57 protein-coding genes, 1 pseudogene and 2 riboswitches (1 of these 60 running past the window's edge) are annotated in these 57671 nt (G+C 45.5%); of the genes and pseudogenes, 16 read left to right on the top strand and 42 right to left on the bottom strand.

Annotated features, from left to right (window positions below):
* Positions 1-359: 359 nt before the first annotated feature.
* Positions 360-836 (top strand): RNA recognition motif domain-containing protein, encoded by a 477-nt coding sequence (locus tag IEY18_RS14540; protein WP_188922122.1) that lies wholly within the window; start codon positions 360-362, stop codon positions 834-836.
* A gap of 21 nt (positions 837-857) precedes the next feature.
* Here IEY18_RS14540 and murI read toward each other — a convergent pair whose 3' ends face one another.
* Positions 858-1658 carry a glutamate racemase gene (gene murI, locus IEY18_RS14545; RefSeq protein ID WP_188922124.1) on the bottom strand — a complete coding sequence of 267 codons (801 nt, stop codon included), beginning with the start codon at positions 1656-1658 and terminating at the stop codon, positions 858-860.
* A 181-nt stretch (positions 1659-1839) separates the two neighbouring features.
* Between murI and trmA the strand changes: the two genes are divergently transcribed.
* The gene (gene trmA, locus IEY18_RS14550) at positions 1840-2940 is read left to right on the top strand and encodes a tRNA (uridine(54)-C5)-methyltransferase TrmA (protein WP_188922126.1); all 1101 of its coding nucleotides are present in this window, start codon (positions 1840-1842) and stop codon (positions 2938-2940) included.
* A 63-nt stretch (positions 2941-3003) separates the two neighbouring features.
* Here trmA and fabR read toward each other — a convergent pair whose 3' ends face one another.
* Positions 3004-3618 carry an HTH-type transcriptional repressor FabR gene (gene fabR / locus IEY18_RS14555; RefSeq protein ID WP_188922128.1) on the bottom strand — a complete coding sequence of 205 codons (615 nt, stop codon included), beginning with the start codon at positions 3616-3618 and terminating at the stop codon, positions 3004-3006.
* A gap of 152 nt (positions 3619-3770) precedes the next feature.
* Between fabR and IEY18_RS14560 the strand changes: the two genes are divergently transcribed.
* The gene (locus IEY18_RS14560; protein ID WP_188922130.1) at positions 3771-4877 is read left to right on the top strand and encodes an acyl-CoA desaturase; all 1107 of its coding nucleotides are present in this window, start codon (positions 3771-3773) and stop codon (positions 4875-4877) included.
* 139 nt (positions 4878-5016) lie between these two features.
* On the opposite strand, the pseudogene IEY18_RS14565 reads toward IEY18_RS14560, so the two are convergent.
* The 3 genes and pseudogenes from IEY18_RS14565 to nudE form a co-directional block, all read right to left on the bottom strand.
* Positions 5017-6258 (bottom strand): annotated as a pseudogene (locus IEY18_RS14565) (MFS transporter); the annotation flags it as partial.
* A gap of 106 nt (positions 6259-6364) precedes the next feature.
* Positions 6365-7174: a 3'(2'),5'-bisphosphate nucleotidase CysQ gene (gene cysQ / locus IEY18_RS14570; RefSeq protein WP_188922134.1), complete on the bottom strand. Its 810-nt coding sequence runs from the start codon at positions 7172-7174 to the stop codon at positions 6365-6367.
* A 78-nt stretch (positions 7175-7252) separates the two neighbouring features.
* Positions 7253-7804, bottom strand: coding sequence for an ADP compounds hydrolase NudE (nudE, locus tag IEY18_RS14575; protein WP_188922136.1), 552 nt, complete (start codon positions 7802-7804; stop codon positions 7253-7255).
* A gap of 114 nt (positions 7805-7918) precedes the next feature.
* On the opposite strand from nudE, the gene yrfG reads away from it, so the two are divergent.
* Positions 7919-8590 (top strand): GMP/IMP nucleotidase, encoded by a 672-nt coding sequence (gene yrfG / locus IEY18_RS14580; protein ID WP_188922138.1) that lies wholly within the window; start codon positions 7919-7921, stop codon positions 8588-8590.
* 93 nt (positions 8591-8683) lie between these two features.
* Here yrfG and IEY18_RS14585 read toward each other — a convergent pair whose 3' ends face one another.
* From IEY18_RS14585 to gspC, 12 genes are all read right to left on the bottom strand, one after another.
* On the bottom strand, positions 8684-9445 hold the full coding sequence (locus IEY18_RS14585) for a type II secretion system protein N (RefSeq protein WP_188922140.1): 762 nt from the start codon (positions 9443-9445) through the stop codon (positions 8684-8686).
* Positions 9446-9457: 12 nt separating this feature from the next.
* A complete protein-coding gene (locus IEY18_RS14590) occupies positions 9458-9931 on the bottom strand; it encodes a type II secretion system protein M (RefSeq protein ID WP_188922142.1) in 474 nt (157 codons plus the stop codon).
* Positions 9924-11123 carry a type II secretion system protein GspL gene (gene gspL, locus IEY18_RS14595; protein WP_188922144.1) on the bottom strand — a complete coding sequence of 400 codons (1200 nt, stop codon included), beginning with the start codon at positions 11121-11123 and terminating at the stop codon, positions 9924-9926. Before gspL ends, IEY18_RS14590 begins: the two co-directional genes overlap by 8 nt.
* Positions 11124-11167: 44 nt before the next feature.
* Entirely contained in the window at positions 11168-12154 is a 987-nt protein-coding gene (gspK, locus tag IEY18_RS14600) for a type II secretion system minor pseudopilin GspK (RefSeq protein WP_373290760.1), read from the bottom strand.
* A 5-nt stretch (positions 12155-12159) separates the two neighbouring features.
* Complete coding sequence (gspJ, locus tag IEY18_RS14605; protein ID WP_188922149.1) at positions 12160-12957, bottom strand: type II secretion system minor pseudopilin GspJ; 798 nt, start codon at positions 12955-12957, stop codon at positions 12160-12162.
* Positions 12938-13306: a type II secretion system minor pseudopilin GspI gene (gspI, locus tag IEY18_RS14610; RefSeq protein WP_188922151.1), complete on the bottom strand. Its 369-nt coding sequence runs from the start codon at positions 13304-13306 to the stop codon at positions 12938-12940. Before gspI ends, gspJ begins: the two co-directional genes overlap by 20 nt.
* Entirely contained in the window at positions 13293-13907 is a 615-nt protein-coding gene (gene gspH, locus IEY18_RS14615) for a type II secretion system minor pseudopilin GspH (protein ID WP_188922153.1), read from the bottom strand. Before gspH ends, gspI begins: the two co-directional genes overlap by 14 nt.
* Positions 13870-14304, bottom strand: a complete 435-nt coding sequence (gene gspG / locus IEY18_RS14620) for a type II secretion system major pseudopilin GspG (RefSeq protein WP_188922155.1) — start codon at positions 14302-14304, stop codon at positions 13870-13872. Before gspG ends, gspH begins: the two co-directional genes overlap by 38 nt.
* A gap of 65 nt (positions 14305-14369) precedes the next feature.
* Complete coding sequence (gspF, locus tag IEY18_RS14625; protein ID WP_188922157.1) at positions 14370-15590, bottom strand: type II secretion system inner membrane protein GspF; 1221 nt, start codon at positions 15588-15590, stop codon at positions 14370-14372.
* A 2-nt stretch (positions 15591-15592) separates the two neighbouring features.
* A complete protein-coding gene (gene gspE / locus IEY18_RS14630; protein WP_229779932.1) occupies positions 15593-17161 on the bottom strand; it encodes a type II secretion system ATPase GspE in 1569 nt (522 codons plus the stop codon).
* Positions 17154-19274, bottom strand: a complete 2121-nt coding sequence (gene gspD / locus IEY18_RS14635) for a type II secretion system secretin GspD (protein ID WP_188922159.1) — start codon at positions 19272-19274, stop codon at positions 17154-17156. The genes gspE and gspD overlap by 8 nt, the downstream gene beginning before the upstream one ends.
* A 24-nt stretch (positions 19275-19298) precedes the next feature.
* Entirely contained in the window at positions 19299-20216 is a 918-nt protein-coding gene (gene gspC, locus IEY18_RS14640; protein ID WP_188922161.1) for a type II secretion system protein GspC, read from the bottom strand.
* A 255-nt stretch (positions 20217-20471) separates the two neighbouring features.
* On the opposite strand from gspC, the gene hslR reads away from it, so the two are divergent.
* From hslR to IEY18_RS14660, 4 genes are all read left to right on the top strand, one after another.
* Positions 20472-20870 (top strand): ribosome-associated heat shock protein Hsp15, encoded by a 399-nt coding sequence (hslR, locus tag IEY18_RS14645; protein ID WP_188922163.1) that lies wholly within the window; start codon positions 20472-20474, stop codon positions 20868-20870.
* Between the two features lie 16 nt (positions 20871-20886).
* The gene (gene hslO, locus IEY18_RS14650) at positions 20887-21750 is read left to right on the top strand and encodes an Hsp33 family molecular chaperone HslO (protein WP_188922165.1); all 864 of its coding nucleotides are present in this window, start codon (positions 20887-20889) and stop codon (positions 21748-21750) included.
* Between the two features lie 278 nt (positions 21751-22028).
* The gene (locus IEY18_RS14655) at positions 22029-23585 is read left to right on the top strand and encodes a phosphoenolpyruvate carboxykinase (protein WP_188922362.1); all 1557 of its coding nucleotides are present in this window, start codon (positions 22029-22031) and stop codon (positions 23583-23585) included.
* 244 nt (positions 23586-23829) lie between these two features.
* On the top strand, positions 23830-25686 hold the full coding sequence (locus tag IEY18_RS14660; protein ID WP_373290761.1) for a M14 family metallopeptidase: 1857 nt from the start codon (positions 23830-23832) through the stop codon (positions 25684-25686).
* Between the two features lie 93 nt (positions 25687-25779).
* Here IEY18_RS14660 and IEY18_RS14665 read toward each other — a convergent pair whose 3' ends face one another.
* On the bottom strand, positions 25780-26550 hold the full coding sequence (locus IEY18_RS14665; protein ID WP_188922169.1) for a class I SAM-dependent methyltransferase: 771 nt from the start codon (positions 26548-26550) through the stop codon (positions 25780-25782).
* Positions 26551-26787: 237 nt separating this feature from the next.
* On the opposite strand from IEY18_RS14665, the gene IEY18_RS14670 reads away from it, so the two are divergent.
* Entirely contained in the window at positions 26788-27486 is a 699-nt protein-coding gene (locus tag IEY18_RS14670; protein ID WP_188922170.1) for a DUF4097 family beta strand repeat-containing protein, read from the top strand.
* Here the strand turns inward: IEY18_RS14670 and IEY18_RS14675 are convergent.
* The 3 genes from IEY18_RS14675 to IEY18_RS14685 are packed head-to-tail and all read right to left on the bottom strand — an operon-like array spanning position 27483 to position 30109.
* Positions 27483-27701, bottom strand: coding sequence for a hypothetical protein (locus tag IEY18_RS14675; RefSeq protein WP_188922171.1), 219 nt, complete (start codon positions 27699-27701; stop codon positions 27483-27485). The two genes, IEY18_RS14670 and IEY18_RS14675, sit on opposite strands and share 4 nt — an antisense overlap.
* A 40-nt stretch (positions 27702-27741) precedes the next feature.
* Positions 27742-28026 (bottom strand): GIY-YIG nuclease family protein, encoded by a 285-nt coding sequence (locus IEY18_RS14680; RefSeq protein ID WP_188922172.1) that lies wholly within the window; start codon positions 28024-28026, stop codon positions 27742-27744.
* Between the two features lie 4 nt (positions 28027-28030).
* The gene (locus IEY18_RS14685) at positions 28031-30109 is read right to left on the bottom strand and encodes a S9 family peptidase (RefSeq protein ID WP_188922173.1); all 2079 of its coding nucleotides are present in this window, start codon (positions 30107-30109) and stop codon (positions 28031-28033) included.
* 361 nt (positions 30110-30470) lie between these two features.
* Positions 30471-30666, top strand: a riboswitch (FMN riboswitch).
* A 160-nt stretch (positions 30667-30826) separates the two neighbouring features.
* Here IEY18_RS14685 and ribB point away from each other — a divergent pair.
* Both ribB and IEY18_RS14695 read left to right on the top strand, forming a co-directional pair.
* On the top strand, positions 30827-31480 hold the full coding sequence (gene ribB, locus IEY18_RS14690; protein WP_188922175.1) for a 3,4-dihydroxy-2-butanone-4-phosphate synthase: 654 nt from the start codon (positions 30827-30829) through the stop codon (positions 31478-31480).
* A 318-nt stretch (positions 31481-31798) separates the two neighbouring features.
* A complete protein-coding gene (locus tag IEY18_RS14695) occupies positions 31799-35011 on the top strand; it encodes an EAL domain-containing protein (RefSeq protein WP_188922177.1) in 3213 nt (1070 codons plus the stop codon).
* Between the two features lie 75 nt (positions 35012-35086).
* On the opposite strand, the gene ftnA is transcribed toward IEY18_RS14695, so the two are convergent.
* Positions 35087-35617: a non-heme ferritin gene (gene ftnA / locus IEY18_RS14700; RefSeq protein WP_188922179.1), complete on the bottom strand. Its 531-nt coding sequence runs from the start codon at positions 35615-35617 to the stop codon at positions 35087-35089.
* 354 nt (positions 35618-35971) lie between these two features.
* Between ftnA and IEY18_RS14705 the strand changes: the two genes are divergently transcribed.
* From IEY18_RS14705 to moeB, 4 genes are all read left to right on the top strand, one after another.
* The gene (locus IEY18_RS14705) at positions 35972-39061 is read left to right on the top strand and encodes an efflux RND transporter permease subunit (RefSeq protein ID WP_188922181.1); all 3090 of its coding nucleotides are present in this window, start codon (positions 35972-35974) and stop codon (positions 39059-39061) included.
* Positions 39058-40182, top strand: coding sequence for an efflux RND transporter periplasmic adaptor subunit (locus IEY18_RS14710; RefSeq protein WP_229779957.1), 1125 nt, complete (start codon positions 39058-39060; stop codon positions 40180-40182). Before IEY18_RS14705 ends, IEY18_RS14710 begins: the two co-directional genes overlap by 4 nt.
* A 107-nt stretch (positions 40183-40289) precedes the next feature.
* Positions 40290-41534: a molybdopterin molybdotransferase MoeA gene (moeA, locus tag IEY18_RS14715; protein WP_188922184.1), complete on the top strand. Its 1245-nt coding sequence runs from the start codon at positions 40290-40292 to the stop codon at positions 41532-41534.
* 19 nt (positions 41535-41553) lie between these two features.
* A complete protein-coding gene (gene moeB, locus IEY18_RS14720) occupies positions 41554-42321 on the top strand; it encodes a molybdopterin-synthase adenylyltransferase MoeB (RefSeq protein ID WP_188922186.1) in 768 nt (255 codons plus the stop codon).
* Between the two features lie 136 nt (positions 42322-42457).
* On the opposite strand, the gene IEY18_RS14725 is transcribed toward moeB, so the two are convergent.
* The 19 genes from IEY18_RS14725 to moaA form a co-directional block, all read right to left on the bottom strand.
* Entirely contained in the window at positions 42458-43099 is a 642-nt protein-coding gene (locus IEY18_RS14725; protein ID WP_188922188.1) for a hypothetical protein, read from the bottom strand.
* Positions 43096-43575: an RNA polymerase sigma factor gene (locus tag IEY18_RS14730; protein WP_229779959.1), complete on the bottom strand. Its 480-nt coding sequence runs from the start codon at positions 43573-43575 to the stop codon at positions 43096-43098. Before IEY18_RS14730 ends, IEY18_RS14725 begins: the two co-directional genes overlap by 4 nt.
* Before the next feature lie 35 nt (positions 43576-43610).
* Positions 43611-44441, bottom strand: a complete 831-nt coding sequence (locus IEY18_RS14735) for an HvfC/BufC N-terminal domain-containing protein (protein ID WP_188922192.1) — start codon at positions 44439-44441, stop codon at positions 43611-43613.
* Positions 44432-45280 carry an MbnB/TglH/ChrH family RiPP precursor modification enzyme gene (locus IEY18_RS14740; RefSeq protein WP_188922194.1) on the bottom strand — a complete coding sequence of 283 codons (849 nt, stop codon included), beginning with the start codon at positions 45278-45280 and terminating at the stop codon, positions 44432-44434. The genes IEY18_RS14735 and IEY18_RS14740 overlap by 10 nt, the downstream gene beginning before the upstream one ends.
* A gap of 6 nt (positions 45281-45286) precedes the next feature.
* Complete coding sequence (locus tag IEY18_RS14745; RefSeq protein ID WP_188922196.1) at positions 45287-45568, bottom strand: BufA1 family periplasmic bufferin-type metallophore; 282 nt, start codon at positions 45566-45568, stop codon at positions 45287-45289.
* A gap of 447 nt (positions 45569-46015) precedes the next feature.
* Positions 46016-46183: a DUF2986 domain-containing protein gene (locus IEY18_RS14750; RefSeq protein WP_188922198.1), complete on the bottom strand. Its 168-nt coding sequence runs from the start codon at positions 46181-46183 to the stop codon at positions 46016-46018.
* A 163-nt stretch (positions 46184-46346) separates the two neighbouring features.
* Positions 46347-46517, bottom strand: coding sequence for a YqaE/Pmp3 family membrane protein (locus tag IEY18_RS14755; protein ID WP_188922200.1), 171 nt, complete (start codon positions 46515-46517; stop codon positions 46347-46349).
* Between the two features lie 23 nt (positions 46518-46540).
* Positions 46541-47227 (bottom strand): TIGR01621 family pseudouridine synthase, encoded by a 687-nt coding sequence (locus tag IEY18_RS14760; RefSeq protein WP_188922202.1) that lies wholly within the window; start codon positions 47225-47227, stop codon positions 46541-46543.
* 22 nt (positions 47228-47249) lie between these two features.
* On the bottom strand, positions 47250-48512 hold the full coding sequence (locus tag IEY18_RS14765) for a sensor histidine kinase (protein WP_188922366.1): 1263 nt from the start codon (positions 48510-48512) through the stop codon (positions 47250-47252).
* A 49-nt stretch (positions 48513-48561) separates the two neighbouring features.
* A complete protein-coding gene (locus tag IEY18_RS14770) occupies positions 48562-49239 on the bottom strand; it encodes a response regulator transcription factor (protein WP_188922204.1) in 678 nt (225 codons plus the stop codon).
* A 12-nt stretch (positions 49240-49251) separates the two neighbouring features.
* The gene (locus IEY18_RS14775; protein ID WP_188922206.1) at positions 49252-49785 is read right to left on the bottom strand and encodes a hypothetical protein; all 534 of its coding nucleotides are present in this window, start codon (positions 49783-49785) and stop codon (positions 49252-49254) included.
* Between the two features lie 160 nt (positions 49786-49945).
* Positions 49946-51052, bottom strand: a complete 1107-nt coding sequence (locus IEY18_RS14780; protein WP_188922208.1) for an ABC transporter ATP-binding protein — start codon at positions 51050-51052, stop codon at positions 49946-49948.
* Complete coding sequence (gene modB / locus IEY18_RS14785; RefSeq protein ID WP_188922209.1) at positions 51033-51713, bottom strand: molybdate ABC transporter permease subunit; 681 nt, start codon at positions 51711-51713, stop codon at positions 51033-51035. The genes IEY18_RS14780 and modB overlap by 20 nt, the downstream gene beginning before the upstream one ends.
* Before the next feature lie 12 nt (positions 51714-51725).
* Positions 51726-52520 (bottom strand): molybdate ABC transporter substrate-binding protein, encoded by a 795-nt coding sequence (gene modA, locus IEY18_RS14790; RefSeq protein WP_188922210.1) that lies wholly within the window; start codon positions 52518-52520, stop codon positions 51726-51728.
* A gap of 81 nt (positions 52521-52601) precedes the next feature.
* A complete protein-coding gene (gene moaE / locus IEY18_RS14795; RefSeq protein WP_188922211.1) occupies positions 52602-53084 on the bottom strand; it encodes a molybdopterin synthase catalytic subunit MoaE in 483 nt (160 codons plus the stop codon).
* 1 nt (position 53085) lies between these two features.
* Positions 53086-53337: a molybdopterin synthase sulfur carrier subunit gene (moaD, locus tag IEY18_RS14800; RefSeq protein WP_188922212.1), complete on the bottom strand. Its 252-nt coding sequence runs from the start codon at positions 53335-53337 to the stop codon at positions 53086-53088.
* Between the two features lie 4 nt (positions 53338-53341).
* Positions 53342-53818, bottom strand: a complete 477-nt coding sequence (gene moaC, locus IEY18_RS14805; RefSeq protein WP_188922213.1) for a cyclic pyranopterin monophosphate synthase MoaC — start codon at positions 53816-53818, stop codon at positions 53342-53344.
* Positions 53819-53851: 33 nt separating this feature from the next.
* Positions 53852-54379: a molybdenum cofactor biosynthesis protein B gene (moaB, locus tag IEY18_RS14810; RefSeq protein WP_188922214.1), complete on the bottom strand. Its 528-nt coding sequence runs from the start codon at positions 54377-54379 to the stop codon at positions 53852-53854.
* 67 nt (positions 54380-54446) lie between these two features.
* Positions 54447-55427, bottom strand: coding sequence for a GTP 3',8-cyclase MoaA (gene moaA, locus IEY18_RS14815; protein WP_188922215.1), 981 nt, complete (start codon positions 55425-55427; stop codon positions 54447-54449).
* Positions 55415-55551: riboswitch (molybdenum cofactor riboswitch) on the bottom strand. It overlaps the preceding gene by 13 nt.
* Before the next feature lie 230 nt (positions 55552-55781).
* On the opposite strand from moaA, the gene IEY18_RS14820 reads away from it, so the two are divergent.
* A complete protein-coding gene (locus tag IEY18_RS14820; RefSeq protein WP_188922217.1) occupies positions 55782-57431 on the top strand; it encodes an electron transfer flavoprotein-ubiquinone oxidoreductase in 1650 nt (549 codons plus the stop codon).
* A gap of 71 nt (positions 57432-57502) precedes the next feature.
* Here IEY18_RS14820 and IEY18_RS14825 read toward each other — a convergent pair whose 3' ends face one another.
* Positions 57503-57671: the 3' end of a DUF4870 domain-containing protein gene (locus tag IEY18_RS14825; protein ID WP_188922219.1), read on the bottom strand. It continues 197 nt past the right edge of the window; only the last 169 of its 366 coding nucleotides appear in the window; its start codon lies beyond the right edge, outside the window — the gene reads right to left on this strand; its stop codon occupies positions 57503-57505.

A 57671-nucleotide genomic window follows, 5' to 3' on the forward strand; every position in this document is an offset into this window, starting at 1 on the left:
CTTTCAAAACCTTCTGCACCGATGAATTAACCGAGGCTAATTCTGCGCCCTGACTGGCTTTATCACCTTCTTGCGAAGTTGCTCTGCCGTGTCAGTGGATGCGCATTATAGGGAGATTTTGAAACCACGCAAGGGCTTTTTCAAAGAAAATGTTTGTTGGCGTATTTATTGAGCGTTGCGTTTAAAAAGGGCACGATTTGACTTAGATAACGTATCAAAATCACGCTTTTGTGAGCCAAGACAATGACAAAGGTCATTTTTTCGGCAATAGACTAGTGTAATTATAAATAATTCATTACCATATAGCCTGCTGTTAACAGATATTTATCAATTTTCACATCATATTAGAGAGCATTCTTATGCAAAAGTCATTTGCTATTATTTTGATTGTCGCCGTTATTGGAGCATTTGCGATTTTTCAAATCCCAGCAGTTCCCGCTTACGCTGCATTTATCATCGGCATGGTATTAGCCACACTGGTAATGAGCATGTCATCAACTACTACCGCAACTGCTGCAACTCAAGAGTCAGACGGCCAATATTCAGGTCCAACGATGACCCTTTACGTAGGCAACTTGCCATACCGCGTTCACGAAGGTGAAGTTAAAGCACTATTTGGTGAATATGGCCCAGTAAACTCCGTTCGCTTAGTCAGAGATCGTAAAACAGGCCGCCGGAAAGGATTTGGTTTTGTCGAGATGTCAGAGTCGGGTGCCAAAAAGGCAATGAACAAACTCAATGATTTTAGCTTTCAAGAAAGGACCTTGAAAGTAAGAGAAGCAAAAACACAAGATAATGAGGCGAAAGAAAGGAACACTGCAGCAGCAGTAGACTAATCGCCTTATTATATAAAAGCGTTAGTCGTTGATGAAACTTTGCACACTTGTAAATTCATTCGCGACTAACGTTTTTCTCAAACCGTTTGATAGTTGTTCTGTTGTATACCAAGCACGACACACTCCCACCGCTTCACCAGCTTGCCCTTGAGTCTCATTCGTCTCTGATAACAACGCCTGTACCCTTTTAGCAATTGCCGATCCCGAGTCGAGCAAGGTTACTTGGCCCCCTAAGGTTTGTTGTAGCTCTTCTGCAAGTAGTGGGAAATGGGTACAACCCAGCACCAGTACATCAAGGTTTAATGCCGTTAGCGGTTTTAATATCTCCGCGAAATGGGACATATCCACGTTCTGTCCAGCCATCTTACGTTCTGCCATCAACACTAATTCTGAAGAGCCGATGAGCTCAACCTTACAATCTTGCGCAAACTGTGCGATCAACTCATGGGTATAGGTCCGTCGAATGGTGCCAGGAGTTGCCAACAAACCAATATGTTTAGACTGAGATAGCTGCGCGGCCGGCTTAATCGCTGGCACCACCCCCACCACAGGAATAGTAAGCTTTGCTCGAAGTGTTTCTAGCACCAACGTGCTTGCGGTATTACAGGCAATGACAACTAAAGCGGCATCGACTCGTTGCACTGCCTTAACGACCAACTCAACACACCCTTGAATCAACACGGGTTCATCAAGCTCGCCATAGGGCAGCCGCGCGTTATCAAATAGATAGCAGTAGTCCAAATCTGGTCGCTGTTGCCTGATTTCTTGCAACACAGAGAGCCCCCCCATGCCAGAATCAAATATCAAAATCGGTTTGGGCAACGCACCTCTCCTGTAACAACAGCAAACATCAATCGGGATGCAATTTTCACATAGGCCTCAGTAAAGCGCAAAGGTTCGCAACTGATCCGTTCTCAATTTTCTATAAATGAGCAGTGCTATACAACATAGCTACACTTGGTATAATCGCGCACCTAGTAATATCAGCGGACAATATAAGACGATGCATTTAGCAGCAATGGATCCCCAAAGCTATGATCAGCAGCTGGCTGAAAAACAAGAAAAGTTAAAAAACCTGTTTCAGGCTTTTACTGTACCAGAGCTGGAAGTGTTTAGTTCAGAGCCCGCCAACTACCGTATGCGAGCGGAGTTCAGAACCTGGCATGATGGGGATGATCTTTACTATTACATGTTTGATAAAGTGCTTAATGACAAAGTTCGCTGTGAACAGTTTTTACCTGCGAGTGCACTGATTAATCGGATGATGCCTATCCTGATGGAGGCGCTGCGCCCTAATCCAGTGCTTCGACACAAGCTATTTCAGGTCGATTTTCTATCAACGCTTAGTGGTGAAATTTTGATTTCGCTGCTTTATCACCGCCAACTCGATGAAGAGTGGCAGCAACATGCGCGACAACTCAAAGCAGAGCTTGGCAAGCAATTCAAAGTCAATATCATTGGGCGAGCACGCAAGCAGAAATTTGTCATCGATCAAGACTATGTGATCGAGACAATTCCAGTTGCTGGTAAAGAACTCATTTATCAACAAGTCGAAAATAGCTTCACCCAACCCAATGGCAAAGTTTCAATTAAAATGCTCGAGTGGGCCATTGACGCAACGAAGAATAGCAGTGGCGACTTATTGGAACTGTATTGCGGTAATGGCAATTTCTCTATTGCGCTAGCGCAAAACTTTAATCGCGTGTTAGCAACCGAACTTGCTAAACCATCAGTGGAATCTGCTCAATATAATATCCAAGCGAATCATGCCGATAATGTGCAAATCATTCGCATGTCTGCTGAAGATTTTACCGATGCCATGGCTAAAAAACGCAGTTATCGCCGGCTCGAAGGTATTGATTTAGATAGCTATCAATGCAACACCATTTTTGTCGATCCCCCGCGCGCAGGCCTTGACTCGAATACCGTCAAGCTCGTCCAAGGTTATGAACGAATTCTGTATATTTCATGTAACCCGCATACTCTTGTCGACAATTTAAATGAGCTAACAAAGACGCACGATATAACGCGACTCGCTTTATTTGATCAATTCCCATATACCGACCATATGGAAAGCGGCGTTTTACTAGAAAGACGTTCGTAATCTCAACATACATCGCTACAAAAAAAGGGCCGCAAGGCCCTTTTTTGATTCTGTTTTTTTCGACTAGCGATTATCTTGCTTTTCTTGGATAACTTCGGCACCTTTGGCAATCATACGCAGCTGAATGACTAACCGTTCCGCTAGCGCTTTACGATCGGCTCGTTTCATATCCAAGGCAGCTGCGCCCGCATTAAAGACCAAAGTAACGAGAGCCTCAGCTTGAGCTCGTGCTAAATCATGACTTCGGTTAGTTGTGGTTTCCGTATAATGAACTAGCTCGGAAATAAAATGTTCAATCTCTCTCGCGACTGCGCCTCGAAATGGTGCTGATGTCCCCGAACGCTCATGCAACAAAATTCTGAACACATTGGGATTGGAATCCAACACTTCCATAAAAGTTTCAACTGAAATGCGGATCAAACTACCACCGGCTTCCGCGCGTTGACGACCTTTACGCATCATCTGACGCAATGTGAGGCCACCTTCATCGACCATCGTCAGCCCCAATTCATTCATATCTTTGAAATGGCGATAAAAAGACGTTGGCGCTATATTTGCCTCACGGGCAACTTCTCTGAGGCTCAGGCTAGAAAAACTTCGTTCAGCACTTAACTGATTGAAAGCAGCGTCGACTAACGCCCGCCTTGTTTTTTCTTTTTGCTGTGCTCGAATGCCCATGTTTTACCCGCTAACTAAATGTAATCAGAGAATAATACATTTTTTTACGGCAAAACACAGCCCCCGCCAATGCCGACTCTGACTTGACCCAGATCAAAATTAACGCTAGATTAGCTTACAGATGTACGCTCAAATATTGTTGGAAAAACTCTATGAAAAAACCACCGATCATCTGGACCAACGCCCTCCTTTTCGCACTAACCCTTTCGGCAACGATAATTTTAATCCCTTACAGAGAAATATCCCATGGTTTTGAGCTCATAGAATGGATTACTTTTGTCGTCTTGGCATTCGCGAGCGGTCTCTCTATTACTGCGGGTTATCATAGGCTTTGGTCCCATAAAACATACAAAGCACACTGGAGTGCTCGCTTTGTTTTTGCGCTCGGTGGGGCACTGGCTTTACAAAATAGCGCTCTTCATTGGTCGTCGGATCATCGGGTACATCATAAACATGTCGATGACAACGAAAAGGACCCCTATTCAGCTAACATGGGTTTTTGGTACAGCCACATAGGTTGGATGCTCCGTGAGTACCATGCTCATCGGTATCATGATTATAAGAACGTACGCGATTTACAAAATGACAAGATTGTGATGTGGCAACACCATCATTATTTAACGCTCGCACTGCTTATGAACATTGGCTTGCCGATTTTCCTAGGTTGGCTCAATGGCGATATCGCTTCCATGCTATTAATGGCGGGTCTATTACGACTCGTTGTGGTCCACCATTGTACCTTTTTCATTAATTCTCTTGCGCATATATGGGGCAGCCAACCCTATACAGACAAAAATACCGCACGCGATAACGGTTTCCTCGCACTACTCACTTATGGCGAGGGTTACCACAACTTCCATCATATCTTCGAAAATGATTATCGAAATGGAATCAAATGGTGGCATTACGACCCAACCAAATGGCTCATTAACTTACTGGCTTGGTGCCGTCTTGCACATGGTTTACGCGTGAGCCCCCAAGAGCGTATCGATACCGCTGCGCTACAAATGCAACTCAAGCGCACGCAAAATAACGTGGCTCGATTGCAGAATGCTGATGAACTATTGGACAAATTACAGTCAGAATATGAAGAACTGAAAACACACTTGAACGCCTACTATCACGCTAAGAAGCAACTATTAGACGCAAAAAAGAAACAACTCATGGTGAAAGATTTATCGGGTAAGGTGAAAGAGCTCAAATTAAAACTACTTGAACAGCAAAAACAATGGAAGTTGCTCACCCAAGCTTACGCTTAACCGTGTGAAGGATTTGGTCGATTGAGGTGCGAGTAAGGAAAGCAAACACGAGCACTTCTTTTGACACCCATAGCAGCAATACAAGCATAAAAGCTTACGAAGCATTCAGCTGACTCGAAAGTATATCGAAATGCTTAGCAACATATAAAACGGTCACAACATTCAATACTGAAGTGGCCAAAAATAACTGTGGGATAGAGCTTTGAAGAAGGCTTAGTAGCACCATCGCAAAAATAGCTGAAACCACCATAAACAGCGCATTGATGATATTGTTCGCCGCAATTAATTGGGCACACCTCCCTTTGGGAGCAGTTGCCTGAATAAATGAATACAATGGCACAATAAATAGACCGCCACTGACCCCGATCATAAACAAATCAAACATCAGACGATACTGGGATGGCTGCATAATAAATTCGGCAGCATCCATGAAAGGAGCTTGAGAAGCGGCTATAACTGGGTCTCGCAGCGCAAAATCACAGCCAAACAAACTTAACCCCAAGCCACCCCAAAAAATTAAGGTTAATTTGACCTGCCCTCGAGAGAGCCGCTCACACAACATAGATCCAATGCCGATCCCCAATGAAAAAAGAGCCAATAGCAAAGACACCACGGTTGGCCCAGACTGCAAATGTAACTTGGTGTAATTAGCGAACTGGGTCAGATAGGTTGCCCCCAAAAACCAAAACCAACTAATTGCGAGAATAGCGACCCAAGTCGCGGGCAGGGTTCTCGCTTGTTGTACAGTCCGCAACAATCCATGAAAGGGTGCAAATTTTACTTTGGCAATTGAGCCATGAATCGGCGTTGCCGGAATCTGTCGGCTGGCCATGTAACCAGCCAGCGCCAGCAAAACAATCATCGCTGCTGGCAAGGTTGCCCCGGCTTGCTGCGAAACCAACAACCCCGCCCAAAGCGTGCCCATTAATATGGCAATGAATGTTCCCATTTCTACCCACGCATTACCTTTCACCAGTTCATTGGGAAGTAGAGCTTGCGGTAACAATGAATATTTAACTGGGCCAAAATAGGCAGATTGACATCCAGTAAAAAAAAGTAACAACAGCATAAATAGGTACTGTTGAGAAAGTATTGCTGCGGCAGCAAGACTCATAATAATGAGTTCAAGTAATTTCAGGTGACGAATAAGCCGTGACTTATCAACATTGTCTGCTAATAAACCGGCGTGTGCAGAAAAAAGAAAAAATGGAAGAATAAATAAGCCGGCCGCTAAGTTGACAAACAAATGGCTACTGATCGGTAAAGCGTCAACTTGGCTGAACGCGACCAATAATAAAATCACGTTCTTATACAGATTGTCGTTGAGCGCGCCCAAAAATTGCGTCACAAAATAAGGCAAAAAGCGTTTTTGATTTAGCAATGAGCCATCCATATTTCAATCTGCCGACCAGAACCCAAGATTTACAGGATAAACACTGTTCTTGTTGGCGCTCAAAGAAGATGAAGTGAGCACCACCTTCTTATCATTAAGGCGTTAAGATTCTATCCCACGCGAGGTTTGGTGCCCCAACAACAATAAAATTAGGATTTTCTAAACTTTCTCGCTCATTGTAGGTCAGTGGTTGTAATTGGAGATCCATCAACTGGCCACCCGCCTCTTCGATAATAATCTGAGCTGCGCCCGTATCCCACTCTCCGGTCGGACCGACACGGACATAGCAATCCGCTTTTCCTTCGGCAACTAAACAGCTTTTGAGGGCCGCGCCGCCGAGCACAACCATCTCGGTTTGTAGCGTTGAGTCCAGCATCGTCAAGATTGTTTGTGGGTCTTGGCGTCGACTAACCGCAAGACGGATTGGCTCAGGTTTATCATTGGTCATTGGGCGGCTACAAATACGGGTTTCACCCGATGCATCACGCTTATATGCACCTAAGCCGGCAATTGCGTAATAGCATGTCTCTGACATCGGCGCATAGACAATCCCCATAATCGGTCGATTATGCTCAACCAACGCAACAATAACCGAGAAATCACCACTGCCAGCGATAAATTCGCCGGTTCCATCTAAAGGGTCCACCAACCAATATTTGGACCAACCTTCTCTATCCTTTAAAGGGATGTCGGCGGCTTCTTCGGACAGCACGGGAATGTCAGGCGTTAGTGCCTGAAGTTGCGAAGTAATAATTTGATGAGCAGCTAAATCCGCTGAAGTGACTGGGGTATTATCAGATTTAATTTCGCGCTCAAAGCTACCCTGTTGGTAAATCGAGCGGATTTCCTGTCCCGCAGTGGTCGCAATGGCGATGGCGGCTTCAACTAACTCTTCAGGCTTCATAACTACTCCTACTGCCAATACTCTTCAAAAATCACACGAGGCTTACTTCTTTAACGCGGTTGCAGTAAAAGGTAGGCACTACTTAATGTTTAGATGTTTTTGCGCTAAAAACAAGGCGCTGACACTTCTTGACTCGGAAAAATCATCTTCATCAAGCAGCTCACTCCATGCGCTCAGCGGCCATTTCACCACTTGAATAGGTTCGGGTTCATCTCCCTCAAGCCAGCTATCTCTCAAATCTTCTGCCAAGAAAATTTGCATCTTGCTTGCAAAATACCCAGGAGCCAAACTGACCTCTTTCAATAACGTCAGACGACCCGCGGCGTAACCAATCTCTTCTTGAAGCTCTCGGTTTGCTGCTTGAGCAGGCGTTTCCCCCTCATCAATCAGCCCTTTAGGGAAGCCCACTTCATAATTGTGGGTACCCGCAGCATACTCTTTAGCAAGTAATAGTTGGTCACCTAATACCGGAACTATCATCACAGCACCTCGGTTATTACCAGCCATGCGCTCATACACTCGCTCTTGCTCATTTGAAAACTTCAGATGCACTTGCTCAATTTTAAATAACCGGCTTTGAGCAACTATTTCTGTATGTATGATTTGCGGCTTTTGTGGCCGAGACTTCATAGCTACCTCTAGCTGATTTGATGCTTCACTAAACTATATCTTAACTTGTGAGACAAATAACAGATTATTTCGCTAAACTATGCGGGCTTTTTTCGCTTTACAACGGATAAACTTATGTTTCCATGGCATCAAATTGACACATTACTGCTAGATATGGACGGGACCCTGCTCGATCTGCACTTTGATAACCACTTTTGGCTCCATATCGTGCCACAGCAATTGAGCCAACAAAAATCCATATCTCGCCAAGCTGCTCAACAACTGGTAGAGCAGGCTTATTCGCAGGTAGAGGGCACCTTAGACTGGTACTGCTTAGATTACTGGCAACAACAACTTGGGCTCGATGTTTTAGCTTTGCATCAAACCATTGTTGAACGAATTCAGCTGAGACAGGACAGCATGCCGTTTTTAAAGGCTCTCAAACAGGCGAACAAGCAACGAATTTTAGTCACCAATGCCCATCCTAAAAGTTTATCGCTGAAGCTTGAACACACGGGAATGGCCACAGAGCTTGATCAAGTGCTCTCCAGTCACGAAACTGGCTTTGCAAAAGAACATCCACAGTTTTGGACCCATCTATTCGAGCGTTATCAGCTGCAGCCAGAACGTTGTTTATTTGTTGATGACAATGAGACCATTCTCAAAGCCGCCCAATTAGCAGGTGTAGGATACCAGCTAGGGATATCTAATCCCGATAGTCTAAAACCCCATCAACAATTTGCTGACTTCCCGGCAACCAATGACTACCACTTACTTTTAGATGACCTATTGCAGGCAAGCACTTAACGACAGCGACAAATACATGCCACACAAAAAAGCCTAAGCATTGTGCCTAGGCTTCGTCGACATTGATGACAAGACACTCTCCATCAACCCAAGTTAAAACCTTGGAATAACCCCGTTATAACGTAATGGATAGTAACCTTCTGCATCCGGTTGCCCTAGGAACCCTAGTGCATTTCGTAGATCATCTGGCTGACTATCTGTGGGCTTAATCTTAGCCATCACTTGCAAGCGGTTGCGCTCACCAACAATAATGTCACCAGCAAGATCTATGCTATTTTTAGTCTCATCCGTGGTGAGCTTGATTTGCCCGTTATCGCAACTGAGCCCGAACTCCACGTTGCCAATTGGATATTCTCCAAATTGGTTCGTCACTTGCGTCTGATTCATAAACAATTTACCAGAAAGCGTCTCACACCAAGGTTTTCCCTGACTCCCTTCTGGGATAACCAAACTGATATCACCCTGGGTTTTCGTTCTAAATGGTAAGCGTGTGTTGGCCAATAAAAAGCCGTGGGGAGCATCAAATTGCAACTGCTCAACTTGCGCACCCGCAGGGCTGAGCATCAACTTCGCCTTCCCACTGACGGGCGTAGAACGATTGCCAATCATGACATCAAGCTCGAGAGTTCCCGTAAACAAAGCCATGGGTCGAATACTCCAGCTCACTTGCTCTAGGCGACGCGGACCAACCTTGACCAGTTCACTTTGCCCCTGCCATATTGTTCCCGTAACCTGTGAAACTTGTAGCTGTGACGGCAGAGGCGCCAACGCGAGAACAACTTTGGCTGGCATCAGAACCAGCATAAAGGCCGCATAAATAACGACCGCGACCATAATCTTTTTAATCAAACCCACAAATACGCCTTTTTACTGCGACAACTGAATACGTCTAACTTTCACTAAACCTGGTTGCTCAGTTTCAGATAAATCAATGCTATCTAACGACAGCCCCTTTAACTGTACTAAATCGTTAAGATAGTTCATTAGTGCTTGAAATGGCACTTCATCCATCCAAATCTGGATCTTGTTGTTCTGAGGCTGCATTCGCGTGATAACAAGACCGTATTTCGCCGCAGTTTGGTTTGCTGCAGCACTTAAACTACCGCGATAAGTTTTACTTCCCCCTTGCTTTAAGCTCACAATTTTATTCACGAGCCCTTTCACTTTACTAAGGGTTTGCTGTTGTGCCTCTACTTTTGCAATGCTTTGCTTTTCAGCGTCATTGATAGGTGCCCACACCCCCCAATAAATCACCGCAATCACCACAAAAACACCCGCGACAGAAACAAGTTGTTGCTCTCGAGGTAATAGGCCTTGCCACCAATCACGCAAACTATCCATGCGATTTAGTCCTCAAGGTTAACGTGCCCGTGACTTTCCCGTCACTACTATTCATCGCACCGGCATCGACTTTAAACTGGCCGGAAATCGCTTCTTTAAATTGCTCGATTTGCGCATAAGTTGTCGCGGTCACTTGCATACGCAGCTCTCCACGATTGCCATCAAATCGTAAGCTATTCGGTTTCAATGCCGGTACTTTTGCAAAAGCACCTTTCAACTGTTGTAACATCGCGAAGAACTCATTGCCGCCCCCTTGACCTTGCAACTTTTTAAGCTGGTTGCGTAATTGGCCGGGGATCAAATTGGCATGAACACCGCTGCCCGGCTTGAGCTGGCGGTATACCTCTTGAGTTTGCTGCTGCAGTGCAGAAATTTGCGCCTCAGCTCGATAGATATTGATCCCTTTATCAATCAGCAACAAAACAAATGCCACCACAAAAACCAGAACGGCGTTACGCCATAGGCTTAGAGACTGACCATATTCTTTTTGTGGCTTAAACATCCCGCTAAGCAAATTAATCGGCGCTTGAGCAACACCTTTGGCTAACACCAGCATCGGCATTTCAAGTTGTTGCGGTGTGCTCTTTAACCCTGGAAACTCTAACTCGGTATAGGTAGCCACAGATAAATGGTCACCACTAGCATTCAGTTGTGGCAAGGCTAAATGAAGCCATTGCGGGCTATAACTTTGGCCACTTGCTTGTCCTGTTCGGATCAGAGTCTCCTGACCAAAGCGCATGGCCGCCCAATCACAACCGTGTAGCGGAAGGGCAAGGCTGTCAGGAATAAAGCTACGCGCTGTAATGCCGGCCTCGTTCAACCACTCAAGCCACATCATCATTTGCTCATTTGCCACGGCAGCGACACTGACGCGCTCACCGTCCCGAGGACCAACCACAAAATGCATTTCATCGACATTGTCGATGATGGACTCTTCAAGCATGAATGGCAGCGCTTTGAGTGCTTTTTGCTGACCTTTCTCGGGCAAGTCTATTGTCGTGAGGGTGACGGCTGCTGATGGCACCAAAATATCAACAGGGCGATAAGCAGCACGATCTTGTAACCCCACTAATTCTGATGCGTTTGCAAGCTCACCCGAAGCAATCACTTCTTGCTCTTGCTCCGACCAAACTAACCATTGGCAACTTGCTTCAGGCACTTTGCCTAAGCGGATATATAGCCTTTCGCTCACTGTCATTCTCCAAGGCTTCGGTGCATAACAACACCGACACTATGCTATTGCTGGCCACCGTATTGGCGACTAATAACATCCATATAATTTTTTTGACCACGCTTTAAAACGCTGTCGAGTTTAAAAACTGCGGTGTCGACTTTAGCGCCACCTTGCAAATAAAAATACTCACTAGTAACTTCAAAGCTCGACTTTTGTGCTTCCGGCAAGTTGATCGAACCTAATGCACGATTTGCCCAGAAGTCTGCAATATCACTATAACCATCACCGGGTCTATCTGCGATCATACTCTCTGCTTCAGCCACTGAGATGTTATTGCTGAGCATTGCGCTTAAGAGTGCAGCATGTTCAGCCTCAACGGTATTGACATTCAATACCTGTCTATCTTCTCCTGGAATCGCGCATATATAAGGTGCTAACCTTTGGTAAACGGCTTGGTTATATCCAAGTACGGCCCGCAATTCGCTCTTATGATTCATCAAAGTATTCGCTGCTCGATAGGGGGCTTGGCGAGACTCATACTCCGCATCTTCGGCCCCTAAAGCACCCGCAATTGCGTCTTCATCTAAATAATCCTTCAACGTATGAGTTAGCCGTTCTGCGACAAACTCATCCATGCCTAAAGCAACAAGTAGCGCTTGATATTGCTGGCCTGCCGTTGATAACACCGGCTGACCACTTGTACCTTTTTCCATCGGAGCAGACACTGCATTGATGTTAAAACAGGCTCGCATATCGTAAATTTTTCCCGCAATTTGGCCACCTTCGACCGGAAAAACCACATCTGCCTGCGCCCAGTATTGTTGCCGATGTACTGAGTCACTTGAATCATCAAGATCTTGCTTCAAAACTTGCTTCGCCAACTCTTCAGCAGAAAGAGCATACCAGTAAGCTTGATCATATTGGGCCAAATTGAGTGTACGCCGGATAGACAATTGGTTACGACCCGTAATATTGGTGGCAATCACAGCTATGACCGCCACAAACAACAACACGACAATAAGCGCGACGCCCCGTTGGCGTGTAGGCATCTTCATTACCCACCACGCTCAGTATTCTTACTGCCCGAATTATTACCTGAATTATTACCTGAATTATTACCTGAATTATTACCTGAATTATTGCCCGAATTATTGCCCGAATTATTGCCCGAATTATTGCCCGAATTATTGCCTGAACCATTATTCCCTGAGCCACCATTCGAACCTTGGTTATCTTTTAACAATTGCCCTTTAGACAATAAAAAACGACGCTCTATTTTTCCTAGCCCTTCAACCTCGACTGCCATCGCAATGGCTTCTGGCAGAGTGGTATTCTCAGTTTTTCGTTGCCATTTGCCTTCTCGATAAAAGGAGTATTGCACCGAGATGACATTGTCAATTATGACTGTTTTCAATGGTTCTGCGCCCACTTCGGGCTCTGGATACGGAAAATACCATCGCTCTAAACGCCCTTCTTCGACGACATAGGCAACCGATTGCAGACTGCCTCTGGGCAATATACCATTCGGGTTTAACCAGCCAAGTCGATAAAAAACAATGGCTTCGGTTTCTGAGCCCAGTAAATTCTCACCGGTTTGAAACACACTCGAGCCTCTCCCGCCCTCGAGTAACCGCGGCGTGCGAGCAACCATTTGCCCAAAATCTCGCTCTAGAACGCCAAAACCTTGCTGTAATCCTTTCAGTCGCTTAGAAAACTTCTGCGTGGTTTCATCGCTATAGAACACCGTAGTTAAAACAGCATTCGAGGCCAAACCCAGCAAAGTAAAGATAGCCGTGGCAATCAGCATTTCTAGCAGGGTGAACCCGCGCTGTTTATTCTGTTTTGAGCACATAGCTATTTAACTTGGTGATGATTCGGTTATAGCGATCATCTTTGCTAACACTAATCCGAATCATACGAAAACTATCGTCAGTGGTTTTTACCACCTCTTTGCGCCAATACCAATCTTTACCGGCGAGCTCCACTCGGCCTTCTTTTTTACCAATGGCAGGAAAGCCTTTTTCCAACTTTGCATTGACCATTTCATTGCTCGCGACCCACTGCGCCAAAGTTCGTTCTTCTAAAATGGGCATATTCGCCATTTGCTCACCAAGACTTTTAGTGACGGCAACACCGGCAATTGAAAACACAACCAATGCAACCAACACTTCAAGCAGAGTCATCCCTTTAGCGATGGTCATCCGGTCTCCCTAGACTTAACTGTCCTAGTGCTGAGCCAACAACAAGCGCTTCTACTGATTCTCCTTGCTGATTCTGACTTGAAAAAGCAAGTTCAAATGCGCTCATTTCGCCACTGGGAAACAGGAAGATTTCAGGCTCCTTCACCTCGTTTTCAAGCTCAGTTTCAGCTTCAATAAATGGCTCATCAAACCAAGACTCATCCTCTTCATCTTCTTGTGTCAGAGGTAAACCTTCAATGACCAGTTGCAACGTGACATCTTCTGGCATTTGTCTTTCAGATAGTAGGCGGTCATCTGCAATGGTTTGCCATTTGTCATCATCAAAATAAACAAATTGGTATTGGTCTTCTTTAACCATGATGCCAAGAAACTGGCCACTTAAAATGGTTTCATCCAAAACAAGCTCTGTGGCGGCCATAAATTGCAGTGCCAGCTTATCTAGATCTTGTTGTTTGTTTGAATTCCCCATGGTTAAGGTTACCGCAGCCGCCGCGAGCCCCATCAGTAATGCCACTAACAGGACTTCGAGTAGCGTGAATCCGCAGCTATTTTTGCGTGTCATCTTACTGGTAATTCTGGAGGTTCCAGTTACCGATATCATCTTCATTACCCGGCTGACCGTCAGGGCCAGGGCTAAACACATCTAGCTTACCGTTTTCACCAGGGCTTAATAACAAGTAGTCATTGCGCCACGGATCTTGTGGTAAACGCTTTACATAGCCATCCTCACGATAGTTACGTGGTTCTGGTGAAATAGTCGGCTTCTCAACCAATGCCTGCAGTCCCTGCTCTGTTGTCGGATATACACCGTTTTCCAGTTTATACATGTCCAAAGAAGCTTCTAACGCCACAATATCCGATACCGCCTTTTGCTGATCGGCTTTATCTTTGTTTCCCATTAAGTTTGGCACCACCATGGAAGCAAGAATACCCAAAATCACAATCACCACCATGACTTCAAGTAAGGTGAAACCCTTTTGTCTTTGACTCAACTGCATGTACAACATCCTCCTAGGAATTCTTAAATCGGTTGCCCATTGCTGGCAATCAGCCAGCAACGACTTTATCCACTAATCAAATTATTCAGCGCTAAAATTGGCTGCAAAATTGCCATCACAATAAACAGCACTACCCCCGCCATACTCACCACGAGTACAGGCTCAAATACACCAAGAGCAAGGTTAATATTGGCTTCAAACTCACGGTCCTGATTGTCGGCGGCTCGCTCTAACATCTGTTCCAACTCACCGCTTTTTTCCCCCGATGCAATCATATAGAGCATCATGGGTGGGAAGAGCTTGGTATTGGTCAACGCTGCGCCTAAACTTGTCCCTTCTCGAACCCGAGTGGTTGCCTCTTCGACCGCAGCTTTCACTTTAACGTTCATTAAAACTTCACTGGCAATACGCATCCCATCAACCAGCGGCACTGCACTGGCCGATAAAATACTTAATGTTCGCGCAAATCGCGCTGTATTCAGTCCGCGACTCACCCGGCCGATAACGGGCAATTGCAACAGTAAAGTGTGGTACTTCATTTTGAAGCCATCATTACGCAACAACTGCTGAAAGCCGATAAATATCAACGCAATCACGCCGAGTAAAATAAGACCATAATTTTGGACGAAATCTGACGCAGCAATCAAAAATTGTGTTGTTGCCGGTAACTCTTGCCCCATATGTTCAAACTGCCCGACGACTTTAGGTACAACTGCGGCCAGTAGAACCCCGATCACACCAATCGCCACCGTGGTCAGCATGGTGGGATAAATCATCGCTTGGGTTAACTTTGTTTTTAGCTGTTGGCGACGTTCGGTATAGTCTGCAAGGCGGTTTAATACCACCTCCAAATGACCGGATTTCTCGCCTGAAGCGACCATGGCGCGATACAGCTCGTCAAAGACATGGGGAAACTCAGCCATCGAATCAGCAAGGGTATAACCTTCGACGACGCGGGAGCGCACTGCCATCACCATACTGGCAAGGCGATCTTTTTCGCACTGCTGGCCAACGGCCTTTAATGCTTCTTCAATTGGTAAGCCAGCGGCTACGAGCGTCGCAATTTGGCGAGTGATCAGCGCTAACTCGGCAACTGAGATACCACGCTTAAATGAAAAACCGGCTCTAGCAGCCTTGGACTCTTTCTCGGTCACCGGCTCAATTTCAAGCGGCATCATTTTTTGGTCACGCAGCAGGCCTCGAGCGTGGCGGGCAGTATCCGCCTCAATCACGCCTTTGAGCTGTTTGCCTTGACGATTCAGCGCTTTGTATTCAAATGCCGGCATGTTTATTCCTCACGCGTTACGCGCAAGACTTCTTCGAGCGTTGTGAGCCCAAGAAGGACTTTTTCCATACCATCGTGGCGTATTCCAGGACTGATTTGGCGAACATGTTTTTCAATCGCCAACTCGCCTCGGCCTCCATGAATAAGCTCTTTCACGTGGTCATCAACCACTAGCAGTTCATGGATACCTGTTCGACCGCGATACCCATTGTGACCACATGCTTTACAGCCTTTGGCGCGATAAATAACCCGCTGATCCGACGCTTGCATTCCTAACAGCTCACGCTCTCGCACATCAGGAACATGCTCGATTTTGCAGTCACTACACAAGGTTCGAATGAGTCGCTGGGCTAAAACTCCAAGTAAACTCGATGAAACCAAAAATGGCTCAACGCCCATATCTTGCAGACGCGTTATGGCACCAGATGCCGTATTGGTATGCAAAGTCGAAATAACTAAGTGACCGGTTAACGAAGCCTGCACTGCGATTTGTGCGGTTTCTAGATCTCGAATTTCACCAATCATCACCACATCGGGATCTTGACGCAAAATTGCTCGTAAGCCACGAGCAAAGGTCATGTCCACTTTCGTATTCACTTGGGTTTGACCAATCCCTTCAAGCTCATATTCAATCGGATCTTCAACAGTAAGAATATTGGTATCTTTTGCGTTAATTTCGGTCAGACCCGCATAGAGGGTGGTACTTTTACCAGAGCCTGTCGGACCGGTCACCAAAATAATCCCATGGGGCTTACGGATTAATTCATCAAATTGCTGCTGCACACTCGCTGTCATACCCAGCTGTGCTAAATCTAAGTTGCCGGCATTTTTATCTAACAGGCGTAACACCACACGCTCACCATGACTCGACGGCATCGTCGATACACGCACATCAACAGCACGACCACCAATTCGTAAAGAAATCCGGCCATCTTGCGGCACCCGTTTTTCAGCGATATCGAGCCTTGCCATGACCTTAATGCGCGACACGAGCAGTGAAGAGAGTTTCCGATTTGGTTTTAAAACTTCTTTTAGCACGCCATCAACCCGAAAACGAACAACCAGCTGTTTTTCATAGGTTTCGACATGAATATCCGAAGCTTCTTCCTTAATCGCTTCTGAGAGCAGCGCATTGATTAACTTGATGATCGGAGCATCATCATCCCCCTCAAGCAGATCTTCGGTTTGAGGAAGCTCTTCTGCTAGGGTGAATAAATCCATCTCGTTGCCAATATCTTCCATCAACTGCTGTGCTTCTGAAGAGTTTGCTTGATATACCTGAGTCAATTTGGCCTCAAATACATCCGCTGGGATTTTCTCTAACACAAGCTCTTTGACGGCATAGCGTCGCACTTCCAGCATTGCCTCAAGTGGGGTGCTGTCGGTGTAATAAAGGGTCAATTGATCATGTTCAGTTGCCAAGGCCAAACTATGTCGGTGAGCAAATGCAAACGGCAAACGCTCTTTACTATCTGAGTGAAAGACTTCATCAGCCTCACCTTCTGCAACCATACCAAGGTCACTAGAAACCTTAGCGAGTTCGCTCTCTTCAGCGTGTTGCATCTCACTCATGGGCATTGCTCTGCTTATTGTCTGATAACACCTTGAGCGCAGCTTCTTGCTCCCTCAATGGAGTATCCATCGATTGGCCATCTTGATAGCGTTCTAAAATTTCATTGACTTCCGGAGAGATGAAGCCTTGTTTATCCCACTCTTCAAGAATTGGTACGTCGGTATTTGGCATTAAGTTAATACCGCGATCTTGCTGCTCGAGTTGCAACGCTCGGAAATAATTATATTTGCGCCCAGCAATTCCGTTCATCGTCATGCCATCACGTACAATGGTCGGCTTAATGAATATCATCAAGTTACGTTTGGTCTTTTTGCTTGAAGAGGATTTAAACAGATGCCCAAGGTAAGGGATATCACCCAATAGCGGCACTTTTTGCACACTTTCTTGTACTTCTTCGTTAATTAAACCACCCAAAACAACAATCTGACCGGAATCCGCCATAACGGTTGTCGTTAAGCGACGCGTTGAAAAGCTAATATCAACACCGGTGTTACCATTCACACCAGACACTTCTTGCTCAATCGTAAGCTTAACGGAAGAGCCTTCGTTAATTTGTGGCACCACCTTTAGCTTCACCCCAACCTCTTTACGCTCAACCGTTTGAAATGGGTTGTCATTTCCTGAGCTCGATGTGGAACCGGTAATAATCGGTACTTCATCACCCACAATAAACGACGCTTCTTGGTTATCGAGCGTTGTAATTGAAGGCGTCGCCAACACATTTGAGTTGGTATCGTTCGACACAGCCTGCACTAATGCGTAGAAATCACCGGTTGTGACCCCCCATGCCATGCCGCTCACTTTACCCAATGCTTGCGCGATCAGAGTGTAATCCCCATCAGATGTTGGGTTGGTTACTTCAACGATACTACCGTTGCTATCGGTCGTTTTGACCGTCGTGCCTTCTTCCTCACGTGCCGCCCACACACCGGCACCGACTTCACCAATTGTTGGCCCTAAATTATTAAACTGCGACAATCCACCTGCACCGGTTGCCCATTGCACACCAAAGCCAACATTATCACCCTCTGCAACCTCGACGATTATCGCCTCGACTAACACTTGCGCGCGACGAATATCCAGCTGATTAATGACACTCTCAAGGGTACGCATTTGATCTGGTTCAGCAGATATCACCAAAGCATTGGTGTCGGTATGCGCCATAATATTGATTTCATTGCGTCGTTGCTTGCTAGCGCCTTTGGCTGCAGCAGCACCATCTCCGCCTTCAAGTTTTTGGGCGAAACCTGTGAGCACTTCAACTAAGTCTTCTGCTTTGGCATAACGTAAATAACGAACTTTGGTATTGCCAGTGTTAGCTTGCTCGGCGTCTAACCGTTTAATGAGATTAACTACACGTTGACGACTTTTTTCATCACCACTAACAACAACGGCGTTCATGCGCTCATCAGCCACCACTTTTGGCGCTTTGCCTGCGAACTGCGCTTGATTCGCCGATGCGCGATAAAGTGCGTCCACAATACGAACCATTTCAGAAGCAGATGCAAATTCAAGTGACACCACTTGCACGGCTGTGTCGCCCTGCTTGTCGACGCGACGCACGATTTCCACAAGTTTGTTGGCTACCGATGCGCGACCGGTAATCATCAGTACGTTTGCTTGGTCGTAGTTAACAACGTTCCCGCCACCGGCGTTATCATTGAGCTGACGCAATAAAGGAGCAAGTTGTTTGGCCTCAGTGTTGTATAGCGCAACGACGCGAGTAACCATTTCGTCACCAATTCCTGGCGACTTATCGTCGGCAACGCGAATTGAAGCAGTTTTGGCATCTTTATCTTTGATGACCTTGATAATGTTGTTGTCCATTTCGACAACCGCATAACCATAAACTTGCAACACGTTCTGGAAAAATTGATAGTACTGTTCATCATTCAACAGGTCATAGCTGCGGACATTAATTTTGCCGCGCACCGTAGGGTCAACGATGATCGTACGATTCAGGTTTTTACCAACAATATTGATAAACTCCTGAATATCTGTGCCTTTAAAATTTGCCGCATATTGTTCAGACCAAGCATGCAAAGGGGCAAATATGGCTGCGCCCGCCACGAGCCCAGCAAGTAACTTGCGTCGAATCTTTGTGTTATTCATTGTAAATCTTCCCCAATGCCAAACTTATTGCGGCAAACTAAACATAATTTCTATTAACTGTTCATCGCGCTCTACCATCAACGAAATTTCAGTTAATTCGGGTATTTGCGCCATGACTTCTAGCGCCTGCCCCATATCCGTTAAATCGTATCCATTAATCGACTTCGCCAAATCATTTCTTAAAAAGCCCGCCTGCTGAAAAAGCTTGGCGTCTTTGCCGGGGTTTAAGCGATAACCTAAAATCTGCCCCTTTCGTTTGACTGGTGAAATCGCAATAAAGTCCGTGATTTTTGTCGGGTCTGCAATCAGCTCTTCTCGAGAAGCACTCAGCTGCTCGGCTACGCGACTATTTTTGCGTTGATCAACCCGGCTCACTTTAGGCCGAGACTTTGCTTGCTGTAACTGCTGATTCGCATTGCTTTTGCTGGTGTATTTGAGGCCATCAAGCATGAGTGTTTCATAACGACCAGAATTGGTGATGATGATACGGTCCGCATAAACTTCTTTTAGCGATGCCGAAGTCCCTTTGATTTTATCGCCTAAGCTATAGGTTTCTTGACTGCCACGAGACTCAATGACTGCCAAACCATTCTGCTCGGCAGTTGAGGCAACGACGCCGGTCAGCTGAATTGACAGTGATGTTTTTGGCGCATCTGTAATTTCCACCTCTACCGGCTTAGGCTTTGGTTTATTTGCATTGCTGTCGAGGCGGCCAAAAAGTGCAAGTTGGTTCAACTCTGAAACATTTACCTGCGCGCCTTTTTGGGCAGCACTACGTGTTGGCTCCCACGCGACGGTGGACTCCGAAATGGGTATAAGCTTCCAGGTAATTCCCGCAGCAATATAAAGCACGGCGACTAACCCAACCCCAAAAGTGACCATGCTGAGCGGTTTATGTGGTAACCCTGCCAACCTAGCCAAGAACTTATCTAATAAATCCATATAATTTAGGACCCTCTTTACAGGCCTCTGTTCTGATTATTTTACTTAAAATTCCCTTTGCCCATGCTAACTCACACAGAGTAGCGCAACAAGCCCATTCATCGGCCAATATTGGCGGAAAATGGCCGATTATGCTATATTAGCCGTCCTGCTTTCGTTGTGAAGTTCGCCACCTTTTACAAAACTAGATTTGCCGCGAGTCACATTTTTGATTGCACTTGTTCAAATTAGCAACAAAGTGCCTACGGAATTCCCATGAATACTGACAAACAAAGTACAATTTGTGTCCGTTTGGACAAATGGCTTTGGGCCGCACGTTTCTATAAAACCCGTGCTATCGCCAAAGACATGATCAATGGCGGCAAGGTTCACTACAACGGTCAACGCAGTAAATGCAGCAAAATCGTTGAAATTGGAGCCAGCATAAAGTTACGCCAAGGCTTTGATGACAAAGAGGTCGTCATCAAATCACTATCCGAGCAAAGACAAAAAGCTGCAATCGCACAGTTGCTTTATGAAGAAACGCCCCAAAGTATTGCAAAACGAGAAACTTATGCCGAAGCAAGACGACTAAATATTGCCAACAATCCGGCACCCGATCAGAAGCCAGACAAAAAACAGCGCCGACAGCTAATACGAATTAAAGAATTTTAAATATTGAGAGTTATAAATGAGTAAAGATAAATTACACCGCTACCTATTTGATGAAGCTGACGTGCGCGGTGAACTTGTACAACTAGACAACAGCTATCAAGAAGTCATTCAAAACCATGACTATCCAAAGGTCTTGCAAGATATATTAGGCCAATTGATGGCAGCCACGTCATTGCTCACCGCGACCCTGAAGTTTAGTGGTGACATCAGTATTCAGTTGCAAGGCGATGGTGCCGTTTCTCTCGCGGTCATTAACGGCAATAATTTGCAGCAGTTACGAGGTGTTGCTCGCTGGAATGGCGAGTTAGCCGATGACGCAGATTTACAAGCCCTGTTTGGCAAAGGATATATGGTGATAACCCTGACTCCTGACAACGGCGAACGTTATCAAGGGGTGGTAGCATTAGATAAAGCCAACCTTGCACAGTGCTTAGAAGAATATTTTATGCAATCAGAGCAATTGCCGACCGGCATTTGGTTATTTGCTGACGGCCAACAAGCTGCCGGGATGTTATTACAGATCTTGCCAAGCGAATCAGAGCATCAGCAGGACTTTGAGCATCTGGCCCAGCTCACAGGAACCATCAAGCAGCAAGAACTATTTGAGCTTGAAGCCGAAGACGTATTGCACCGCTTATATCATCAAGAAACGGTGCGTCTGTATGAGCCTGTTGATGTAAGTTTTAAATGTACTTGCTCACGTGAGCGTAGTGCGGGTGCTATTCGCTCGGTTGCAAAAGAAGAAGTCGAAAGCATACTTGCGGAAAAAGGCAGCATAGAAATGGGCTGTGAGTACTGCAATAGCCAATATAAATTCGACTCTATAGACGTTGCAGCTATTTTCGCCGATGCTCCAAAAACAACGACTTCTCAGTCGTAAACGTTTAAAAAACAGCAGACTAAAAAAAGACACCACGTGGTGTCTTTTTTTTGTAAAAATATTTTGAGATCTAGCTCACACTTCCGCAACTGGTTAAGTTACAATCACAGCGTCAATAAAGCCCTAGCGTTATCATGGCGAAGATCTCCGCAGTATCAATCTAAGAACTGAACTGCCTTGATCACAAATATAAAAATTAAATGATCAGGATCTTAACGTTCAAGGACTTAGAACTTATTTGGCGTGAAGACCAAACCAATAACTTAACCTCGTATAGAATGGAGATATTACCTATGGCGGAAGGAGTAAACCGCGTCCATCATAATCCAACCACAGCACAACTTGTTGAATTATCACTGCTACGCGGCGAAAGTGAGCTGACAGCGAATGGTGCTTTGGTCGCAAAAACAGGTGCACGCACAGGACGTTCTCCAGGCGATCGCTTTATCGTAAAAGAAGCGAGCAGCGAAAACGATATCGAATGGGGCCCAGTAAACCGCGCATTTTCAGCCGGTGACTTTGATGCCCTATGGAAACGTGTTCAAACCTATTTAGAAAACAAAGAGACCTTTGTTTCACAACTCGAAGTTGGCGCTGACGCTGACCACTATCAGCCAATCAATGTCACCACTGAATTTGCTTGGCACCAATTATTTGCTCGCAATTTATTTATCGTTCCAGAAACCTTCAACCAAGCGAATAAACCCGTTTGGCAAATTGTGAACGCACCCGGTTTTGTATGTGACCCAGAGCGCGACGGGACCAGTTCAGATGCTGCCGTAATTCTTAACTTTGCCGAGCGCAAAATCTTACTTGCCGGTTTGAAATATGCGGGTGAGATGAAGAAATCGATGTTCTCGGTACAGAACTTCTTACTCCCTGCACAGGGCGTTTTGCCGATGCACTGCTCGGCAAACGTCGGTGAACAAGGCGATACCACTCTATTCTTCGGACTCTCTGGTACCGGCAAAACCACTCTCTCTGCTGATCCAAAGCGCTTTTTGATTGGTGATGATGAGCACGGCTGGGCACCTGGTGGCGTATTCAATATCGAGGGCGGATGTTACGCCAAGTGTATCGATTTAAGCCAAAAAAACGAGCCTGTGATTTGGGACGCGATTCGCTTTGGTACCGTGCTTGAGAACGTGACCATGGATGAGCATCGTGTGCCTGACTACAGTAACACCGACCTTACCGAAAACAGCCGTGCAGCTTATCCGCTTGAGCACATCGCTAGACGAATCGAGGCTAACTGTGGCGCAGAACCCCATGCAGTGGTGTTCCTAACCTGTGACGTCTCAGGTGTGCTACCACCAGTATCGAAGCTGACAAAAGAGCAAGCAGCGTATCACTTCTTGTCTGGCTACACGGCAAAAGTAGGATCCACTGAAGTGGGTTCAACAGAAGCAATTCAATCAACGTTCTCGACCTGCTTTGGCGCACCATTCTTCCCGCGTCCAGCAGGCGTGTACGCGGAGCTACTCATGGAGCGTATCGAGTCATTTGGCAGCCAAGTCTATCTCGTCAATACGGGTTGGACTGGCGGCCCTTACGGGATTGGTAAGCGCTTTGATATTCCAACGACACGTGCGATTGTAGACGCAATTGTGGACGGCTCACTCAAAGATGCTGAAACTCAACATTTAGAGCAACTAAACCTCCATGTGCCAGTAAACATTCCTGGTGTGGATGCAAGTTTACTTAACCCAATCAACACCTGGGAAGATAAAGCTGCTTACGACAAATACGCGAAGCAACTTGCTCAAGCCTTTAGCGATAACTTTGCGAAGTATGATGTTTCAGATGCTATCAAATCTGCAGGTCCTAAAGTGTAACGGTCAACAACCAAGTTGAACCGATTAAAATGCCAGTTGCCTTGATTGTAACTGGCATTTTTTGTTTCGACTCATGTCTAAGCGGTTCTGCAACTTGCTTTCGGCATCCAATTCATCAAAGATACTTCGCAATCTTTTGGACCAATACTTGCCGTCAACGAAGGCAATGGTTAAAGAGTCAAATCAAAACGCCTAACCCTATTACCACCCTCTAGATGGAGTCGTTATGCCCGTTCTTCGCTCAATGCTCTTTTCCCGTTCGGCACTTGGTGCCACCCTAGTCACTATTGGACTAACCTTACCTGTTTTGACCGCGACCGCCACTCCACATAGCAATGAAGTAACACAGGCTCACGGCAACAGCTATGTCAATGATACGATTTTGCCACCTCTAGAGCCTTGGCAGGGAAACAGCGAACAACTGATGGTCGATGCCAATGACCCATGGGCAACACCATTTGAACAAAGCCAAGGTTTCGCGAGTCCAAACTATGACGACACGATTGCATGGCTAGACAAACTCATTGCCACCAGCCCAATGTTAAGCAAAGTCAGTTTAGGTCTGAGTCCACAAGGACGAGATATTTGGATGATCATCGCCTCACAAGAGGGGGCAAACAGCCCTGAGACGTTGAGCCAAAACAACAAACCCACTATTTTAGTGCAAGCGGGTATTCATTCTGGCGAAATCGATGGCAAAGATGCTGGCATGATGCTGCTTCGCGATATTGTTTTTGCGAATAAACAGCACTTGCTTGCGGATGCCAATTTACTCTTCGTTCCAATCTTCAGTGTGGATGGGCACGAGCGCAGCGGTCAATACAATCGCGTCAACCAACGTGGTCCAGAAAATATGGGCTGGCGCACGACAGCGACAAACTTAAATCTAAATCGCGATTATGCAAAAGCGGATAGCCCAGAAATGCAGCATATGATCCGCGCAATCAATCGATGGAACCCAAGTCTGTATATTGACGTCCATGTCACCGATGGCATTGATTATCAATATGATCTCACCTTAGGCTACAACTTAAAGCAAGGTCTAAGCCCAGCTAGTTATGCTTGGCTAGAGCATGCATACAAGCCCGCGATATATAGTGCGCTCACAGCAGCAGGGCACATTCCTGGAGAGCTTGTCTTTGCTAAAGACAATACCGATATCAACCAAGGCTTTTCTCTGTGGAATCCGAGTCCTCGATTTTCAAACGGCTATGGTGATGCACGCCATTTACCCACTATTTTAATTGAGAACCATAGCTTAAAACCGTTTCGTCAACGGGTATTAGCGACGTATGTCATGCTAGAAAGTACGCTGGAATTAATGGGTACTCAAGCCACGACGCTCAAGTCAGCAATCACCCAAGATAGCTACCGGTACCCGAAAACCATTACGGTAAAGTGGGGCGAAGAGCAGCAGTCTTTAGGCCGCGACTTCAAAGGCATTGATTATTCGCTCGAACACAGCCCAATTAGTGGAAACAAAATTATTCGTTGGAATGGCAAACCCAAGAGCTATATCAACCTGCCGGTTCACAGCAATACCAAACCTTTAAAGCAAGTTTCTCGGCCAGAAGCATATTATATTCCTGCTCAGTGGCAGCAGGTAATTGAACGGCTCGATATACACGGGATCCGTATGCAAGTGCTGCAACAATCAACAAAGGTAAGCCTCAGCCAATATCGTATCGATGATTTTGAATTTCAAAGCAAAGATTATGAAGGCCGGCAACGCGTGAGCGTCAACACAAACCTTCACACCATGACCACGACGCTGCCTGCCGGCACCGTGAAGATCAATACCAAGCAGCCACTGGGAGATTTGGCGATAATGCTGTTGGAGCCGGAATCTAGGGATTCATTACTGCAATGGGGATTTTTCAATCCCATCTTTACGCGTACTGAATATATCGAGAATTATGCTGTAGAGCCAATGGCAGCCAAAATGCTAGCCGATGATCCTGCGCTTGCTAAAGAATTTCAACAGGCATTAGCAAATGCGTCTTTTGCCCAAGACCCAAAGGCACGCTTACGTTGGTTTTATCAACGTAGCCCTTACTATGACCAAGCCTATCTTGCCTACCCAGTTTTACGTAGTCATTAAACCGATATGAACAGCAGAAAAAGCGGCTCGTACCTCAAAGCTTTTTCTGCTGTTCATGGCCTTCACCGGTCAAGCACGTTAACGCGTAGCTAATTACTCAGGCTTTTTAGCCCGCAAAGCATAAGTCAATGGAATGGCTTGTTCTTGATGGAGCCAGGCATACCTGCCTTCAGCCACTTCAACGAGCCCTTCAAAGCAATTATATGGGCTATAGTCATATTCTTGTACGCTTTGAATATTTAAGCCTGCCTGTATTAACGCATTGATGACTTCAGAAATGGGGTGGGACCAAGTCGCTGTTGTATGTTTTTCATCATTGGCATTTTCGGTGTAGGTCACTTCTGTTTCAATGTCTGGTTCTGCGTGTGAAAAGTAGCGATAACCTTCAAACACCGCTTGAAGTGGATGAAACTCTACCATGTAGAACTCTCCCCCAGGTTTCAAGCTCGCGGCAATGACTTCAGCCCATTGTCGCAAATCAGGTAACCAACACAACGCACCATAAGATGTATACACTAGATCAAATTGTGTTTGTATGTACTGACGACATTGATACACATCACTTGCAACAAATGTGGCATCTAGTTTCGCCTTCTGCGCCAGTTCTTGTGCATAGCCTATGGCGGCAGGAGATAAATCAACACCTGTGACTTTGGCTCCGAGCCTCGCCCAAGACAAGGTATCTAATCCAAAATGGCACTGGAGGTGCAATAAGCTTTTTCCTGCAACGGCCAGCTCACGACACTCTATCTCTTGCAGTGAACTCGCCCCCTGTAAAAAGCCATCAACATCATAAAAACGAGAAGCCTTATGGATCTCAGTCCGCTTATCCCACGCTTGCTGATTCACTTGCAAATAATCCATACCATCTCCCTTCATCACAATGAATTTAGCCTAATGACGAATTACACGAATTTCTAGCTAAAAACTTAACTTAATTTGTAAAAATTACACAGGCACGTGAATCCAACAACCAGAACAACACAAAAAATCAATATAAAACAATAAGTTAAATTTTGGCATAAAATTCGCTATTCAGGAAGAATTAATCTGATACATGTTGTGATAGACACTAGACTTCGCCCTAAAAGGAATATAAGAATGAAACTTAAACTCGCTGCAGTTGCACTAACAAGCCTATTCATGGGCGGTTGTATTATTAATGTAAATGCAACAGATTCAGGCCCTCTTGAACATGAACAAAGAACCTTAACGCTCACTGCGGCTGAAGCGTCACAACTCATTGCAACAACAGAAGCTGGCAGCTTACAAATAGAAGGGCGTGATCATATTGATCAAGTCATCGTCACTGCAGATATTCACTATTATGACTTAGATGATGTTCAACTTACCCTCAAACAATCTGCCGATACAATAAAGCTAAATGCTGGTTTCGACTCAAGCTTTTCGATGGGGAATTCGCCCTACATCAATCTCACCGTACAAGTGCCGAGCCACTTAAAGCTCAATATTGATGACGGCTCAGGCTCTATTCAAGTCGTGGGCATGAATAGCGACATCACCATTGAAGATGGTTCAGGCTCTATTGAAGTTCAAGGTGGCAAAACAATCGCCATTGATGATGGCTCTGGCTCCATTCGCGTTCGCCAGGTATCTGGTGATGTCAACATTCAAGACGGCTCAGGCAGCCTAAGCGTTCACAATGCTCAAGGCCTTGTCACCATAGACGATGGTTCTGGGTCAATCGATGTTGAGCATGCTGGTGGGCTGCACATCATCGAATCTGGCTCTGGCAGCTTGAGTTTTGATCATATCTCTGGAGCCGTTAGCATCGATTAAGCACCGCGCAATCCACCAGCAAAAGGCTTCGAGCTTGTAGGGTTCTGAATCAACCTCAACTCATCTCTTCCCGACGCAGAGCTTTTCGAACCTTGCATAGAAAATGCTGGCTCGTTAAGCTTCTGCCCTTTTATCTTCAACGGTTTAATCACGCGATACATCTTAGCTTTTGTCCCAAATTTGTTGATGGGAAGCCACTGCAACATCGTTTTCACGGGATCACTTCCTTACACTTTAACAGCACCCTCAGTGGTACTAAGTCGTTTTTTGATTGTGATTTTGATGAAGATTGATCAAAGCAAGCTTACTTGAGCGAGATAATTTTTTAATCGCAATTTCCCGTTTTAAAGCTGCACTGCGATCTTCGGCAACCTCTTGGTACATCAATTTCAAGGGGCCTTTGCCTTTTAAAAACTTGGCGGCTTTCACTCCACCGCTTTCATGCTCTTTAAAGCGGCGTTCAACATCTGTGGTAACGCCTGTGTATAAATGTCCATGACAACAGCGGATGATGTACACGTACCAAGCCGAAGTCTTCATTGACCTATACCCCACATGGGTTTAAACCCAGTAAATCGATAAAGAATGCATACTCTCGTGCCGTATCCTGATATTGCTGGTAGCGACCACTTTTACCGCCATGGCCAGCATCCATATCAATGTGGAAAAGTAACTGATGATTATCAGTCTTGTATTCACGCAACTTGGCAACCCATTTTGCTGGCTCAAAGTACTGAACCTGAGAGTCATGGAACCCTGTTGTTACCAGAAGATGAGGATAGTCCTGCGCTTTCACTTGATCGTAAGGTGAATAACTCAGCATATAGTCAAAATATTGTTTGTCATTCGGATTCCCCCACTCATCATACTCATTGGTTGTTAACGGAATCGACTCATCAAGCATAGTGGTGACAATATCAACGAACGGTACGTGCGCGGCAACCGCATGATAAAGATCCGGCGCCTGATTAATCACGGCCCCCATCAGTAAACCTCCGGCACTGCCACCAGCCGCAACAACCTTATCTTGATGACCATATCCGAGCGCGACTAAGCCCTTAGTAACATCAACAAAGTCATTAAAAGTGTGCTGTTTGTTTAGCAATCGCCCAGCGTCATACCAATCTCGGCCGAGCATTTCACCACCCCGCACATGTGCAATTGCGTATATAAAGCCGCGGTCGAGCAGACTTAGAACAGATGAAGAAAAGTCCGGTTCAATGGTATAACCATAGGCACCGTACCCATATACATATAAAGGGTTGAGGCTCATTTGGTTGCTGTAATCTCGCCGATAAACAAGCGATACAGGCACTTGAACCCCATCTCGTGCAGTAATAAGCAACCGTTCAGATTGATAGCGTTCATGATTAAAGTCACCAACAACAACTTGCTGTTTTAACAAGACTCTGTGATTGGCGTGATTTAAATCATACTCATAAATGGTTTCTGGGGTAGTCATACTCGAATAATAGATGCGTAAGCGTTGGCTCGTTTGCTGAGCATTAACATCAATACCAACCACATAAGCCGCATCATCGAATTCAAGTGAGTACGAGGCTTGTCCATTAAGAGGATGCACATCAATTGAAGGGTGGCCATTATGGCGGTTTTGAATGATCAAGTGGTGCTGCAATAACAGCACATCTTCAATACGAGTCGTCGGCTCATGGGCTATCACCTCTTGCCAATTCTGTTTATCGGCAGATAAAGCGAGCGGGACTTGCATCAATCTGAAGTTATTCGCCTGCCAATTAGTTAATATATAGAGCTGTTCTCCAAGCTTATAGACGGAGTACTCATGACCAACTTCTCTTGCTAAGACTGAAATAAATTGAGTTAACGGCTGATTCGCATCCAGTAAGCTCACCTCACTGGTCACGGTACTTTCTTGTGTTAATACAAGGTGACTGCCGTCTAAGGTTTTACCAAGGGACAAATAAAAGCTCTCATCGAGCTCTTGATAAACCAAAACATCCGCTGACTGCGGTGAGCCTAAGCGGTGACGGTAGACACGATTTCCTAACAAAGTTTGCTCATCTTTGGCTATATAGAAAAGATGCAAATTATCGTTGGCCCATACTGGGGCACTATCTAAGCCTTCAAGCCGATCGCTCAGCAATGTATTGCTTTGCAGATCTTTAACATGTGCACGGTAGATGCGACGCCCGATGGTATCTTCAGCAAAAACCAACAGGGTTTCATCAGGACTAACAGCGGCACCCGCCAAGCTATAGAACTCCTGATCCGCAGCCCGCAAGTTTGTATCAAGCATACACTGCGATGGGCCATCATATGTTGCGGATCGAACCAATAATGGATATTCAGCATCCGCAATATATTTCGAACCATACCAATGCTGCTGCCACTGATAGGGGACACTCGATTCGTCTTTTTGTAATCTTGAGGTTAACTCATCGAAGAGCACCTGCTGAAGGTTGCTGCGCGGTGCGAACTCTGACTCAGTATAGGCATTCTCCGCCTGCAAGTGAGCAATCACTTCCGGATTTTGTCTTTCATCATCACGCATCCAATAATAATCATCCGTGCGTGAAACACCATGCAGCAACATATGGTGAGGTGTTTTACGGGCGACTGGGGGCTGAATATTTTTTTGACTCATGTGGGTTCCAATGAAGAAAAAGCAAGCTCGCATATTTCATTATAAGCAGTAACGATAAACCATTGCTCGCGGTTTTATCTCGCTGACCTTAAGAGAAATCCCGCTGCCAGCACCGATAAACTAAACGCTGAGTCTATGTGAGGCATTTCTCAGGGTAAAGCAAAAACCTTTAACAACAAATCATTCGACAGCGAGCCAATTGAAACAGGTAACAATGCCCCAATCCAATACCTCTACATCCAACCATTACACAAAAAATCAATTCCAAGATGTATACGTGATCGCACCGTGAAACAAAGGTCATTGCTAATGCTTGTAAAATTTCGCACCATACCCGCGCTAAGTTAAAACAATATACTTAGCAAATTCTCAGGGCGGGGTGTAATTCCCCACCGGCGGTAATCAATTTCCATTGAAAGCCCGCGAGCGCTTGGCACAAAACGCCAAGGACAGCAGATCTGGTGACGGCATTTCTTGCCTATTCCAGAGCCGACGGTAATTCACAATCAGCTTAATATTGGCTCATTGTTGATAAGTCCGGATGGAAGAGAATGTAAGATCGCAATATTGCAGTGACAATAAAGCAAGGGCTGGATAGCTCTGATGCCGATTTGATGCTGCCGCACTCTTATACCGATAGCAACCAAAGATTGGGATGCTATTGCTTTCCTGCACGCCCTGATTCTGGACAACATCCCTTTAAATATAGGAAGAACCATGAATCAGTCTTTACTTGCCCCATTTGGCGACCCCATCCAACGTGTTGAAACAGCACTCAATGCTTTGCGCATGGGCCAGGGTGTACTTGTTGTTGATGATGAAGATCGAGAAAATGAAGGCGATCTTATTTTTGCAGCAGAAACCCTTACCAATGAACAAATGGCGATGCTTATTCGAGAATGCAGTGGCATCGTTTGTTTGTGCTTACCCGATGATAAAATTAAATCTTTGCAACTACCTCCGATGGTCGAAGACAACTCAAGCCAATATGGTACCGCCTTTACCGTTAGCATTGAGGCGAAGGAAGGGGTAACTACCGGTGTTTCTGCAGCCGATCGAGTCACGACCATTAAAGCAGCGATAGCCAAGGACGCACAGCCAAGTGATTTAGCTCGGCCAGGCCATGTTTATCCTTTGCGAGCACAGCCTGGTGGTGTTTTGACACGCAGAGGCCATACAGAAGGCACGATCGATTTAATGGTGCTCGCTGGACTAACGCCAGCAGGAGTGCTTTGCGAAGTCACAAATCCTGATGGCACGATGGCTCGGCTTGATGAAATCATTAAATTTGGAAACAAATACCAAATGCCGGTACTCACCATCGAAGATATTGTTTGCTATCGAAACGCTTCACTCAGTGCAGTTAGTTAACCGATTAGTTATACCTCTCTTGGATCATAAAGCTCCCATTCTTGGGAGCTTCTTCTAACGCCTCAATACTTACAACGAGACGACTGTCGTCACATATAAACACATCCACATATGCACATTAATACATATATAACAACAACCTACGGCAACATTCATCTTAAAAGCATCAATACCAACTTTTTCAAGAAAACCAAACCATTCACGAGAACGTGAACTCAATAGCGTTTTTGTTCGCTACTGTCGAATTACCCCAATGGATATGCAACTATCAATCATTCGCAAAGACAACTTTTACAGGCTCAGGGGGGATCATTCAGCATGCAGTCTATTTTTCACCACCTGAGTCTCAGGTCAAAATTAGCACTGCTCGCATTCGCACCAATCTGCATGGTCTTATTCTTTGCAGCACTCCATCTAAAACAGCTCAGCGATGTTTATCAAGCAACAACAGAAAACAACCGCATCGTTCAAATTACCCAAAAGCTGGCTAACTTAGTTTTTGAACTACAAAAAGAACGTGGACTTAGTGCGGGCTACTACCATAGCCGTCACACCAAGAGTTTAGAAAAGCTACAACAGCAAAGAGCCGCGACCAACCATCACCTGAGTGCGTTGCAAAAAAATGAAAACCTAGCCCTACTCAATACCATTCAAACCATCGCACCACACAAAGAAGAAGGCGTAACAAAAGCGAGTTCACCAAACCTCGCCGATTATCACAATTATATTGAGGGGCTTCGTTTAGGCGTTGACGACCAATCTGTCGATAGTTTTTTTAATGTCTACTCTAATCTGAATCAACAGCTGATTAATTTGATCAGTCAGTTGCAACTGAAAACCCACGATGTTGAACAACAACGTGCATTTGTCGACTTAGTGAATATTCTCCGGGTCCAAGAACTTGCAGGAATTGAACGCGGCAGACTAAACCAAATATTATCTCGCATTGAATTTGACATGCATGAGTACCATCAAATTCAAATCAGTATTGTGCAGCAGGAAAGTGCAATACAGACCGCGCTGAACACACCGATCGCACAGAACCGCCAGTTTATTCAAGATGTCACGGATAGCACTGCTAACCAGCAAATAGAAAAGATACGTGCTCGCTTGAATACGGATATGGATGTCATGGCTATCGCCCATGATATTAGCTCTGTGATTAGCTATAGCGGGTTTATCGAGTTGGATCCAATAACCGCTAGAAATCTTCACCCTCAACGCCAAACAGAATTCAATAACCTCAAAGAAAGCGTCTACAACAAAATCATACAGCTGAGTCGCCTGCCCAATATTACGGACACCCAACGCACCACCGCCCTCGCGTTACAACAAGCGGCCACAACCTATTTTGGCAGCTCAGCTTCGAGCGCTATTTACGAGCGGAGCAAAGCCAAGCAAGCCATGAAGCAAGCGCTCAATGATCTGCAACATCCTCCTTCTCCAATTACAAGTGAATTATGGTGGGATCTCGCGAGCCAACGTATCGCGTCATTGCATAAGTTAGTCATATCAATTACCAATCAAATTACCCAAGAAAGTAAGAAGTCCCACGACAATGCAGGGTTTACCTTGCTCCTTTATCTCATCACTTTGATGGTCGCAATTATTCTTTACATCAAAGTGAACCATAACTTGAGCTCGAGCCTAATGGACAAGATTGCAGCCATCGCAAAGCAAATGAAGCATATGGCTGAAAACCCGAAAGTCGAGCTTGAGGTGAATGCAGAAGGAATCGATGAAGTCGCGCAAATGGCCAACTCACTCAATGCCATGTTACGAGAGCGAAAAAAAGCAACGGCTGAACTCAGCTTGGCTGGTGCGGTATTCGAACACTCTTCTGAAGCAATTATCGTCACCAACGCTCACAACAAAATCGAACTCATCAACCCCGCATTTACACAAGTGACGGGCTACCATATTGACGATATTCGCGGACATGATCCGTCGATAATGAGCTCAGGCCGCCATCAACAAGACTTTTATGAAAAGATGTGGAATTCGCTACTGACCAATGACCGCTGGGACGGTGAGATTTGGAACAGAAGAAAAAATGGTGACACTTACCCAGAATACCTAGCGATTACCGTTGTTCGAAACGACAAAAACGAAATTGTGCAGCATATTGGTTTATTTATCGATATTAGTAATCGCAAGCAGTATGAGCGGGATATTTGGTATCAACGTAATTTTGATACCTTGACAACATTGCCCAATCGAACCCTATGTTTAGAACGTTTAACTCACGAAATTAACCAAGCCAAAGAACAAGATGCAGAGTTTGCCGTACTCATGCTTGACTTGGACCACTTTAAATACATCAATGATATTCAAGGTCACCCAACCGGTGACGCATTACTATCATTAGTATCCAGCCGACTATTAATCGAAATGCCCAACCAAGGTTTTGTGGCTCGAATTGGTGGCGATGAATTCTTAATTGTACTCCCGCAATTTATTAATGAATTTGAAGTGGAGCAGCTGTGTATCAGTATTCTCCGCGGGTTAGAAAAACCTTTCAACGTCAACGACCAAGATGACAAAGATGTCGAGATTACCGGTAGCATTGGCGTCGGATTCTATCCAGCCGATGGGGATGATATTGATTCACTGCTAAAAAATACCGAAACCGCGATGTATCAAGCCAAGCAAGAAGGTCGAAACAGGTTTAAGTGCTTTACTCCAGCAATGGATACCGTCATGCGTGAACGTATCGAATTAGAAGAACGTCTTCGCAAAGCGGTCGTAAGAAATGAGTTTTTCTTACATTATCAACCCATTGTAGACATGAGTAATAGCAAGGTCACCGGGGTTGAGGCGTTAATCCGCTGGCAAGATCCAACACACGGCTTAATGGCTCCGGATCGATTTATTCAAGTCGCTGAGGAAATCGGCCTCATCATTCCTATTGGTAACTGGGTCATAGAACAGGCATTGAAAGATCTCGCCGAGTGGCGGAATGCGGGAATAGATATCAAGATGTCCATCAATATGTCGGGTAGACAGTGCCAACAAAAACAGGGGCGCAAATTTGTTGAGCATCTTTCGAATCAGCTCGGTTATTACCAAATTCCTGCACAATCGGTGAATATTGAAATTACCGAAAGCATGCTGATGCAAGACACTGATGAATGTATGAATACACTCAACTGTATTCGCGGCATGGGCTGCGAGGTCTATATTGATGACTTTGGCACAGGTTACTCGTCGCTAAGCTATCTGAAGAACTTCCCAATTTCAGCCATTAAGATTGATCGAAGCTTTGTGGATAGCGCCCTAAAAAGCCAGTCTGACGCCAACCTCATTAAAGCAATTGTGATGATGGGGCAGAGCTTGAAAATGGATCTGGTGGCAGAAGGTATCGAAACAGAAGCCCAGTGGCTCTTAATGAAAGCAATGGGCTGTAATTATGGTCAAGGCTATTATATGTCTAAGCCTATCTGCGCGACTGAACTCAAGGCCTTTATTCAATCCCAGACAAGCCAACAACCGCCCTCGAATAAGACTGTAAAGTACACACACGATATCTAAGTACAACGGATTGAGCCGTGTGCCCCCATAAAAAATGCGACCCGAAGGTCGCCATTTTAATGCGCAATCAATCCGTTAAACAGCTTGCTGAGGATTCATTATGCTATCGCCACCTTCAACAGCAAGATCTTTGAGCTCTCGATCAATTAAATAGAGCGCTTGGCCATCTTCGCCAATCATTCGGATCTTGTCGACAATTGAGCCAAACAGCTTCTCTTCTTCATGCTGTTCGGCAACATACCATTGAAGAAAATTAAACGTAGAATAATCCTGATTCGTAAATGCAGCATGAGCCAATGCGTTAATTTTACTGGTAATCAGTTGCTCATGCTCAAAGGTGTATTCAAATAAAGAAAGCAGAGATTCAAATTCAGACTCTGGCGCTTCAATCGAACCCAGTAACGGCAGCCCGCCCGTTTCACTGACATAAGTAAATAGACGGCGCATGTGTTCCATTTCTTCGTCAGCGTGTTCACGCATAAACTTTGCGGCACCTTCGTAGCCTTTATTCTCGCACCACGCACTCATTTGCAGATAGAGGTTTGAAGAGAAAAACTCCATATTGATCTGTTCATTTAATTTATCGACCATCGACTGCGTTAACATACTGGCTTCCTTTTAATATAAATACTTTCACTATTGTCTTGAAGCGCACCAGCAAATGCAACTGCTAGTTTTCGCTTTCATCACGCAAGTTAAATATCTTCATACCTTAAACTAACCGCACACGGCAATGTCGGCGTTTAACCAAACCCGCCATAAGACTGTTACATTTGCTAACTATTTGAGACAGATTTTACCGTACGAGAGGATTATTATTTGTTGGCGTCAATCCCGTCGTCCACGTGATAAATAAACTGACCACGACGAATAACCAATGGCGCAAAGGGATGGCGTCCCCGCATTTCATCGCAGTGCCATCCACGCTTCAACCGAAAACAATAATAATTGGAAGCCAACATGGATCTTACCCAAGCCAGCACTCGAAACCCCGCAGGAACACTTGTCGCCCTGCTATTAATTTGTGTCTTTGGCGCTCTCGCAATTTTAGAGCTTCCGATCCAATTACTTCCTGATATTCAAAGACCTCAAATTACCATTTTCAATAACTGGCGCAGTGCTGCACCTCAGGAAATGGAATCCAACATTATCGAGCCCCAAGAAAACGTACTTCGCCAAGTTCCTGGGGTCGTTGAAATGACCTCTCGGATCTCCCAAGGTTCCGGTGGTGTCACGTTAACATTTGAGGTCGGTAGCAACATGCAAACTGCGATGATTGATGTGATTAATGCACTGAATCAGACACCACCCCGCCCACTTGACGCCAACGAGCCCTTTATCAATGTAGGAGGGGGAAGAGGAACACCAAACTTAGCATCCATCTTAATCCGCATGGCACCTGACAACCCTGCAACCGATTTCAGTCAATACCAAAAACTCATTGATGACGTGATAGAGCCACGGCTACGGCAAATCACTGGCGTCGGCTCCGTTAACCTGCAAAGTCGCCGGCCGAAAGAACTACATATTGAATTTGATCCTTATCGCGCTGCAGCCCTTGGGATTACGCTTGATCAACTACGCAGTACTTTATCTCGCGCTGCCGATATATCCGGTGGCACTGCAAATGTAGGTCGACGCCAATACACCGTCAGGTTCATCGGTCAATACACCCCAGAAAACCTCGGTCAATTAATCGTCACCTACAATGAGGGCAGACCGGTTTATTTAAATGAGCTGGCGGATGTATCGATAGGCAGCCGTGACTTTCAAGGATTTACTAAACGTAATGGCTACACCGCATACTACTTAACCGTGGAAGGTACATTTGATGCCAATACCGTCACGGTTTTAGACGGCATAAATCAAGCCATAACTGAACTCAACACACAAAATCTAGCCGAACATGGCTTGATTATGGAGCTCTCTTTTGATGCCTCGATTCACATCAAACGTGCCATTTTATTGGTGAAAGGCAATCTCGCCATTGGGGTAATTCTAGCGCTTGTTGTCCTCTTTGCTTTTCTCCGAAGTGCACCAGCAACATTGATGATTGCATCGACAATTCCCGTCGCTCTGTTAATCGCCATCATGGCACTAGAAGCCATGGGCCGATCTTTAAATGTAATTTCTCTTGCAGGACTCGCATTTGCCGTTGGCTTAGTGCTCGACGCGGCGATTATTGTACAAGAGAACATTGTCAGACTAGTGCAACAAGGTAAATCCCTAAGCAAAGCAGTCTTGCAAGGCGCAGCTCAGGTCAAAGGCGCGCTTTTGGCATCCACGGCGACCACTGTGGCCATTTTCTTGCCAGTACTCTTTATGCCAGGCGTCGAAGGCCAGTTGTTCTCGGATCTTGCCCTCACGCTCTCAGTGGCTGTAGTTTCCTCGTTTTTAAGTGCCATCACCCTAATCCCAGTGTTTAGCCTACTGTGGCTTAAATTGCCGGAACAGAAAAGCACACAAACGCTGTGGCTCAAACTGACACATTTGGTGAAACGCTTAACTGCAACTCGCCAACTAGCGGCAGTTTGGGTGCTTATTTTGGTATTAGGCAGTGGCATACTAACCCTGCTCCTGATGCCTCGACCCGACTTTCTTCCCCAAGCACGCTCCGATGGCATTTTCGCTTTTTTCTCCCTACCACCGGGAGCCAATATTCAAACGTTAGAAAAAGAGATCGGTCAGACCATTATTCAGCGTTTGAAACCCTATTATGAAAAGGAGCAGCAACCGTTCATTAAAGGGTACAACTTCTCCATGTATGCCGCGTTCAATGTGCTCTTTATCTACCCAGAGGACCCGACCCAAGCCGATGAAATGATCCGCTTACTGAATGAAGAAATATTGATTGGCTTACCCGATACACAAGCCTTTACCAATCGCGGTTCATTACTACAATTTGGTTTTAATGGTGGGCGTGCCATCAATATCGATTTACAAGGCCCAGATATGGAGGCGCTCATGGCAAGTGCCGCCAAGGGCATGAGCCTGATCAATACAGCCCTACCGGGAGCTGTCGTTCGGCCAATTCCGGGACTTTCGATGGCACAGCCTGAATTACAGTTTGTCCCCAATGAACGTCGACTCGCCCAAGCCGGTGTTGACCGCATTCAAATCGCAAATGCAATCCGCGCCTATACTTCAGGCTTATTTGTTGGCGAATATTTTGATGGCAATGAGCGTATGGACATTTTACTCAGAGGCCCGAAATGGCAAGTGCCAGAGCAGCTCGCAGCGACCCCGGTTTACACCGCAGCAGCCGGCATTCAAACCATCGGTGAGTTAGCGAGTATTCACCGTACCGTTGGCCCAACTCAGCTCCAACGAGTCAACGGCAAACGCAGTGTAAGCCTACTTATTTTCCCGCCTGCTGATATGTCCTTAGATGAGGCATTAGAAACCATTAAATCCAAGGCTCTCACAGAACTAAAAGCGAGCTTGCCAGAAAATAGCGCCATTCAGTTCCGCGGCAGTGCCGATAAACTTGATCAAACCATTAAAGACATGGGAATGAACTTCCTATTAGCAGTGGTTATTTTATTTCTGTTAATGGCAGCCATGTTTAAATCGGCAACCGATAGTGCGCTGGTTCTACTATCCATGCCTTTGGCCATATGCGGTGGCGTGGTCAGCTTGAGGGTGCTCAATCTATTTAGCTTTCAAAGCCTCGACTTGTTAACCATGATTGGTTTTATTATTTTACTCGGGCTTGTTGTAAACAATGCTATTTTGCTGGTTGACCAAACCCGCCAAGGCGCTCGCGATGGCCTCGATATCGATGCCGCAATCTATCAGGCGGTGCAAACCCGAGCTCGCCCGGTATATATGAGCACATTAACCAGTATCTTTGGCATGTTGCCACTCATGCTTGTTCCCGGTGTCGGAAGTGAAATTTATCGAGGCCTAGCCGCAGTAATTGTCGGCGGCATGAGCTTTAGTGCTCTGTTTACACTTATATTGATGCCCAGTTTATTGCGTTTAACAGCCACAAGTGCAGCGGCTGTTCATTTATCATCAGCCAAGCACAACCAAGGACTAACCGAATGAAAACCATGAAGCAATTGTCAAAGACAACCCAACGTCTGTTTATGGTTATTTGTCTCAGTTGTACCGGTCATGCAACCGCAATTGCTGCCGATTCACCAACCGAGCCAGCCCATTTGGTCAGTACAGCGCAAGCGGAGAAGCGAGCCATTTCGCCTATCATGATGGTTATTGGTTCTGTACATTCACGCCAAAACGCCAAACTTACCGCTGGCGTTGAAGGCCGGCTCACTTGGGTACAAGAGGCAGGTGTTCATGTACAAGCGGGGGATGTGGTTGCCAAACTTGAACAGAACCGGCTGAAATTAGAACAGGCACAGCAGCTAGCACTGATTGAACGTGAACAAGTAACTCTCAAAGGCATAAGCCGTGAAGCAGAGCGGCTTAAACAATTAATCGGCAGTAATCACGCATCACAAACCGAGCTAGATAAGGCACAAACCAGCGAAGACATGGCTCAGTCGAACCTGAAGCTTGCAAAAATTAAACTGGCAATGATCATGGATGATATCGAGCGCACCGAAATAAAGGCGCCATTTAGCGGCATTATTACGGCGAGATATCATCAAATTGGCGAAGACATTAGTCGCTCCAATGCCATAGTTTCTATTACCGATCCTGAAAACCTTGAGCTACGTGTCCACGCACCTCTCAAGCATAGCAAGCAAGTTCGTGTGGGTGATAAGTTGCGTATTTACCATGCTGGAGGAGAATTTGAAGCCTCGATTCGTAGCTTAATCCCAGTTTCCGCAGTACGCTCACAGACTTTTGAAGCACGCGTAGATATTCCACTTGAAATCCAAGATGCATTTAGCGTGGGAGAGTTGGTATCTTTAGCACTACCAATTGCCCAGAAACAAGCCACAATTTTAGTCCCCAGAGATGCCATTGTACTACGCTCCAGTGGCGCACATCTGTTCAAGATTAATAGCGAAAACAAAGCCGTCAAGGTCGATATTACGCTGGGAGACGGTGTTGGCGAATGGATCGCTGTTCAGGGAGATGTTACCGAACATGATTCTGTCGTCGTTCGCGGTGCTGAAACTCTCAAAGCAGGCCAACAAGTTACCCACCAAACGCCATCAACCTCTACGGATTCGCCCACACAGGTGTCTGCAAGTTAGGCATTGGTATTATTTTCATTAAACTCAAACGAAGATCATAGCCTTCGATTAAGCCCGTGGCATAATAGCTGACAAAAATAGCCTGTGATAAGTAACAAGGACAGCGAATGCCAACAAATACCGACCCGTGCGCCAAACCCAGTTTAATGCATCCAGATGACGCCATTGTTGCATTACTCAAACAAGTCTCACCGACAGACCAAACAGAGATAGTCCAACTTTCTGATGCATTGGGGCGAGTACTCGCAGAAGATCTGGCTTCTAGTATCGATCTTCCACCATTCAATAACTCTGCAATGGATGGTTATGCATATCGTTTTGCCGATTTACAGCAGCACCCACAGCTCACTTTGATAGGGGAATCTTTTGCTGGGCATCCTTTTGATGGTGAATTTAGAGCAGGAAGCTGCGTACGCATTATGACCGGCGCACCGATCCCTGCTGGCTATGACACTGTCCAAATGCAAGAAAAAGTCGAGCTTCAACTCGATCAAGTCACCATTCAAGATGCCAAGAAGCAAGGTGAGAATGTTCGAAACCAAGGTGAAGAAGTCAAACGCGGCACAAAGGTTTTAAAGGCTGGGACACATATTGGAGCAGCAGAGCTCGGCGTACTGGCCACCATAGGGACCAGCCAGCTACGCGTATATAGCAAAATCCGCGTTGCCTTTTTCTCAACTGGCGATGAATTGCGCCCAGTTGGAACAGAGCTTGCTCCAGGTCAAATCTATGACTCTAACCGCTATAGCATCAAAGGCTTGCTCATCAATTCCAACGTCGAGTGGATCGATTTAGGTGTGATTGAAGATGATCCTGAAGCAATTCGTCAGGCTTTTAGAAATGCAGCCGCAACCGCAGATATGGTCATTACATCAGGTGGCGTGTCAGTCGGGGATGCAGACTACACCAAACAAGTCCTTCAGGAAGAAGGTGAGATTACTTTCTGGAAGCTCGCAATTAAGCCCGGTAAGCCTTTCGCGTTCGGGCAGCTCGGTAACGCAGTGTTTTGTGGCCTGCCAGGCAACCCCGTTTCTTCGATGGTTACCTACTACAAGTTGGTTCTGCCACTTATCCAGAAAATGCAGGGACTTCCGCCTGCTGAGCCGTTACAGCTCAACGCCACGCTAACCAGCGATATTCGTAAGTTGGCTGGTCGGGTTGAATATCAGCGCGGCATTTATCATCGAACTGCTGATGGTTCGATTGAAGTCAGTATTACCGGGAGTCAAGGCTCAGGCATGCTCACTTCCATGAGTGTAGCGAACTGTTTTATTGTGTTGCCACAGGAGCAAGCCAATGCTGCAGCAGGATCTCAAGTCGTCATAGAGCCCTTTGATAAGGTGCTGTGTTAATCATGAAGGATACGCAAACATGACCGACTTTGAGCAACAAGAAATCCTCAGCGATGCTGAGACCATGCGTTATAGTCGCCAAATCTCAATCAAAGCGATGGACTTTGAAGGGCAAGAGCGGCTCAAAGAAGCAAAAGCACTCATCATCGGTGCTGGTGGATTAGGGTGTGCAGCGAGCCAATATTTAGCTGTTGCTGGCGTAGGCAAAATGACTGTAGTCGATTTTGATACCGTTGAGTTATCTAACTTGCAGCGTCAAGTGTTGCATCAAGATGCGAACATTGGCCAACCCAAGGTTGAATCTGCTAAGCAAACACTCACTCAATTGAACCCGCATATTGAAGTGGCCACGATTCATGGCGTACTGGATGACCCTGAATTTGACGAACTCATTGCTCAGCATACAATCGTACTCGACTGTACCGACAATGTCGCCGTTAGAGAACAGCTCAACCGGTTATGCTTTCTGCATAAAACCCCCTTGGTTTCTGCAGCAGCAATTCGCATGGAAGGTACAGTGACAGTTTTTGACTACCAAGATAACCACCCTTGCTATCAATGCTTTAGCCAGCTTTTCGGTGAGCAGCAGCTGACCTGTGTGGAATCTGGTATTTTAGCACCCGTTGTCGGACTGATTGGCTGCTTGCAAGCCACTGAAGCCATCAAAGTCATCAGCCAAATGGGTAGTCCGCTACTCGGTAGGATGTTAATGGTTGATGCGATGACAATGGAGTTTCGTGAACTGAAATTAACAAAACAATCAAACTGTAAAGTATGTAACTGTTAATCAAAGTTAAACAATAACGGATCGAACACGTCAGGATTCGTTATTGATGATCATAAGCCAGAAGGTCATTGCAATCCTCTGGCTTTTTCATCCGCGCGATCCTAGATTGGGAAACCTACTGAAGCTTCACGCGCTTCTATATTGCACTTTTGGCTTGCGCCATGAGTAAACCTTTTTCAACCCAAATCTCAACATCAACACCATTGATCGTCAAACGTTTTGGCGACTCACCCACGTCGATGTCAGGCTGTTCACCATGCACGTCTGGATTATAGCCCACCTCATACAATGTCGCACTTTGGACACTATCGGCCATTTCATACCGGATCTGCGCCGCAGTAACGCCTTGAATTGAGCAATATCGCCCGCCAAGCATCGTTTTATCATCAAAAATTTTACGGCTCGTCTTGGTAATCGAGAAGTCTAGTTCAGTAAAGTATTGACGCAAACTCGCGACTTGATTGGTTTTTACTTCAAGCGGTTTCATATTGAGATGATTCATCGCAACTTCAGTGGCAATCATTTCAGAAAAGTTTGGCGATTGCGGCATGAACACCCAGGCCATCACCAGCAGCAAAGCACTTGCGAGCATGCCCAGCCACTTCAACGAGCTTTTCCAGTTTGGCGCTTGATCTGTCGCCTGAGTCTCTGGTTTCAAATATGCGGACAAGCGTTGTAATTGCTGGGGATCCATTTGGGATTGCTCAAAGTGAGCCTTCGCAGCATCTTTCAATTTCACTGTGTTCTGCTGGCGCGGCTCAAAAACAGATTTCTTCATCGCGAGTCCCCTCCAACGACCATTTTCTCGGGCTGCATTTCAGTCACTTTTTGCTTAATCCGATGTAGTCTCGATAAAATTGTACCGCGCGGCTGATTCAATTCAATGGCAATTTCCGCCGCAGTGTAACCATCAACAGCCCAAAGATAAAGCACCTCTCTATCTGCAACGGTCAGGCGAGCTATCACATACTCAATCAAATCATGTTGGATGTATAAATCAGCTAAGCAAGACTCATCCATCATGCTTGGCATGCCATCCTCTATCGGCTCAAAAGCGATTCTTTGCTGCCGACGACACAGGTCAATAAACTGATTTCGAACCACGGTGCGTAAATAAGCATAATTAAACGCCTGAGGCTGGCCACGTTTAAGCCATTTCTCTAGCGAAGATTGTAGAAGATCTTCAGCCGAAGCTGGATCAGATGTGAGCATGATGCAATATCGATAAAGCCCTTGCATTTGTTGCTGCGTCAACAAGCATCCCCCTTGAGCATTTCGCCCAGCAGAAATTAAGACTTTCCCTGATGAAAACCAACAATCCATCCATTGGCGACAAAATGAGCGAGATAGGAGAGGTCGAGACCAGAATCCGTAAGCTGTTGCAGAGTTTGGTGCTGCAGCAGTGCTTCAAGCAGCTGATATTCAGCCAGAGAAATTACCCGCAACATGCCTTTGAATCCTTGCCTTTGCACCATATAACAATAGAACAGAGATTCGGCTTCGCCAGTTCCATTCGATCGTTCTGTGAATGAGTCCGTCATTTGAGAAGCTTCGGAACTTTGTCCAACAAACTGCTGAGGACATAATGATTGCCATACTTGATGCAACTGAAAATGTGACTGTACAATGCCAATATCTGGCCCCAATAATAGCTTAGCCCCAAGTTGACGAGCCTCCGGCAGCTTTCCCATCATGTCAATTGGGTCACATGATATTTGGTCTGCAGCGTAGTAAGCGCGATGACATAACCACTCAACTTTTGCCAGATCGGATAAGTATTCAAAATCTTCAAAAGCCCTATTTTTCGATTTGGCTTGCGCGAGTGCTATTGCCATAAATTCACTAAAGTCTCGACCATAATGATTTAAGTTCATCGATTGAAGCGGGTACTCACCTACAAATTGACGGGTAAACTGTGCAAAGCAATCGTCCCCTAATACCTGCTGTGATACTGGATAAATATGATTCAGCGTATTCATTAACGCTTGCTGTGCACTGCCCTGGTAGATATCAACACGATGCTTTAAAGCTTCACCAACAAGCACTTCAAATCCGGATTGCTCTTGATTTTTTGCTGTTACTGCAGCGACAAACTGGCTTTGCCAATCCTTTAAGCGCATTGAAATTGGCTCCGCTCTTGAGTCATTAATATCACTTCTGCTTGCTGCCGCTCTTGCAGCAATCGATCTAGACTTGGAAGTTCATTGTCCCATTCAATCATGCTCGCTATGGCACCATTTTTTCGAATATATGCTTCAAACGCCTGCCACACCCGCGGATCAACCGGGTTATTGTGACCATCTAATAGGTACTCCCCTTTATCATCAAAACCAGCCAAATGGATCTGCTTGACCCGCTGAGCAGGAATCGTATCTAAAAACTGCTGAATATCTTGATTCAGGTTACTGCACGTAACAAACACATTGTTAATATCCAGTAAAAGGTAACAATCCGCTTGCTCAGCAACTTGCTTGATGAACTCAGCTTCTTCAAGCTCGTTGTATTGGCAGCTCAAGTAAGTAGACACATTTTCTAAAAGGATGCGTTCACCAAAAAAATCCTGAACTTGATGAATTCGACTCACTAAGTGATCGACCGCTTCTTGGGTATATGGTAAAGGTAAAAGTTCGGCAACCTTGAAATCCTGAGTCCCCGAGAAGCTCAGATGTTCTGAATACCATAATCCGCCCGTTTCTTTCATCAACGCTTTGATTTGAGCAAGGTAAGACCAATCAATATCGTGGCATCCCCCTATCGACAAACCCACACCATGAAATACAGTAGGGTAACGCTCAGAGACTTCAGACAGTAAGCGACGATTGAGGCCACCCTCAACTAACCAGTTATCCACCAGCAACTCAAACCATGGTGAAACCATAGTGTCGCTTGCTAACACTTGTTGCACATGAGGGATACGCAGGCCAACGCCTGCTCCCTGAATGTCTTCAATGCGATACATAACGCACTACTTTGCCGGTTTCACAGCTTTGACAACACCACCCGTGATTTTGTCGCAGGTGCCTGCTGGCACGTAGACCCACTCCGTATCCAAATTGTCGGCTTTGGCTTGACCTGCACAGCCATGACTGCCATCGAGCGCCCCACAGTCATTTGCCCCCGCTTTTGCAATGCCCGCACATTTTTCCCATTTCTGCGGCTGATCAGGCACCGCATTTGCACTTGCTGCGACACCTGCGGCTAAAAGACCTGCGACTGTTAGAGATAATGCTTTATTGGTATTTTTCATATTTACTTTCCTTATGCGCCGGAATGGCAATGATTCACAATGCGATATGCATTACATAAGACGCAGTAAAAGCTGTTTTGATTGCAATTTTAGGCAAACAATTTTTAACAGCGTACCAAGCGAACATGACAAAACCAATTAAAACAGTTGCTTATCAAGATTCAATTGTTAAGGATGAGGAATGACAAAAAATGACATCTCCACCATTCAGCATGGAGTCTTAGAATGAACCGGCCAAGAAATTAACCAATGAAAATATGAAAATCGAACCAGGAGACCCCGCTAGTGTAGAAATACAATGCATGGAAACAAGAGTCACAACGAACGCGCATGAACGACAAAAACAGTTTGATGGGGCGGTATTAGATTAACAAACAATGCAATATTAGTTTAATTGATTATTTAAATTGAACAATTAATAGAGATGATGAGCACTCGTCATCGATCTTAACCCTGAGTGGGCTCAACCATCTCAGATACACCTTCGGACACAGGAGCATCCACCAATATGGCACGCTGGGCTTTAGAGATATAAGCAGGTTTGTTGCCATTTTTAGGTTTGGCTTTTTTTTGTTTCGCCTTGTGTTTTAAAGTGATTTTTTTAGTGCGATTCATACCCGTAAACTCTGTTGGTGAATTTCATCATTTAAATACATGTCGGTTCAGCATGACAAGAGCTGCGGGCAATCCTATACGAAAGACAAAATAAATCAAACCGTCACCCAAAAAGAAAGCGCTTGGTATCGCGCTTTCTCTTTATCGAACACCAAAATAGATACTAGCCTTTGCGCGTGACTAACCAAAGCGCATGTAGGATCCCTGGAATCACAAACAAAATCACGAGCACAATATTGAGCCAAAAATGTTTCCCTAAGCCTTCTTTAATAAACACTGCAACTGGGGAGATGATTATCGCTAAAATAATGAGCAGAACTTTATTATCCATCATGGCTTTCCTTGTCTATGTCGTTATTATTTTTTGCTCTTAGGCCAGTCTAAACTCGCAGGTTCTGACCAAAGTTGCAACTGCTGCACGACGGCATCATTGCGAAAGTGAACCCCCTGTTCAGGCAAACATTGATAGCAATAATCTTGTTCATGAAACCGAAACGCCAAAACAAAAGCATGTAGATAACCTCGGTCTTCGCCCTCAGTTGAACCTTTGCCATAAAGAGGATCACCAAGGATGGGAACACCGATACTGGCGAGCGCCACGCGAAGTTGGTGTGTTTTTCCGGAAAGAGGCTTTAACAAATAAAGTCTAACGCCTTCCCCCAACGCATGCGAAAAGAATAACGTCTTTGCAGGATTCTTTGTCGAGCGAAGTAGCTTATACATACTACGCCGAGACTTAGCCATATCACCAATAATCCAGCCTTGTTTCTTTTTCGGCTTTCCTTTGGCAATGGCAATATAATATTTCTGCACTTGATGCTGTTCAAAGAGCTGCGTAAAAGTTGCAGCTGCAGCAGAGCTTTTAGCAAGGATAAGTAGTCCTGACGTCATGGTATCCAGTCGATGTACCGGAAATAACTTCAGCCCTAAATCTTGTTCGGCTTGTGCAACCACGCCAGCGTGACCATCTTGACTATGAAAATGCACTTGGCTGAACTTATGAATAATGATGAAATCGTGCTCATCTGCGACGACTTGGTACATGTAAGAATTCACTTATGCGGTGTTAACACTCAAATTCCACAACCGCGATGAGTCCAGGCTGATTATCTTTCAGTGTAATTGTAGCGTTGTGGCGCGATAATATCGCTTTTACCATGGATAAGCCAAGCCCCGTGCCTTTGTGTTGCCGACTTGGATCGAGACGAACCAAGCGCTCAAACACTCTCTCACGACAGTCTTCAGGAATACCTGGGCCATTGTCTCTGATACAAATCATTCCTTCATGTTGCTCAATCACAATAGTGGACTCTGTTCCTGCATATGTAATCGCGTTATCCACTAAATTAAATAAGGCTTGGAATAGCAGGTGTTTGTCGCCCGATATGGTGCGATCTAGCCCTAAGTTTATTTGTAGAGACTGACTCTTGGCTTCAGCCATTGCTTCAGCCATCTCTTGCAAATCTTGACACAGCTCATGCAAGCTCACAGGCTCTCGCTCCAAAGGACGCTGGCCCCCTTCAATCCGGGTTAATGACAACATAGAGTCAAAGGTCGCCAAGCAATGCTCAAGCTCTTCAATTAGTCCAGCACTTGCATCTGCAACTTGGTCACTGGGCAAAGTTTGCAGCCGCTCTAATCCCATTCGTAGGTGAGATAGCGGCGTTCGAAGGTCATGGGCAATATTATCTGTTACCCCTCTCACAGCCGCCAAGTTTGACTCTAACGTATCTAAAACCTGGTTAAATTGCTTCGCGACCACATCAAACTCGTCGCGGCGCCCCCCGATAGGAAAGCGAATGCCATAATCTCCATGTTCAATCAAAGCCGAGAGTTCTTGATAGCGTTGAATACGCCGTAATATCGCTTTGGAAAACAACCAGCCGAGTGTCAATGTAAGCAGTAAGGTCATCGTAATGGCAGTAATTGAAGCACCAATGAATTCATCGAAAACCGTAACCAGATGGTCACTACGGGTTGCAATAAGAACTGGTCCCATCTGAGTTTGGGCAATACCTCCAGTCAGAACAAATAACTTATGTGATCCCCCTGCAAAAACCATAAACTCCTTGGTTTGCGGATAGATGGGTAAATCTTCTGGAATGTAACTCATGGCACCGAGGACATGGGCGCCATTATGCCAACTCACAAACACAGCTTGACCCGCTGCAGCACTTACCTGCTTAGCAAAACCAAGCCGGTCATGCACCCGCGCTAAATTTTGGTAACGGGTGACTTCGGCTTCAATATGTTGGGCAATCTGTATCTCTTGCTCGGTAATTAATTGTCGATACATCACGAGCAACAGCACACTGATGATGACGGTCACCATCAGTGAAAAAAACAGAGTTGTACGCCATACGCTGCTATAAACTGCCTTAGTTCTTTTCACGCAGAAGATATCCAGCCCCTCTTACGGTTTCAATCAGGTCTGGATAACCTAGTTCAGCAAACTTCCGGCGCAACTTGGCAATATGGACTTCAATCACATTGGTTCTCGGATCGAAGTGATAATCCCAAACCGCTTCAAATAGCATTGTTCTGCTAATAACTTGTCCTGCATGCTCCATTAAAAATCGCAACAACTTAAATTCTTTGGGTTGCAGCAATAGTTTTTCGCCACCCAAAGTCACGTTGCGAGTTATCAAATCGATTTGCAATGCACCAACAATAAGTTCGGTTGCAGCAGGGTTTTGTTGGTAACGACTCAAGAGCTTTTCACACCGAAGTAATAATTCGGCAAATGCAAAAGGCTTGGTCATATAATCATCACCACCGGCTCGCAAGCCTTTGACCCGCTCGTCAACATGGCTAAGAGCAGACAAGATCATCACAGGAACTTCATCACCGCCCCCCCTTAACTCTGCCAACACACCAAGGCCATCTAACCCGGGTAACATGCGATCCAAAACAAGGAGGTCGTAGTTGCCAGTTTGGGCTTTCAATAGCCCATCGACACCATTGGCGACCGAATCGATATCATGGCCTTTTGCTGAAAAACCACTCGCAATGTAGTCAATTGTCTTAGGATCATCCTCAACTAATAATACTTTCATAATAATCCCTTATTAATGCCATTTTAGTACGGGCATAGGTCGTTGTTCATCGAGATCAAAAGCAACCATATGCTTACCTTGTGCGTCGACAAGCTCAACGCTTAAATAGTTCACACCGAGATCATGCTCAAGCTTCGCTTCAAGTATATGGCCACGACTTTCCGTGGTTGCTGACTTCACCATGTTGGAAAAGCTCAATCGATTGACCTTAAGAAACAGCACTGCATTGAGTTTTTCTACTTCATATGAACTTAAATCATTCACGCCTTCATTGATCAGCAGACCATTGTTAATGCTGTAGCTAAAGTGTGTCACTTGGTGTTCTTGAGATTCAATCACATCGATACGATAGCTCAAGTCGCCTTGGCTATTTCGCTCTAGGTGGAACCGACTAATGATGCCAACATGCAATAACTCGACTTGTTGCATCACTTTAATTGGAGAGGGAAGTTGTTGTTCAGATATCTTAGGTAAAACATTGGACATCGCGCTGGTCAAAGGCACAAAAATTGAAGCAATTATCGACATCACTAGTATGCGGATCATGACGTTCCCCATCATCTACACCTATCACTTGAACGATAAACCCAACTAGACTCACTGTGTACTATATGAGTCCCTTTACAAAAGTTAAAATTAATCTTTGTTTATCGTAACGCCTTGTTCTGACAACATGAAAACACGCATTTTATCTAGATATTAAAAGCTATTCACTTTCAAGAATATGGATGAGATCAGACTTTAATGCAACAGCTGTTGCGACCCCTTTTGCCAAACCAAGTTTCTCAGCAAGATGCAAAGGCACTTCGGCATTTAATGCCTCGCTTAAACCTTCAACGTGAGCGATTAATCGAACCGATTCGCCCATCACCAACACGGAGTCAATAACAACATCGAGCTTATTATAACTGCGGCAAAGACGGCCTTTAGCAATCGAATTAAAGCGTATCCCTTGATTTGGTATCACCCAACGCACTTCATCTCCAGGCTGATGCTCTGGTTCATAATTACTGGCTATCTCATGCTGACCCACCTTAAGCCAGGTAATTCCACGTTGGGGTTCAATATTTACCACCTTGGCACTGAAAATATTGCGTAAACCCATTTGCCGCGCAACCGCTTCGTTGCGAGGTTTTGCTAGCACCTCATGGGGAACTCCATACTGCAGCATTTGACCTTGGCTAATGAGCACCATTTTGTCAGCCAAAAGCAGTGCCTCAGAAAGATCGTGGGTGACCATAATCACAGGTATCGAAAGTTGCTCTTTTAACCTTGCCAGCTCTAGATACAAGCGTTCGCGCGTTTCTTTATCTACGGCAGAAAACGGCTCATCAAGTAAAAGTACTGATGGCTCTCTAGCCAATGCACGCGCAAGCGCAACACGTTGCCGTTGGCCACCAGACAATTGCGCCGGTAACCGATCAGGCAAACCTTCATGCAAGTTCACTCGCGTCAACCAAGCATGGGCTCTAGCCTTTCTCTCAGATTTAGGTAAATGATCTAAGGCAGCAACGATATTTTCCAGTGCGTTTAAATGCGGAAATAAGCCAAAGTGTTGAGGCACATAGCCAATATGCCGCTGTTGTGGCGACAGCATGATTTGTTCACTAAACCATGTTTGGTCACCATATCGAATCTGTCCAGAGCTTGGCCGGTTTAACCCTGCAATCATTCTTAGCAAGGTTGTTTTTCCTCCTCCAGAAGGTCCAACAACCGCAAGAACCTCTCCCGCTTTAACACTGAAATCTGCGCTCAGCTGAATAAAGCTGTCTTGTTCAACGCGACAATGTAGATCAGCGACGTGGTGTGCCATGCTGACCTCCAATGCGTCGTGACAAGCTTGTCGTCAAGGCGAGAACTGTAATTGCAAACAACAACAATACCAGAGACATTGTGCCTGCCGAGGTAAAATCAAACGCTTGAACACTATCGTATATCGCAATTGACAATGTCTTGGTTTCGCCAGCAATGTTGCCACCCATCATAAGCACCACGCCGAACTCACCTAAAACATGGGCAAAACATAGCACAAGCCCGGTTAATACTCCGGGCCAAATCAGAGGCAACTCAATACGGTAAAGTACAGTCCACGGACTCATACCACAGCAAGATGCAGCGTCCCGCACATCTTCAGGAATAGCTTCAAATGCCCGCTGGATCGGCTGGACGGCAAAAGGAATGTTGATGAGGACTGATGCGACAACCAGCCCGGAAAAATCAAAGACAAGTTGTTGACCGGTCAGCTGAATAATCAGCTGTCCAAGCCAGCTCTGGCTACCGAGGCCCACCAGCAGGTAATATCCGATCACGGTAGGCGGCAAGACAAGCGGCACCATAATCAGCGCTTCTAGCCATGACTTCCCCACAAATTGGCGATAGGCAAGATAACGACTACCGATAATGGCACATGGGATCAGTACCATCACGGTAATACTACTTAACTTGACGGATAACCACAGCGCTTGCCAATCCACTCTTGCTCCTAGTTACTTTGTTTGAGCCTTAGGAAAACCAAAGCCAAAATACTTGAACACTTTTCGCGCTTTTTCTGACTGAATATAATCATAAAACTTCTTGGCTGTCGTATTTGCTTTTGGAGTCAGCACCATACGCTGCAATAACGGGGTATGGAGCTTTTCAGGAAGCGCTTCATAGCGCCCATGGCGCCTAAACTCAGGAGCCTTAGCAAGCGACAAGGCAATGATACCGCCCTGAGTCGAGTCACTCACCGCGAATTGAGCCGCTTGAGCAACGTTCTCGCCCATGATGAGCTTACCTTCAAGCGAACGCCATAAACCCAATGCATTTAACGCTTCTTTAGCACGTTCGCCATAAGGCGCATGGTCGGGGTTTGCAATCGCAAATCGGTGCAAACGGTTCCGAGCAAGTTTTGCTGTGACGCCACTTAAATTCGGGTCGAGCCTCATATCACTATATTTAGAAACCACGACAGCCAGTCGGCCAATGGCATAAACGACACCGCGATCATCAATTTTTTTGGCGTTATACAACTGGTCGATATAACGCTCATCAGCGCTGAGAAATAACTCGAAAGGTGCACCATGCTTAATTTGAGCAACAAAGTTGCCAGAAGATCCGTAGGAGATACGCACCTTTAGCCCAGTTTCTTTCGTAAATTGTTGACTAATTTTGTCTAAAGCAAACTTGATATTTGATGCCGCAGCAATGGCAGGTACATCCGCCGCAACCGCGCTCAAGCTGGCTATTGTTAACAATACTAGCAACCCGAATAGGGCGACATAGCGACTCAAAAGTTGCATTTGTTTGCTCCCGCTTCAAACCTTCTCCTTACTGCGAGCAGCAAGGTCATATTTCAAAACGTCGTTATCCTAGCACAATTGTTACTTCTGCCACATTTTGGCAGCCTGTTCATCTGAATCTCTCGCATCCACCCAAGACTTATTCTCACCGTTACTTTCGAGTTTCCAAAATGGTGCTTTGGTCTTCAAAAAATCAATTAGAAATTCACATCCTGCAAACGCAGCCTTACGGTGGGCACTACTTACGCCAATAAATACAATTTGTTCACCTAAAGCCATCGTACCAACACGGTGAATAATGGTGACATTGTTCAACGGCCAACGCTCACAGGCTTCAACAGAGATTTGCTTTAGTACCGATTCAGTCATGCCAGGGTAATGCTCAAGCGTTAAATCCGTCACGTCACTTCCGTCATTAAAATCACGCACCTTGCCAGCAAAAGTCACCACAGCACCATCACTGGCATCGGCAGCTATCAAGGCGTATTCGTCCGCAACGCTGAAATCTTCCGTTTGTACCAAAACTTTACGAATTGCTTGCTTGTTCTCGGAAGTAGCAATCATTTTAACCTCCGGTCACGGGAGGGAAAAAGGCAACTTCGTCACCATCCTCGACAATGGCTTCCCAATTACTAATGGTTTGATTCACAGCCACCAATAATTTGTCAGATGCCATCACCCGAGCCCACTTCTCATCCGTGGCGGCTAGATGCGCTCTGAGCAATTCGGTTGTGGTCAAATCACTACTTGCTTCAACTTGCATACTACTCACACCGAGAAGTTCTCTTACCTGAGCGAAAAAAAGTACATTAATCATATTATTAAACCTTAAAATGTCCTGACTTGCCGCCACGCTTTTCTAATAGTCGAGTTTGGCAAATAACCATGTCTTTTTGCACCGCTTTACACATATCGTAAATCGTCAACGCCGCAACCGATGCCGCAGTTAACGCTTCCATTTCGACTCCAGTTTTACCCGATAGCTTACATAAGCTGGTAATGCGCACTCGATTTTGCTGCGGTTGCGCCTCCAGTTCGACCTCGACCTTAGTTAACATCAATGGATGACACAATGGGATTAAATCTGAGGTTTTTTTCGCCGCTTGAATGCCGGCAATTCGTGCTGTAGCAAATACGTCACCTTTATGGTGACTGCCACTCATGATCATTTCCAAGGTTGACGGTGCCATCTCAATAAATGCTTCAGCACGCGCTTCTCGCTCAGTTACAGACTTGTCTGTCACATCAACCATATGCGCATTGCCATCGGCATTAATGTGGGTAAATGTTTCACTCATAAAAATTCTGCCTTTTAACTCGAAATGGACTTGTTACGCCGTAGGCGTCTTTTTAATGTGCATGACAAAATTGCACGGGCGATGAGTCGCATCAAGTTGCTCTTTTAAGATTTTATTCCAACCCGTTTTGCATGCGCCAGTTGAGCCAGGCATGCAGAAAATTGCTGTTTTGTTAGCCATGCCAGCCAATGCGCGCGACTGCACTGTAGATGTGCCTAGCTCGGTATAAGTAATCTGACGAAATAGCTCACCGAAGCCGTCAATATTGCGGTCAAATAAAGCCGACACCGCATCCGGTGTATTGTCTCGCTCCGTAAAGCCGGTGCCACCAGTCGTAAGTATCACTTGCACCTCTTCCGAAGCGATCCACTGAGACACAATGGCTCTAATTTTATATTTATCGTCTTTACTAATTTTACGTTCGACCAGTTGATGCCCAGCTTCTTGTAACGCTTTTTGTAAAAAATCACCCGAAGTGTCATTGGTGAAATCACGGGTATCAGATAGAGTTAGCACCGCTATATTCAGAGGCACAAAACGAGTATTGGTACAGTGTCCCATGGGTTTTCTCTTTTTTTTGGATGTGAAGATCAAGCGAGCGGTGACCGAGGGTCACCGCAATTACAAACTAGCCGCCAATAGATGCCAAATGCTGGGTTACACCCGTTATGCCCTGATGGAGATAATGGGTCTCTTTCTTTTGGTTTAGCTGACCATGGAGTCGTTCGATAAGTTCTGGACGCTGACTGGCATCTTGTAGCAAGTCACGCAGATCAACACCATTTTCAGTAAACAGGCATAAATGCAATTTACCTTTGGCCGACACACGCAGACGATTACAACTTGCACAGAAATTTTTGGCGTACGGCATAATCAAACCTATACGACCTTTGTAATCTTCGTGGCTAAAGTTTTGTGCAGGACCGTCACTGGCGCTCGGTTGATCAAATTGCCAGCCATCTTGTTCTAGCTGTTGTTTGATATCCATGCCAGCAAGATGGTGCGCTTGGAAATATTCTCGGCCTAAACCGGTTTCCATCAACTCAATGAAACGCAAATCTATTGGGGTATGCTTAATCCAATGCAAGAAGCGAGGCAGATCTTGATCATTCATGCCTTTGAGCAAGACAGCATTGATCTTGACGCGTTCAAAACCAGCTTCTAAAGCAGCATCGATGCCACGCATCACGCTATCAAATTTGTTCTCACCAGTGATTTGGTAAAACATCTTGGGATCAAGGCTATCAACGGAAACGTTAATGCGGCGCAAACCGGCGTCATACCATTCTTTGGCATGTTGCTCGAGACGATAACCGTTGGTCGTCGTCGCAATGGTATTGATTTTGTCGTTATCGGCAGCAATGCGAACGATATCGGTAAAGTCTTTGCGCAACGTAGGTTCGCCGCCAGTGATGCGGATCTTTTCCGTGCCGACTTCGGCAAATGCAGAGATGAGATTTTCAATTTCATGCAATGCTAAAAATTTCGGTTTACCTTCCGGCTTATAGCCATCAGGCAAACAATAGGTGCATTTGAAATTGCAGACGTCTGTAACAGACATACGCAGGTAATGAAACCTACGACCAAAGTTGTCTTGTAGTTGAGACATGATCACCTTTCCAAGTAAGGGGAGGTGAGATCATTTCTTTGCTCACCCCGGTGGCCGTATTGCCACGGCTTAACGTCCGTATCTGTGGTGACTTAGGACAAAAAGCTCGGAGAACCGTCGAAATGAATTATAGGCAGAAAAATTAACAAAACCCTAGTAAAAATCTGTCTTTTCTTGCAGCTGATCAGACAAATATCGTCTTTACGTGACCTGCATCAAGCCAAAATCAATAAAAAATAGACTTTTGTATGCGTCCAAAAACTGTGCGAGCGCACAAAATTACGGTAAAGTTGACCTAGACAATAAAACACCCGTTTACAAACGGGGGATTCAATAAGGAATAGAGGTGCTTGGATGGAACGCGAATCAATGGATTTCGATGTTGTAATTGTGGGTGCGGGACCAGCAGGCTTAGCAACAGCATGCCGCCTCATGCAAATTTCTCAAAACTCGGATCAAGAAATCAGTGTCTGTGTTGTAGAAAAAGGCTCCGAAGTAGGCGCACATATCCTATCGGGTGCGGTATTTGAACCCAAAGTTCTAGACGAGCTGTTCAGCGATTGGCGTGAAAAAGGTGCACCGTTACACACGAAGGTTGATCATGACGATATCTACATGCTCAGCTCTGATAAAGACTCCAAAACCGTCCCTCACAGCTTGGTTCCTAAAACCATGCACAATGATGACAACTACATTATTAGTGTGGGCAACTTAGCCCGCTGGCTGGCCGAACAAGCTGAAGCTTTAGGTGTCGAGATTTTCCCAGGCTTTGCCGCAAGCGAACTGTTATTCAACGACGATGGCAGCGTTAAAGGCATTCTCATTGGCGATATGGGCGTCGGGGAAAATGGCGAAGAAAAAGATAGCTACGAACCCGGTATGGAACTACACGCAAAATATACCGTATTTGGTGAAGGCTGCCGTGGCCATTTAGGTAAACAGCTAATCGAAAAATTCCATTTAGACAATGGAAAAACAGCGCAGCACTATGGCCTTGGTTTTAAAGAGATGTGGACCATTCCAGCCGAACAACACCAACTGGGTAAAGTGGTTCACACCGGCGGCTGGCCGTTAACCCAAGGTGCTTCTGGTGGTGGCTTTCTCTACCATTTAGAAAACAATCAGGTCGCTGTTGGGCTGATTGTTGATTTAAACTACAAGAACCCGCACCTCAGTCCATTTGACGAATTCCAGCGCTATAAAACCCACCCGGTCATCGCCCAGTATTTAAAAGGCGGCGAGCGCGTTGCTTATGGCGCAAGGGCCATTACCAAAGGCGGCTTAAATTCACTGCCTAAAATGAGCTTCCCAGGCGGTCTCATCATTGGCTGTGACGCCGGCACACTCAACTTTGCCAAAATTAAGGGCACACATACCGCGATGAAAAGCGGCATGCTCGCAGCAGAAACTCTTGCAGAAGGCTTAATTGCAGGTGTTGATGGCGGCAAGGATTTAAACTGCTACCAAAATAAATTTGACCAGAGTTGGCTTGCAGAAGAGTTACATTGTTCACGCAATTTTGGTCCCGCGATGCATAAATTCGGTACCTTCTTGGGCGGCGCATTCAATTATATCGACCAAAATTGGTTTGGCGGCAAACTCCCGATCACCTTGCGAGACACCAATGAAGATTATGCCCAAATGGCTCCTGCTTCTGACTTTGCTAAAATCGATTACCCAAAGCCAGACGGTCAATTGAGTTTTGACAAGCTATCATCTGTTTATTTGTCGAGCACTTTTCATGAAGAAGACCAGCCTTGTCACTTAAAGCTCACTGACAAAGGGGTTCCCATTAAAGTGAATCTCGAGAAGTATGATGAGCCAGCACAAAGATATTGCCCTGCTGGAGTTTATGAAATTGTAGAAGAAGCAGGTGAATCTAAACTTGTCATTAACGGCCAGAACTGCATTCATTGCAAAACCTGTGATATTAAAGATCCAAGCCAAAATATCACTTGGGTAACACCTGAAGGTGGCGGTGGTCCAAATTACCCGAATATGTAGGTCTGTAAAAAACTCACAAAAAAGGTCGCAATTGCGACCTTTTTTCATGTTCTGATAGCATCAAAAGTCGATTATTTTAGAAATTTAATTGTTAAAGGGTATTGATAGAGCTTGCCTTCACTGGCTTTGACAATTGCAATAATGGTCACGACAATATCTAACAATCCGATAGCAGCGAGCAATAAAAATCCGATACCGATGAATGCCAAAACGCCACTAATCAAAGCGTAAATAAGCAAG

It is taken from the genome of Shewanella gelidii, assembly GCF_014647855.1.
Taxonomy (GTDB): Bacteria; Pseudomonadota; Gammaproteobacteria; order Enterobacterales; family Shewanellaceae; genus Shewanella; species Shewanella gelidii.

Coding starts and splice junctions, on each gene's coding strand:
- gspC (WP_188922161.1), bottom strand. CDS start 20,216: ATGGATTTATTAGATAAGTTCTTGGCTAGGTTGGCAGGGTTACCACAT.
- moeB (WP_188922186.1), top strand. CDS start 41,554: ATGACCGACTTTGAGCAACAAGAAATCCTCAGCGATGCTGAGACCATG.
- hslO (WP_188922165.1), top strand. CDS start 20,887: ATGAGTAAAGATAAATTACACCGCTACCTATTTGATGAAGCTGACGTG.
- gspH (WP_188922153.1), bottom strand. CDS start 13,907: ATGATATCGGTAACTGGAACCTCCAGAATTACCAGTAAGATGACACGC.
- moaB (WP_188922214.1), bottom strand. CDS start 54,379: ATGGGACACTGTACCAATACTCGTTTTGTGCCTCTGAATATAGCGGTG.
- ribB (WP_188922175.1), top strand. CDS start 30,827: ATGAATCAGTCTTTACTTGCCCCATTTGGCGACCCCATCCAACGTGTT.
- IEY18_RS14745 (WP_188922196.1), bottom strand. CDS start 45,568: ATGAAAAATACCAATAAAGCATTATCTCTAACAGTCGCAGGTCTTTTA.
- IEY18_RS14740 (WP_188922194.1), bottom strand. CDS start 45,280: ATGTATCGCATTGAAGACATTCAGGGAGCAGGCGTTGGCCTGCGTATC.
- yrfG (WP_188922138.1), top strand. CDS start 7,919: ATGTTTCCATGGCATCAAATTGACACATTACTGCTAGATATGGACGGG.
- gspI (WP_188922151.1), bottom strand. CDS start 13,306: ATGACCATCGCTAAAGGGATGACTCTGCTTGAAGTGTTGGTTGCATTG.
- IEY18_RS14770 (WP_188922204.1), bottom strand. CDS start 49,239: ATGAAAGTATTATTAGTTGAGGATGATCCTAAGACAATTGACTACATT.
- IEY18_RS14540 (WP_188922122.1), top strand. CDS start 360: ATGCAAAAGTCATTTGCTATTATTTTGATTGTCGCCGTTATTGGAGCA.
- hslR (WP_188922163.1), top strand. CDS start 20,472: ATGAATACTGACAAACAAAGTACAATTTGTGTCCGTTTGGACAAATGG.
- trmA (WP_188922126.1), top strand. CDS start 1,840: ATGCATTTAGCAGCAATGGATCCCCAAAGCTATGATCAGCAGCTGGCT.
- moaA (WP_188922215.1), bottom strand. CDS start 55,427: ATGTCTCAACTACAAGACAACTTTGGTCGTAGGTTTCATTACCTGCGT.
- IEY18_RS14695 (WP_188922177.1), top strand. CDS start 31,799: ATGCAGTCTATTTTTCACCACCTGAGTCTCAGGTCAAAATTAGCACTG.
- moaE (WP_188922211.1), bottom strand. CDS start 53,084: ATGATTGCTACTTCCGAGAACAAGCAAGCAATTCGTAAAGTTTTGGTA.
- gspD (WP_188922159.1), bottom strand. CDS start 19,274: ATGAATAACACAAAGATTCGACGCAAGTTACTTGCTGGGCTCGTGGCG.
- modA (WP_188922210.1), bottom strand. CDS start 52,520: ATGCAACTTTTGAGTCGCTATGTCGCCCTATTCGGGTTGCTAGTATTG.
- IEY18_RS14750 (WP_188922198.1), bottom strand. CDS start 46,183: ATGAATCGCACTAAAAAAATCACTTTAAAACACAAGGCGAAACAAAAA.
- IEY18_RS14670 (WP_188922170.1), top strand. CDS start 26,788: ATGAAACTTAAACTCGCTGCAGTTGCACTAACAAGCCTATTCATGGGC.
- IEY18_RS14820 (WP_188922217.1), top strand. CDS start 55,782: ATGGAACGCGAATCAATGGATTTCGATGTTGTAATTGTGGGTGCGGGA.
- IEY18_RS14760 (WP_188922202.1), bottom strand. CDS start 47,227: ATGTACCAAGTCGTCGCAGATGAGCACGATTTCATCATTATTCATAAG.
- IEY18_RS14660 (WP_373290761.1), top strand. CDS start 23,830: ATGCTCTTTTCCCGTTCGGCACTTGGTGCCACCCTAGTCACTATTGGA.
- IEY18_RS14560 (WP_188922130.1), top strand. CDS start 3,771: ATGAAAAAACCACCGATCATCTGGACCAACGCCCTCCTTTTCGCACTA.
- gspF (WP_188922157.1), bottom strand. CDS start 15,590: ATGCCGGCATTTGAATACAAAGCGCTGAATCGTCAAGGCAAACAGCTC.
- IEY18_RS14680 (WP_188922172.1), bottom strand. CDS start 28,026: ATGAAGACTTCGGCTTGGTACGTGTACATCATCCGCTGTTGTCATGGA.
- IEY18_RS14705 (WP_188922181.1), top strand. CDS start 35,972: ATGGATCTTACCCAAGCCAGCACTCGAAACCCCGCAGGAACACTTGTC.
- moaD (WP_188922212.1), bottom strand. CDS start 53,337: ATGATTAATGTACTTTTTTTCGCTCAGGTAAGAGAACTTCTCGGTGTG.
- gspE (WP_229779932.1), bottom strand. CDS start 17,161: ATGAGTGAGATGCAACACGCTGAAGAGAGCGAACTCGCTAAGGTTTCT.
- cysQ (WP_188922134.1), bottom strand. CDS start 7,174: ATGAAGCCTGAAGAGTTAGTTGAAGCCGCCATCGCCATTGCGACCACT.
- IEY18_RS14710 (WP_229779957.1), top strand. CDS start 39,058: ATGAAAACCATGAAGCAATTGTCAAAGACAACCCAACGTCTGTTTATG.
- moeA (WP_188922184.1), top strand. CDS start 40,290: ATGCCAACAAATACCGACCCGTGCGCCAAACCCAGTTTAATGCATCCA.
- IEY18_RS14735 (WP_188922192.1), bottom strand. CDS start 44,441: ATGCGCTTAAAGGATTGGCAAAGCCAGTTTGTCGCTGCAGTAACAGCA.
- gspG (WP_188922155.1), bottom strand. CDS start 14,304: ATGCAGTTGAGTCAAAGACAAAAGGGTTTCACCTTACTTGAAGTCATG.
- gspK (WP_373290760.1), bottom strand. CDS start 12,154: ATGCCTACACGCCAACGGGGCGTCGCGCTTATTGTCGTGTTGTTGTTT.
- IEY18_RS14655 (WP_188922362.1), top strand. CDS start 22,029: ATGGAGATATTACCTATGGCGGAAGGAGTAAACCGCGTCCATCATAAT.
- IEY18_RS14725 (WP_188922188.1), bottom strand. CDS start 43,099: ATGAAGAAATCTGTTTTTGAGCCGCGCCAGCAGAACACAGTGAAATTG.
- IEY18_RS14775 (WP_188922206.1), bottom strand. CDS start 49,785: ATGATCCGCATACTAGTGATGTCGATAATTGCTTCAATTTTTGTGCCT.
- IEY18_RS14780 (WP_188922208.1), bottom strand. CDS start 51,052: ATGGCACACCACGTCGCTGATCTACATTGTCGCGTTGAACAAGACAGC.
- nudE (WP_188922136.1), bottom strand. CDS start 7,804: ATGAAGTCTCGGCCACAAAAGCCGCAAATCATACATACAGAAATAGTT.
- IEY18_RS14755 (WP_188922200.1), bottom strand. CDS start 46,517: ATGATGGATAATAAAGTTCTGCTCATTATTTTAGCGATAATCATCTCC.
- IEY18_RS14665 (WP_188922169.1), bottom strand. CDS start 26,550: ATGGATTATTTGCAAGTGAATCAGCAAGCGTGGGATAAGCGGACTGAG.
- fabR (WP_188922128.1), bottom strand. CDS start 3,618: ATGGGCATTCGAGCACAGCAAAAAGAAAAAACAAGGCGGGCGTTAGTC.
- ftnA (WP_188922179.1), bottom strand. CDS start 35,617: ATGTTAACGCAGTCGATGGTCGATAAATTAAATGAACAGATCAATATG.
- IEY18_RS14685 (WP_188922173.1), bottom strand. CDS start 30,109: ATGAGTCAAAAAAATATTCAGCCCCCAGTCGCCCGTAAAACACCTCAC.
- IEY18_RS14590 (WP_188922142.1), bottom strand. CDS start 9,931: ATGGATAGTTTGCGTGATTGGTGGCAAGGCCTATTACCTCGAGAGCAA.
- gspJ (WP_188922149.1), bottom strand. CDS start 12,957: ATGTGCTCAAAACAGAATAAACAGCGCGGGTTCACCCTGCTAGAAATG.
- moaC (WP_188922213.1), bottom strand. CDS start 53,818: ATGAGTGAAACATTTACCCACATTAATGCCGATGGCAATGCGCATATG.